Here is a 57,671-nt window from a genome sequence, read left to right on the forward strand (position 1 = left end):
CGGTTGCGGGCGACGCGCACGACATCGTCGCGGAACTCGCGGGGATAGGGCTTGGGCACGATGACATCCTTTCAGCCTGCCCGAGGGGCAAGCCAACTCGGTTGTCACCTATCCGTGCAGCAGTCCCCTTGTCTCCTTTTTCACGTAGCCGGATCAAGCACTGTGTCGGGTCGAGATCTTGCAGGCGCAGATTGAGGGCTCCCTCCAGACGGCAGGCGGTCTCGATGTGCAGGCGGAGGATGAGGCTGTCGAGTTCGGGGTCGTCGCTGGTGACGACGGCGACCCGACATATCTCTTCGAGTAGATCGGCGGGAAGTGCTCTCCGGTTCGACGGACGAGGTCGGGGTTTCTCCAGCTTGGCGGACGGATCTTCTGTGGCAGCGATGTGTCCGTCGTCGACAGCGAACCGATACAGGCATCGGATTGCGTGGAAGAAGTGTTCCTTGGTGCTATGCCCGCCGCGGTCGCTGCGTCGCACCACCCTAGTGCTGACCAAAGTCGCCGTGAGGTGCTTGAATTCCGAGACCGTTGGCGCGTCGATTCGGCGGTCGCCCCATACGGCCAAGACCTTCCTCCAATAGGCCATATAGCTGTCACGGGTCACGGTGTCCGGCATAGCGTTGTAGACAACCGGCACATACTCGCTGAAGGTCGGAACCTGTGGTCGGTGTGGAGCAGCGTGCAGCAGGTCCCGCGCTGACACACCGAGGCTCTGCAGCACTGCTGCCGCAGTGGCGATCTTGTCGGTCGTTGTCGCGGCGGTCATGATTCCCCCCCGATACCGCGCTCAGCCATGCACCGAACGGCGACGTCGTCGAGCACAGGCGAAGGGAAGATCACCAGCGTTTTCTCGCGGGGGCGGGCGACGAGCAGTATGCGGCTGCCGGAAGAGATGGCGGCGACGCGACGCAGGCGCATGGACAGCCGTACGTTGCCCTGCGTGTCGATGCCGAGCCTGCCGCCACGTGTGATGCCTCGGTCCCGAAGAGTGCTGTCGGCGCCGCCGACGACGACCAGGCCGTGAACGAGCCACCACTCGAGGCGATCGTTGGCCCGCCAGCGCAGCGTGTCCAGGACCTCCTTGGCTGTGACTCGTCCGCTGCTATCGACTGCGCGGAGTCCGTAGTAGGCCCTCGGCGCGGGCACGGTGTTCGCGTGATGGATCGGAGGCACTGTCAGACCCATGCGGCTGCGTGCCGACCTCGATGCAGGCGGCATCATCGAGTTCGGTGGGCACACGGGTGTGGCCCTTGGGATCACGGGCGCGAGAATGTCCGCGTCAGCCACGCCGACCACCTGGAGAGCCGAGTCGGCGAGGCGTGGGCGGGTATCGGTGATGTGTGGCAGCGCGGGGATAGGGCAACGCGAGCCCTGCGGATCCGCATCGACATTGTGTTCGACGGTTACCTCAGTCACATGATCTGAGCGATTTCGCTCTGTCCGCGGGCTCATAGCGCCATCCGTTACCGCGTGTGACTTCTCGTTCTCGGGCGCTGGTGGGTGTCGCACGGCGCGCGTGACGGGATGGGGTTGTCCGGTGATCGTGCTCAACGCCTCGGCCAGTTCGACGACGCTGGGGGGGTGGTGTAGGTCAAGGTCGCGCCACCGCGGCGCTCGACATGCTCGACGAGCCTTGTGATCAGCTGCACGGATTTGCGCCACCAAACAACGGTGCAGGGGGCGACGACCGGATGATTCTGCGAACTGCACTCAGGAAAGCGGGCATCGGCTGGAGTAGAGGGGGAGTGATCACCGACGACCGAGGCGCTCAGAACGTCGGCGACTGCCGAGACGCCCAGTAGCAGCACGAGGGCAAGGCCGATCAAGCCAAGTCCGACCTGAAGGATGCGGGCGAGAAGGTCAAGGACGCCTTCCGCAACTGACTCGACGCTTGTTCTTGTCGTCGGTGGCCTCGCCGAACTTTTCCTTGGCCTTGCCGGCGATTTTCTCGGCCTTGTTCTGTGCCTTGTCTACAGCGCTCATGGTGCGAGCCCCTTTCTTCGAAGGTGCCCGGCCTGCGTTTTCCAGCCGGTCCTCTTGCGGATAGCCCCCGTTGCGCGTTCTCGCCGCGGTGGCAGGTGTCCTGCGCGTGCGGCCCGCTGCTCGAGCAGCGCTGCCCAACGTCGCGGATGCTGATCCGGACGAACTCGCCGCCGCTGCTTGGGGCTGTGCCCGACTACATCTTGGCGTATCGGGCCATGGCGAAGCTGTAGAGGCCGTAGGTGATGATGCCCAGGCCGGACACTACGAGGAGGGCTACTCCGTAGGGTTGAGCCCCAACGGTTTTGAAGGCGCCGTCGAGTCCGACGGCTTTGTCGGGCTCGGATCGACTGACGGCGAGGATCACCAGCAATCCGATGGCGGCGATGGCCAGCCCTTTCGCGATGTATCCGACCGTGCCCAGCCTGCGTACCAGGTCGCTGGTGGTGCCCTCGAGGTCTTCGAGGAAGTTCTGGCTCACTCCTTTGTAGGCGTGGTAGCCGCCGATCGCGATGATGATCAGCGCGCCTGCAATGAGGGCGATCGTGCCGGCGGTGGTGTGCATCAGGCGGGCGGTGATCCCCGCACTCTGGCCGCTGCTGGACGTGTCGCGGCCGCGGGCGAATCCGAACGCGGAGACAGCGAAGGCGAAATAGACCACTGCCAGGGCAAACGCCTTGACGCGATCGATCGCTTCGGACTTCTTGCTGTCGGCCTGGGGTTTGGACGAGCTGCCGAGTGCCACTTCGGCGAGCCGCCACAGCGCCATCAGCAGAAACGCGACGACGCCCACCCACAGGCCGACGATGCCACCCGGTTTGCTGGCCAGTTCCGTCATGGCCCAGGATTGGTCGGCGGTGCCGGCTGCGCCGCCGAGGGCGATGCGGATGGCGATGTAGCCGATGATCAGGTGCACGATGCCACTCACGACGAAGCCCGCGCGGGCGAATCGTTCGAAGATGCTGTTCTGGGCCAGCCGGCCCGCCATGGACGACGAGTTGTCGTAGGACGCCGACGACGATGCGCCGGAGGACGTCGGGGACGGGTTGTTCTCAGGCATGGTGCCGACCTCGTCTTAGTTGTGGTGGTGAAAGCTCCGCTGGGGTGCGACGAGCGGTTTGCAAGATGGGGAGCGCGGTCCCGAGGCCGACTGTCCGGCCGGGTCCGTCTTCCCGGGAACCACCCCGCATCGGTGATCACAGGGTGTCCGTTGAGTGGCCTCGCCGCGCTGCCCGATCAGAAGAAAGGCGCTTCGGTATTTACGGTGGCCGGTCCGACTGGTAGGTCGTCAATAGCCTGGTTTTTCACATTCTGTATGCACAATATGTGTGTGCACACGAATCGGGGAAGTGCGTCGACCTCTGAGGGTGGTGAGCTCGATAGTTCGCACAAGTGGTTTTCGATTCGGATTCTGGCACCGCTGGTTCGGATGCGGGCGTAGCGAGAGGGTCGAGAGTGCAGCAGCGTATTCTCCTTGTGAGCAGTGCCGACAACGGCCTGACCAGGCGCGCCGGGCTGGCGTTGCGCCGATCCGGACGTATGGTGCGTACAGCGGTGGTGACCACCAGCGGCGATATCGAAAAAGCCGTCGAAACATGCGACTCCGACGTGGTGATCTGTCCATTCTTAACTGTCCGCATTCCGGAATCGGTGTATACGCGATGGCCTACCGTCGTTATCCACCCAGGCCCGGTGGGTGATCGCGGAGGCAGCAGTCTCGACTGGGCTATCAGCGAGGACGAGCCGTTGTGGGGTGTAACAGCACTCTCCGCGGTTGGTACGTTCGACAGTGGACCTATCTGGGCGACAAGGACTTTCACACTGCCGCGTCTCCGTAAATCGCTCGTGTACAACGGGCACGTGGCGAATGCCGCCATCGAGTGCATTCTGGAGGTTGCCGACAAGGCCGCCGACCCACATTTCCGTCCACTCGATCAGGAAAATGCCCATCGCCCGATCTCGCATGCGAGGGCGCGGCGGTTGATGCGCCAGAGCGACCGGGCCTTCGATTGGGCATCCGATCCCGAGCAGATTCTGCGCCACATCCACGCCGCCGACGGTGCGCCGGGCGTGGTTTCGACGCTGGCGCAGCGGCCCGTGCGGCTCTACGACGCACACCCCGGCCGCAATGGGCTCGACGCGGCGCCGGGGACCTTGCTCGGTCGTCGCCATCATGCGGTCGAAGTGGCCTGCGGTGGGGGCACCAGCATTTGGGTAGGCCATCTGAGCATTGATCTCGGTGATCGCTGGTCGTGCAAAGCCCCGTCCACCGCCGCGCTCGCACGGGCCGGGATAGTCCTCGGCACGATCCCGAACACAATTGCTGCGGCGGCAGGCGACGCCGGGCAGTTCACCGACATCACCTATCGGCGCTTCGGCCCGGTCGGCGAAATCGGCGCGGTGGAATTCGATTCGTACAACGGCGGAATGACCGAAAGTCTCTGCCGTCGGCTGACTTTCGCGATCCGAGCCGCAGCGCGTCAAGACACCAAGGTGCTGGTGGTGCGCGGGCGCGGGCACGCGGTGTTCAGCAACGGACTCCATTTGGGCGAGATCGAGATCTCGCCTGAACCGGCGCAACAGGCGTGGCGGACCATCCGCGCGATCAACGCGCTGTGCCGCGAGATCTTGTTCTGCCGCCAGCTGTCGGTGGTGGCGATGACGTCGGCAGGGGCGGGTGGAGCAATGCTGCCGCTGTCTGCTGATGTTGTGGTCGCCACCGGCCACTCGGTCATCGACGCGCACTACCGCACAATGGGTTTGGGCGGCTCCGAGTTGCATTCCTACACCCTGCCGCGTCGCGTCGGCGCCGACACCGCGCACTGGCTACTCGAGGCCGCCGAACCGATCGACGCCCTCGAGGCTCTCGATATCGGGTTCGTCGATCACGTCGGCGCCGATATCGGGTTCGACGACTGGCTCACTGCGCTGGCCAGTGAGTATGTCCAGCCCGAGCGGTGGTTGTCGACGATGAAGCGCACACGCGGGCGTCTGGCCCGCGATTTGGCCGACAAGCCGTTGGATGCCTACGAATTCGAGGAACTCGGCGAGATGGCGCGCAACCTGTTCGCCGACAGTCTCGGGTTCGAAGCCAAGCGGCGGGCGTTTCTGTACAAAACCTCGTACCCGCGTTATCCCGAGCCGCGCCACCCCCCGCCTGTCCCCGCGATGGCATCGCCGCACTAGAGCAACACTGCGGCACGGGTGCGGAACCCGGCGATGCGCCATCAACGGTGGATGACGCAGGCCGAACAAGATGCTATGTCAGGAGAATTCGCACACTGCGTGTAGCGGATTCTTCCTCCAGCGGCCGTCTCGGGTGATCGCACCATGCCCGGCAGGTCGTCGATTCAACCGGCGATGGAACTCGGCGGTCGATGGCGGCTCGAATTCTGCTGTCCAACAACGATAGTCCTGGAGCAGGAGCCGAGGTTCGCCATCGAGGGCGTAGATGTCGGTGGTAGGTCTGGTTATTCCGGGTATCTCCGCTCGGCGACGATTCGTGCGATGTGCTGGTCTGTGCTGTGTCCGAGGTTTACCGTTGATGCCAGTTACTTGCAGATAGATCTCCTCGAGGAGTTTCGATGCACATTCCTGACGGGTATCTATCGCCGGCGACCTGCGCGGTGGGTTATGTGGTGGCGGTTCCGATCGCCGCGGTGGCGGCACAGCGGGTCAAGAACGTCGTCAAGACCAGGCAGGTCCCCACGCTGGCGATGCTGTCTGCGGTGTCGTTTCTGGTGATGATGTTCAACATTCCGATCCCGGACGGCACCACCGCGCACGCGGTCGGCGGCGTGTTGATCGCGGTGCTATTGGGGCCGTGGGCCGCGCTGATAGCCGTGACCGTCGCGCTGGCCTTTCAAGCGCTGTTGTTCGGCGACGGCGGCGTACTTGCTTTCGGCGTCAACGTGTTCAACATGGGCGTCGTGTTGCCGTTCGTCGCCTACGGGATCTATCGGTTGCTCGCCAGGGGAAGCGTTCTGACCTCGTGGCGTCGGGTCGTCGCTGCCGCGATCGGCGGCTACGTCGGCCTCAACGCCGCCGCGATCTGTGTCGGCATCGAACTCGGCATACAGCCCGATCTGTTCCACGATGCCTCGGGCACGCCGCTGTATTCGCCCTACCATCTCTCGCAAACGTTGCCTGCGATGCTGCTTGCCCATCTGCTGATCGCGGGGTTCGCCGAGGCCGCGCTGGCCGGTGGCGTCGTCGCGTATCTGCAGCAGGCCAATATCCCGCTCCTGCAAGTCAACAATCCGGGAGTGCCCGTCGATGCGGCAGACATCGTGGCGCCGAAACCGAAACTGCGTCCGGTCGCGGTAGCACTGTCGGTGATGGCGGTGCTGGTGCTGCTGACGCCACTGGGTCTGCTGGCGCCGGGAGGCGCCTTCGGCGAAGATTCGCCAGAGGACCTGGATCTCGGCGATCTCGGGCTCGACACGGTGCCGACGGGGCTCGCGAAGTACGCCGGGTTCTGGAACCACACATTGCTCGGCAACTACGGATTCTCGAACGGTTCCCACCCCAATATCGGCTACCTGGTGTCGGCCGTGGTCGGGATCGTCGTCGTCGGAGCGGCAGTCTACCTCATCGCTTTCGGTCTGCGCGCTCTCGGCTTACGGGGTTCGATCGACAATCGGACCGAACCCGCGCGCAGCTCGGCCGACACCGGCTCATGACCACGACCGCATCCACCGATCCGCGTCCGGCATCCGCCCCGGACTGGTTGCTCACTCGCGATGTCGCGTTGTGCCCCTGCGGGTGTATCGGCAAGCGCCGCAAGGGGTCCTACATCGAGAAGACGCTCACCGGCGGTGCGGATCTATTGCGGCAGGTGATGTTCAGCGACGACACCGCCGCCCAGCACGGTTTACTGCAACGCATCGATGCCCGGGTCAAGATCGTCACACTGTTCGGGTTGCTGCTGGTCGGGGCGTTCCTGCACACCATTGCAGCGCTGATGGTGTTGTACGCCGCGACGCTGGTTCTGGCCGCGTGTAGTGCGGTGCCGGTCGGATTCTTCGTCAAGCGAGTGTGGCTGTTCGTCCCGATCTTTACCGGGATCGTCCTGATCCCCGCGACGCTGAGTGTGGTCACCGACGGCGAGGTGATCGTGACTCTCTGGCATTGGCACGGCCGAGCAAAAGGGATCACCCGGCAAGGTCTGATGTCGGCCCTGTTGGTCGTGGCTCGCGTGGCGTCCTCGATCAGTTCGGTCGTGCTGCTGACGCTGACTACGCCATGGACTCGATTGCTTGCGTCACTGCGAACTCTCGGTGTCCCGCGCGTGTTCATCTTGATCATCGGGATGGCCTATCGTTACTTGTTCCTACTGCTCGCCACGGTCACCGATATGTATCAGGCGCGCAAGGCGCGCACGGTCGGCGCCGAGAAGCACGACAAATATGCGCGTCGATTCGTCTTCGCCACTGCTGGCGCGATGATCGGTAAGTCGATGGCGATGTCGGAAGAGGTACACCAGGCGATGGTCGCGCGCGGCTATCGCGGAGATGCCAAAGTCCTTGCCCAACCGCGGCCCTCGCGGATCGACCTGCTCTATGCCCTCGCTGTCGCGGTGTCCGGCGCGGCACTGTTGGTGGGTGAGCATGTCATCACCCGATGAGGAATCCCAGTCGTGTCAGCTGTCCTCGGGCGGCGAGCCCGTCCTGGAGTGCACAGACCTGCGATATCGCTATCTCGGAAAGTTCGAGGCTCTCTCCGGCGTATCACTGAAGGTCGCGGCGGGGGAGAAGGTCGCGCTGATCGGAGCGAACGGCTGCGGCAAGTCCACGCTGCTGAAGATATTGGACGGCTTGGTATTTCCCGAGAGCGGGACCTATACCGCCTTCGGCGCACCCGTCACCGAGGACGCCCTGGAAGATGAGCAGATGAACATGGGCTTTCGGTCGCGGATGGGCTTCGTTTTCCAGAACAGCGACGCGCAGGTCTTCTCGCCGACGGTGCGCGACGAGCTCGCCTTCGGTCCACTGCAGCTCGGTCTGGACCGCGGTGCAGCCGCGGCCCGGGTCGAGGACGTCCTTGCCCTGCTCGGCATCGCCGACACCGCCGACCGGGCGCCGTTCCAACTCTCGGGAGGGCAGAAGAAACGTGTCGCGATCGGCACCGTCCTGGTCATGAACCCGGAAGTGTTGCTGTTCGACGAGCCGACCGCCGCGCTCGATCCACGCACCAGCGAGTGGCTGACCGAGCTGATCGAGGACCTCGCCGAAGCGGGCAAAACGATCGTGCTCGCCACCCATGACCTCGACAGCTTGGATCGACTCGCCGATCGATGCATCGTTTTCGGCGAGGACCACACGATCCTTGCTGAGACCACACCGGCCGCCGCCCTCGCCGACCGGGAACTACTGCTCGAAGCCAATCTCATCCACGCGCACACCCGATTGCCGGTCGTCCAGCAGCCCGGTTGACCGCCCTCCGGCTCAGTTGTGGGTGTGTGAGTGATCATCGGGCATATCGCTTTGATGCACATGGCGATGCGAATGCTCGACTCCGTCATGGGTATGGGTGTGCTCGTGTTCGAGGTGGCCATGCTCGTGTGCGCTGTGGGCGTGGGTATGGGTCAGGGTGCCGTGACTGTGTGCGTGGGCATGGGGCTCGACGTGGGAGTGTTCGTCGGTCATATCCCGGTTCCTTTTCTGTTTCGAGTGGGTTCTACGGCAATGCATGCATACCAGCACGCCGCGCTGATGTCCGGGAATGCCCAGTCCGGCATGTTGGGCGTTGTATACCGCGTCCAGTACGTCGATACCCCAGCGGTGCCGGCTCACCGACATGGTCGGCGAGATCGTTCACCGATAGTTCGGCATCGACCAGAGCCCACAGGATCTGAATGTGCGTCGAGTCGGCGAGCATCCCGCAACACCTCGACGACCAACAGGCTTGATCATCAGGCAACCGCATTACCCGATCATCTGCATTCATACGCAGACAGTAGCGTTATGAGAGGAATGTAGTTCCGTGGCGAACGAGGTGCACCATGAACGAGGTCGACCATTCGGCGACAACTACCTCGCCACTGGTGGGCGATACCGGCATAGACCATGACACCGGGCCGATGCCCACCGCGGATACGTCCAGCGACCCAGCGGTCGAGCACGCACGATCGATCCTGCGCAGTCACGGGTTACGGTGCACCGCACCGCGTTTGGCGGTGATGTCGGTGCTGACCAGCGATCCCTCCGGAGGGCACCTCAATGCGCAGGAGATCGTCGCACGACTCACCGAACGACGGGAACTCGTCGACCTGACCACGGTGTATCGCACGCTTGCGCGGATGGTCGAGATCGGCGCCCTGCACGTGCTCACTGTCGGGGAAAGGGCCGCGAGCTACGGGCTGACCGTGCGACCCCACCACCATGCCGTCTGCACACGGTGCGCGGCGGTGATCGAAGTCCCCGCCGAACGACTGGCAACCGCGCTGGATCACGCCAGTCGCGGCAGCCGGTTCGAACTCGCTGCTAACGCCGGACTGACTCTGCACGGACTGTGTCCAGCCTGCAAACACGCCGCGCGATAGCTGAACCGGCGGGTCGATATCGCTAGTCGGGGCCAAGCGGGGTCGTGGGATTGCAACACATGGCTGGGTTGTAGCGCGACAGCGGCGTGCCGATGCTCGGCGAAATGTACGTGCTCGCGGCGCGATCGACAGATGTGCCGGGTCTGGAAGCGGTCGGGGAAGCCTTTCGCTTCGAACCGGACTAAATGGTCGGTTATTGAGCTCGGCGCACTTTATGCTGGGGCCTCGGACCACGTCGACCGGGGAGGGCTGGGCGGCGGCTATCGCAGGATGCGCGAAATACCTTACATTCGAGGAGGATTCGTGTGACGACCAGCAAGCTTGATATTTCGCGAGCGTGGTACTGGATCGGCCGGTGGGATCGCCAGCAGGAGCACTACATGCCCGATCGCGAACAGCGGTTCGAAGCTATCGGTGATGTTCTGGCCGAACTCGTCGACCGGACGGACCCGTTGATCGTCGACCTCGGCGTCGGGCCGGGAACGCTGTCGGACCGGCTGCTCACGCGAATGCCCGCCGCCACCATCGTCGGCGTGGACGCGGATCCACTCCTGTTGACGTTGGCCGAGATGACCCTGGGGTCACCGCGATTCCGTACGGTGAACGCCGATCTGCGCGAGCGCGATTGGCTCGACAGACTCCAATTGCATCGAGCGCCCGATGCTTTCGTGAGCACCACCGCTCTGCATTGGATGAACCGCGAACCGCTCCGCGCGCTGATCCGGGCTTGCGCGGGGACGCTCGCACCCGGTGGTCTGTTCATCGACGGGGACCATCTCTACGAGGGGGCGACCGGCCCGCGACTGGACGCACTGGGTAAAGCCATGACCGCACGCCGGGCCCAGCGAGTGGGAACCGCGGGTCTGGAGGACTGGGAGGCGTGGTGGGCAGCGGTCGACCGCGCTCCCGAACTCGCCGACCTGGTCCGCCTGCGCGACGGGGGATTCGCCCACAAGGTTCACGACCGGCCCACCGTCCACGACTACCTCGCCTTCGCGTACGAGGCGGGCTTCGCCGAAGCCGGAATCGTGTGGCAGTACGGTGACGACCGCGTGGTGGTCGGGATCCGATAACCGGCCAGGGCACCCGGGGAACGACCGCGTTTTCGGCTATGCGAACTGGTCGATGTACCTGCTGGCGCTTATCCGGCTCCACGCGGCCGGCGGAGGGGATGTTGCCGTGCATGGCGAAACCGATCAGGAATCGAGAAGCACAGGCTACCGAGCAGCAACTAGCGTGACTGCCATGGACATCACTGCTCACCAGACCTCTATCGAGTCCGTCACCTTGGAGGTGCCCGACCCCGCGGCCGCCGCGGCCTTCTACGTCGCCGCGTTCGGTCTCGGCGACAAAGTACGCGTCCGCGCCTCGGAGACGCCGACGACCGGCTTTCGTGGCTTCATCCTGTCGCTCGTGGTGTCTCAGCCGAGCACCGTCGACAACCTCATCGGCACCGCGCTCGACGCAGGTGCGACGACGCTGAAGCCGGCCAAGAAGAGCTTCTGGGGCTATGGCGGTGTCGTCCAGGCCCCGGACGGGGCGATCTGGAAGGTCGCGACGTCATCGAAGAAGAACACCGGCCCGGCCACCCGGGAGGTCGACGATTTCGTGGTGCTCCTCGGGGTCGACGACGTCAAGGCGACCAAGCAGTTCTACGTCGACCGCGGCTTGGCCGTGGCAAAGAGCTTCGGCAGCAAGTACGTCGAGTTCGACACCCCGCAGGCTTCTGTCAAGCTGGCGCTCTACGGGCGCCGTGCCGCCGCCAAGGATGCCGGCGTCCCTCCGGAGGGCACCGGGTCGCACCGGATCGTCATCGGCGGCAATACCGGGCCCTTCACCGACCCGGACGGGTTCGCGTGGGAGGCCGCCCCGGCCTGAGCCGGTCGCGGTCGGCCGCGAGCAGAACGTGACCGTCCCGCCGCCGAGCCTGGTCGAGATTCGCTGTTCTCGGCGCACGACGATCGTGGATGCTCGGTGCCACCGTCGCTGCGTTCCGGGATCGGTGCAGCACCGCACTCATACTTGTAGCCCGTTGGCGGCCAGGTAACCGCGAGGATCCACCGCCTGGCCGTTCCGGCGAACCTCGTAGTGCAGGTGGTTGCCGGTGGAGTTGCCGGTCGATCCGACTGCGCCGATCACTGTTCCTGCGGGAATCTGATCGCCCACTCGCACCCGGATGCTGCCTGCGGTTTGGTGGGCGTAGATGGTCTCGGTGCCGTCCGCAGACCGAATCCGCACGTGATAGCCGTAGCCGCTGCCACTGTTGCCTGCTTGAATCACGGTGCCACCGGTAGCGGCGTAGATCGGGGTGCCCGCGGCGGCCGCAAGGTCGATACCGCCGTGGTGGTCGCCGTTTCGGGGGCCGTAGCCGGAACTGACCCGGTAATTGCCGGGGTCCAGCGGTAGCCTGGCACGTCCGTCGCCCGGCTGCCCGGTGCCGCTGATTGCTGTCTGCCTTCCGACTATGCCATTGAGGTACTGGTTGGTGAGCTGGTTGACCGCCGTGGCGGTTTCGGAGGCGTTCGCTTGACCGCTGCCGACGATCGTCTGGGCTTTTTGCAGTGCGGCGGTCAGTATTTGGTGCACTTTCCGCTGCCCGGCCTTGGTGTAGGCGTTCGGACCGAGCTCGGCCAATTCCACATTGACCTCACGAATGATCCGAAGAATAGCTTTTTTGTCGACTGTGTTGGATCCGGCCAGGCCTACCAGGTGTCGCGCGAGTCCATTGTCGAGGGTATTGAACGCCGTCGCTGCATTCTTCTGGAACATGGACCGCGCTCGGAGGGCCGTTGCGGTGGCGCCCGAGCCCTTGACCGCGCCGGGTCGAGTCGCCAGGCTGCCGGTGTTCGAGGCGGTGTCACCGTCTTCCTCGCCATACAGGACTGCCAATTTCTCCAACGCTGCGAGCGCTTGTTGAGCCTCGGGGGTCAGGCCGGCACCGGTGGCGTCGACTGCGGGAGCCGCGGCGACGGAGGATCCGGAGTCGTTATTGGACAGTCCTGCCAGCACCGAGGCCAGCATCGGCAGTGCGGACAGCGCCGCCGAGCCCGCGGTCGGCGCGAGCTGCGCGAGCATCTCGGGATCGAGCCCCATCGATGCCGGTGCCGCGGCGGCGGGTGTGCTGGCCGGTGGGGGTGTCTGCGTAACCGAAGGTTGCGCGGGCACCGCAGGCGCGGTCGTACTGGCGGCAGGCGTCGCCGGTGCCGCGCCGGTGCCGACGGCGGGGGTGGGGCGCAGTGACGGCAACCCGTGCCACGGTGGGGCGGAACTCGGCGGTGCTGTGGCCCCGGATGGATTCGGCGGTGCCGTGGCCCCGGACAGATTCCGACCCAGATTTGCCAGTGCCAGAGCCGTTTTCGCTACGACGTCCGACTGTCGTTCCGGCGGGGGCTGTCCCGGCGCAGCGGGCTGGTCGGTAGTCGGCTCGTCGTCGGTAGCGGCGTCGAGGTCCGTGCTCAGCTGTGGCAACTCGCTGCTAGTCACCACGGCCTCCCCAAGCCTCAGGCTTCATCGACTCGCTCCTTTGACGCCGCTGTTCCATTAGCGATTGTGATCGTTCCGCCGGTGGTCACGTCCTCATTTATGGGAACAGGTTCCCAATTCTTCAGGGCGGCAAGGAAATACACAATTCCTGCCGTCGACGGCAGGCGCGGTGGCCACGCACAGCGGCTGATCGCGGTTCCGGTGGTTGGCACACATCGAAACGACCTACACGCTTCCATGACATCCACCCCCGGCCCGCCGAATATTTCGTCATCCGCGCCGGATGGAAGTAGGGGGTAGGCCGACGGGGTCGGCCGGCGTTGGAAAGGTCCCGGAACGTTACCGCGGTCACACCGGGCTCGCTGGGTGTAAGAGTGGTCTCCCGGGGCAGGTAAAATCGGTGGTTCTTGCGCTGATCTCGTCGCACAATCGAGCAGCTAACGACCAGCACCATGTATCCGTGAGGAGAAGCCTGTGATCACCGCGACGGACCTGGAGGTCCGGGCCGGAGTCCGCACCCTGTTGTCGGCCCCGGGGCCGGCACTGCGGGTGCAGGCCGGCGACCGGATCGGACTGGTCGGGCGCAATGGCGCGGGCAAGACCACCACACTGCGCATTCTGGCAGGTGAGGGCGAACCCTACGCCGGGAAAATCCTGCGATCCACCGATATCGGCTACCTGCCGCAGGACCCGCGCGAGGGCAACCTGGACGTGCTCGCCCGCGATCGCGTCCTTTCCGCGCGCGGACTCGACGCATTGCTGCGCGACATGGAAAAACAGCAGGCGCTGATGGCCGAGGTGGTCGACGATGCCGAACGCGACAAAGCTGTGCGCAAATACGGACGGCTGGAGGAGCGTTTCTCGTCGCTCGGCGGTTATGTCGCCGAGAGCGAGGCCGCGCGGATCTGCAACAGCCTCGGCCTGCCCGACCGCGTGCTCGGCCAGCCGCTGCGCACCCTGTCGGGTGGCCAGCGCCGCCGAATCGAGTTGGCGCGCATCCTGTTTGCCGCCTCCGACGGCAGCGGCGGTCGCTCCGACACGATCCTGCTGCTCGACGAGCCGACCAACCACCTCGACGCCGACTCCATCACCTGGTTGCGTGGCTTCCTGCAGAACCACGACGGCGGACTGATCGTGATCAGCCACGATGTCGAATTGCTCGGCGACGTGGTCAACAAGGTGTGGTTCCTGGACGCGGTGCGCGGCGAGGCCGACATCTACAACATGGGCTGGAAGAAGTATCTCGACGCCCGCGCCACCGACGAACAGCGCAGACGCAGAGAACGTGCGAATGCCGAGAAGAAGGCGAGCGCACTGCGCGTACAGGCCGCCAAACTCGGCGCAAAGGCCACCAAGGCCACTGCGGCGCAGAATATGGCCAAGCGTGCCGATCGGCTGATGGCGGAGCTCGATGACATCCGGGTCGCCGACAAGGTGGCGCGGATCAAGTTCCCCGAGCCGGCGCCCTGTGGCAAGACGCCGCTGATGGTGAAGAACCTGACCAAGGTGTACGGCTCGCTGGAGATCTTTACCGGTGTGGAGTTCGCGATCGACAAGGGCAGTCGGGTCGTGGTGCTCGGACTCAACGGTGCGGGCAAGACCACGCTGCTGCGGCTGCTCGCGGGCGTGGAGACCCCGGATTCGGGGGGACTCGAAGAAGGCCGTGGTCTGAAGATCGGCTACTTCGCCCAGGAACACGACACGCTCGACGACAACGCATCGGTGTGGGAGAACATCCGGCACGCGTCGCCGGACGCGGGGGAGCAGGAGCTGCGCAGCCTGTTGGGCGCATTCATGTTCACCGGCCCGCAGCTGGATCAGCCCGCGGGAACGCTGTCCGGTGGTGAGAAGACCCGCCTCGCGCTGGCCGGGCTGGTGTCTTCCGCGGCGAATGTACTGCTGCTCGACGAGCCGACCAACAACCTCGATCCTGTCTCGCGTGAGCAGGTGCTGGACGCATTGCGTAGCTACGCTGGCGCCGTTGTGCTCGTCACGCACGACCCCGGCGCGGCCGAGGCGCTGAATCCGGAGCGTGTGATCTTGCTTCCGGACGGCACCGAGGACCACTGGTCCCAGGATTATCTGGAACTGATTCAGCTCGCGTGATTTCCATCACAAGGATCTGTTGATCACGGCCCGCTGAGTGCTTAGCCTGGATACACGCGGCTCGGCGACTCGGAGGAAGCCATGAGCGACAGGCCCACGCAAGTCAAGACCCCATTGGGTAGGGGCACACGCGTCACCGGTAGGTCACGCGATCGGCTACAAACCCAGTTGAAGAAGCAATACGAGGCGGGCGCAAGCATTCGTTCGCTGGCCCGGTCTACCGGACGTTCGTACGGTTTCATCCACAACGTGCTAGTGGAGTCGCATGTGCAACTCCGCAGCCGCGGTGGCGCGAACCGCCGGAAGAGCTCGTAGCGGTCTCGAACCGCTCTGTGCTCAGTACCCCGGCACTGCGCCGTCACCATGCACCAGGAGATTGCCGAGGCTACGGAAGATCGGCAGCCCCGTCTTGATCTCCAGGTAGGCGAACTGGCCCTGCGGGTTGACCTCGAGGAAGTAGTACTCGCCGTCGACGCCGAGGCGCAGGTCCAGGACGCCGAAGCTCAGGCCGAGCGCGCCCATCAGGGTGGCCAATGACTTACTGACGGATGCGGGCAGATTGGCGCGGGTGAAGTCCACGGTGGTGTCCAACCGCGAGTCCACCCGGCCGACACCGGCCTGTGAGTCGATCCGGACCGTCCATTCGACACCGTCGACCCACGCGACACGCAGATCGCACTCGGCTTGGACGTAATCCTGGAATGTAGTGGGCGCGGAGCGGATGCCTGCGAGCTTGCCGAAGTCGCCCCGGGTGATGATCCTGGTCTCGGCGAATTCTGCGCGGCCGGTTCCGGTGCGCTTGTAAACGACAGCGCCGGAACGGGATTCGACAAAACTGCGCGCCTCGTCCGGATCGTTGGTGATAAGGGTCTCCGGGATGGTGAATCCCGCTCGCTGTGCGGTCTGCAGCTGCACGATCTTGCGGGTGGCAGTGCGGTCGGCACCGGGGTCGTTGACCCAGTTCGCCGGGATCGACCACAGCAGCCCTTGGATGAACCCGTCGCACTCGGCTTGGCGGTAGGCATCGTCGGATGCGCGCACGCCGACCGGAACCCGCGTCGGGTGTGGGCGTCGCCACCACACCGAACGCACGTCGTCGATCCCGATCAGATGCGACAGTGATCGCGCAGTGCCGAACCGGTCGAGCCGGAAACTTCCGGATTCGCGCGGAAAGTCGCGGAGGTCGAGTTGAATCGGGCTGAGCCCGTGGTGTTCTCGCAACGTCGCCGCCATGGCGGTGCCGTGCAGATCATCGGATTCGGTGACGATCAGGACCGAACCTGTACGGCTTGCCGCCATGCGGGGTCCCGTTCAGTCGAGACTGTCGCAGTTGATGCCGTCGTCGCTACTTTCGAACGATTTCGTCTGGCAATAGGTGAAGGTCGCGCTGCCGGCGCCCGGGCAGTCGACGAGCTCGAGCGAGTCGGCCCACGACGCCGTGAGTTGTTGCAGCAGTTCATCTCCCAGTGCGAGTGACGGCTCGGCCGCGATAGTCATCGGGCGTTCGACGAGGTCGACGCGCAGGCGGCGGGTGAAGTCGGCGGTGGCGCCGGGACGAATGTCGACCAGTACCGGGCGACCGTCGGAACTCGTGGCGTGCTGATCGGGGAGCACCCGCAGTACGTCGTCCCTGCGGAACGTCCAGGTGCCCTCGTTGACCCGGACGGTGATAGCGCGTTCCGACTCGGCCACCAGTAGGCCCTGCAATGCGGGAACGCGATCTCCCGTCGGCGCGGGACCGGGAAGGTGGATGGCGTCGGTCATAGTGTGTTCTCCGATCTGCTCGCGATTTGCCAGGGCCCCCGAGCGTGATCTGAAGCATAACGTGCAGAGGCCGTCGATCGGTTCGGATCGAAAGATTTCACAGCGGCTGGCAAACCGGATACGGCGTGGGATGCGCTTGAGCCGAAAGATTTTCGGTGCGCCGGAGAACATTGTTCAGCAATCGGCAGGCTATCGGAATACCTAGGTATGCCTAGTGGTATTGCCGAGTGTTGGCGGCTGTGCAGCTGAACGTGCAACTATCCGGCCGAGCCGATCGGGCCTGCCCGTCGGCAAGCTCGTTCAGAGGCCGAGTAGGCCCGGACGTTCGGCGAGAGTGCGAAATCGTTCACCCGGAGCCTCGACGAGCTTGCGCGCGGCGAGGTCGATGACGCCGCCGATTGCCGAAACCTCGGCGGCGACAGTTCCGTCGAGCTTGCGGATCTCCTGGCGGATGCGGAAGGTTTTGCCCTGCTGCCAATCGAATTCGCAGGTGATCCTCACCTCGTCGCCGCTGCGCAGCTCGTGTCGGTACTTGATGGTGGTCTCCAGCACGACCGGCCCGACGCCGGAAGCCAGAAGCTTGTCGTGGCCCACTCCGGCGGCGCGCATCAGTTCCCACCGGGCATGCTCGGCGTATTGCACGTACACGGCCTGATTCAGATGGCCTCGTGTGTCGAGCTCATAGCTGCGCACAACGACTGGTGTGGAAAACGTCATTAGGGGAAACTACATGCCTGGTGCGAACTATTGCCATATTGGCTGATGTCTTCGCCACAATCGCGTGATCCGGGTATCGCCCTGTTGGTCGGTGTCCGCGCTCGGCGAGTTCCGGAATCAACGCCGGTTGGCGTTGCGCTCGGCCCACCAGGCCGGTGCGTCGATGAAATGGTTGTCGAATTCTTCCTGGGACGCGGCAAGTTCCTCGAAGGTCGCCTCGCCTTTGACGAGCCGATCGAGCAGTCGGAAGTATCCGAAGCGTTCGACGGCGGGCATCAGGGCGATCAGAATTCGTGCCGAGCTGTCCGGGGTGGCGCCGAAAGCGTGCGGCATGAGCTTGGGCACGACGATCGATCCGCCGGCGCCGACGGTGACGATCTCGTCGCCTGCCAGCACCTGCAGCTCGCCGTCGGCGACATAGAAGAGTTCGTCGGACTTGGTGTGGTAATGCGGGGCCGCCCCGTCGGCGCCCCGATCCATGCTGACCTCCAGGTGGCTTACCGCGCCACCCGCTTCGCTCGAGTCGATGAGCAGTCGCATGGTGACCGAATCCGTCCGCAGAACCTCGGCGTCCTGCGGCTGGCGGATGGCGAAGCTGCGGGTGGTGGTGTCGTTCATGATGTCCTCCAACTGATTCGGTCATTGATAATTCGCTACCGAACTATATCGCAACGAATAGAATCTTGTCCATGGCCGATATGAAGCAAGATCCCGTCGACGCGATCGTCGAGCAGTGGCGCCGGGAACGACCGGACCTCGAGCTCGACGCGATGGCCGTGATCGGTCGCCTCGGGCGGCTGCTCGTGGTTGCGCAACGAGCGATCGAAGCGGTCTTCACCGCACACGGACTGCAGCGGGGTGAGTTCGATGTGCTTGCCGCACTACGCCGTTCGGGGGAGCCCTTCGAACTGAACCCGTCGGTGCTCGCCGACATGCTGATGCTGTCGCGCGCTGGTATGACCGGACGGCTCGATCGCCTCGAGTCCGCCGGGTTGGTCCGGCGCATCGCCGACGCCGAGGATCGGCGCGCCGTCCGTGTCGCACTCACCGATTCGGGCCGCGAGCTCATCGACACGGTGGTCACCGCACACACGGAGAACGAAACTCGAATCCTGTCGGTGCTGTCGGCCACGGACCGCCGTGAACTCGACCGCATCGCGCGCACCCTGCTCGGCAGCCTCGAACCCGGTGCGTGACCTGCGGGAAATGAGGTAGTTCACTACTCGGGTGCGCGGGAGGTTGATGAGTCAATATTGGTGTTATCGCACCGAAGTGCGGTGCACAAGGAGAGCATGATGATTGATATCGTCACCCTCCGCGGCACGGGCGAGCCGCGGAACGCCAACGGGACGCCGACGGGGATGCTCCACGATGTCACCAAGTTGCTCGACGCCGACCGCTTCACCTGCTTCGAACCGGACTGGCCCGCCTCGATCGGACCGACGCCGGAGCTCTGGGGCCCGTCACTGAAGACCTCGATCCGTCGCGGCGTCGCGGCTGGCGTGCGGGCCATCCAGGACTCGCCGAATGTCTGTGGGCTGCTGAGTTATTCGCTCGGCGGCATCTGCGCGAGCAAGATTCTGGAAGGTGTGCGTTCGGGCAAGTACACCAACGCCGACGGCTCACCCCTCGAGATCGCCTTCGCGGTGAATATCGCGAACCCACTGCGCAAGCGCGGTCAGTCGGTCGGAAATCTTTGCCCCGCAACGACCTACGGACTGCACGGCCAGCGCGGCGCCTGGCCGGCCCTCGACGTGCGTGAATATGCCAATCCCGGCGACATCATCACCTCGTCGCCCCAGGACTCGCCGCTGCGGGTGATCGATGTCGGGATATCGCCGTTCTCCTTCGTCGAAGGAGCCCGCATCGGCAACGTGGCGCCGCTGATCTTCGCCGAACTGCTGAGCTTCCTGATGAACGACCCGATCGCCAACCTCGGCCGGTATGCCACGGCCGTGAACGGGGTCATCGGATATCTGACCCCGTGGCCGGACGGCCAGCACGTCCTGTACTCGGGCCATAACATGCCCGGCACCGACGTCCTCTGGACAACCCACGCCGCCGACTACCTCAACGACAACTACTGAACCTGCGTTCGCCGACCCGGCGGCGCACACTGTCGCGACCGGCTACTCGGCGATCGCGCAGATATTGTCGATCATGATCGGCCAGACCTCTCGGGGAAACGCACCGTGCCCGACGCGCCTGGCATCATGACGAGTTTCGCCCCAGGGACGGCCTTGGCGGTCGCTTGTGCGCCGTCCGGTCGAATCATCGGATCGACAGTGCCATGCAATTACCAGTGTCGGCAGCCGGAGTGCGGCCAGCGCCTTTCTTCGATCCGGGGCCGCAAGCATGGCTGCCTGCTGCCGGAGCTTGCCCGCGGGGTCGTGAGCTCGCTGGAAGCTCAACGCGCCGATCTCTTCGAGCCACTTGTCGTCGAGTGGATAGTTATCGGCCGGTGAGCCGATGATCTTGTACGTGTCGACGAGTTGTTGTCCGGCTTCCTCCGCGGTGTTCACCGAATGCTTCAGCAACGCAGCAACTTTCATGCTCGTCCTGATGGTGGCGCGCCCGATGCGCGCCGATGGTGCCGAAATGCGAGCCTGCGCTCACACCCGGTGCGATTGATCGATGGCGGCCGATACCTGTCGCAGGAACAAGTGCGGCGGCCGCATCTTTTCATCGGTGGCCTCGGCCAGTGTTTCCAGCACCGGTGCTATGGCGGGTCCGCTGTCGACAACGGTACGGACCAAGCCGAGTTCGGCGCAGCGGCGCAGCAGCGGAGCCAGCAGTGTCGCCGCCTGGTCGGACTGTCCGGCCGCCGATAGACAACAGACGTAGCGGAGTTGAGCGTGCAGTAGTGCCCGTGGCCGTGTCTGGCGCTGGATTACCTGCACCAGTCGCTCGGCTCGTGCGGTGGCGGCCCGAATCGAGTCGGTGGAATTCTCGGCGAGCAGTAGGTGGACGGCCGCGTCCTGCTCGAGCTCCGCTGTCAGGGCCAGGATCGCGTCCGGTTGTCGACGATAGGTCGGGAGGTGCTCGAGCTTCTCACGATCGGTCTGTGGAATCGGCAGCCCGTGGCGCACCCGCTCGTTGAGGATCCGGGCTGCCACCCGGGGCAGGCTCCGGAGCTCGGCGATGTGCTGCCCTTCGTCGAGTCGGGCTCGAGCGGTGTCGAGATCGCCGCGCAATGCCGCCAGGCGCGCTCCGGTGCCGTAGATGGCCAGCAGCACCTCGACGGTGCCGCCTTCCATCCCGGGCCAGGGTGTGAGAAGTTCCTGAGCCTCCACGAACTGCCCGGTCTCATACAGCAGATCTCCCAGCAGTGCGGTGGACTGGCGGGTGGCGTGGGATTGGGTGCCGGTCTCGAGCGCAAGTCGCACCGCCGTACGGAAGCTCGTCTCGGCGTCCGCGATGTCGAGATGATCGAAGGCGGCCAGGCCGGCGATGCAGTGGCCGTACACGGCGTTGAACGGGCCGGTGGAGCGGGTCCGAGAGGGCTCGGCCCACTCGTGCCATCGGGCGGCGCCGTCGAAGTCGAAGTGACACAGAGCAATTGCCGCCGCGGTAGTAGCCAGGGCGTTGGCGAAGAATGGCCGGACCGGTGCCTGCACACGCGCGGTCACGTAGTCCGGCAGATCGGTGCATCTGTCGATCACCATCAACTCGGCCGCGCGGGCCACGGCAGCCTCGGCGCGAAGATCGCCGCCCAGCGCATCGTCGGCGGGCAGCGCCGCGATCGCGGCGTCGACCTGTTCCAGTGCGGTGCGGGTCGCGGCGGCGCGTTGCAATGCGATCGTCGCCCAGGCTATCGACAGTTGCAGCCGGGGGTTGCCGAGGCAGAGTGCGGTGGGCAACTTCGCGACGAGACCGAGGAACGTGGCCATCATGGCGTTCTCGATCAACTCGTCGGCATGCTCCTCGATCAGACTCATCGCGCGCTCCGGCGCGTCCGCCGCGAGCGCGTGATCGACTGCTTCGGTGAGCATGTCGTGCTCGGCGAACCAGATCGACGCGGTCGCGTGCAATTGTTGGAGCAGACCGGGATGTTGCCGAATCAGCCTGCGGCGCAAGTAGTCTGCGAAAAGTCCGTGATATCGGAACCAGCGCAGCTCATCGTCGACGCTGCGCAGGAATAGATCCTGCTTGTACAGATCTTCGAGCATTTGCTGTCCAGAAGACACCTCGGCGAGCGCCTCGGCGAGGTCTCCACAAATGGTCGCGGTGACGGCGGTCCGCATCAGGAAATCGAGGACCGGGGGGTCGAGATCCGCCACCACATTCTCCATCAGGTATTCGCCGATGGCGTAGTGCTGACCTGAAATTCCGTCCAGATGACTACCAGGACGGTCCTTTCCGCGCAGTGACAACGCGGCCAACTGCAGTGCGGCAGCCCATCCTTCGGTCGATCGACACAGGTTGTCGACGTCGTCGGCGTCCAGTTCGACGCCCTCGACACCGGCGAGTAGCCGCGCGGTGTCGGCGGCATCGAATCGGAGCTGACTTTCGTCGATCTCGACAAGTTCGTCCTGCACTCGCATCCGCCCGAGCGGGAGTCCGGTCCTGTTTCGGCTGGTGACGATCATGCGCAGGTGATGGCAGCCGTTGTCCAGCAGAAACTCCATCGCCGCGATCGACGCGGGACTGGTTACCAGATGCCAATCCTCGATCACCACGGCGACCGTTTCACCGCCGGCGTGGATCTGGTTGATGAGCATCGTCATCACATGCCTGGTCGCATTGCTGGCGCGTTCTTCGAGAATTTGGGCCAGCTCGGCGGCCAGCGCGGGACGCACGCGCCGCACAGCCTCCACGAGGTGGGATAGGAACCACACGACATTGTCGTCGTCGGTGTCCACCGTGAGCCAGGCGACGCTGGATCCGTCCGCCTCGAGGACGTCGGCCCATTGCGTCGCCAGCGTGCTCTTGCCGAAACCGGCGGGCGCGTGGATCAGCACCAGCCGCCGCGACTGGCCCGCCCGCAGCAGCTCCAGCAGCGCCGGGCGTTCGACAAGTCGATGTGTCGACGTACGTGGCCGATACCGGGTCATCGGCGTCGCCACGGCCGTCGGTGGCGCCGGCGGCGTGCGCGCAACCGCTTGCGCCGTCACGCTGGGCGTGGTTTCGACGCCGATCGGGACGGCCGGCGTGTCGACCGGAAGACCGCAGGCGAACTGTATGTTGCGCAGTTGCTCTCCGAAGTCCTGTGCGGAGGCAGGCCGGTCGGTCGGCTCGGGTGCCATCGCGCTGTCGATGGCGGCGTGCAGCAGCGGCGGCACGCCCTGTGCCCGCAGGTCCGGTACCGGATCGGAGGTGATCCGCACGAACTGCGCAACCATCGTCTCGCCGGTTCGTCTCGCGAAGGCAGCGTGACCGGTGAGCAGGCAGAACAGTGTCGCACCGAGACCGTAGACGTCCGAGGCCACCGATGGCGCTGCGCCCTTTAGTACTTCGGGAGCGGTGTAGGCCGGCGTGCCGGCTACCAGCCCCGTCGCGGTCTCGAACAGACCGCCGATGCGGGCGATTCCGAAGTCCGCGAGCTGCGGCTCCCCGTAGTCGGTTACCAGGACATTGGCCGGATTCACGTCACGATGCACCACACCACAGGCATGGGCCGAGGCCAGCGCTCCCGCCAGCTTCACACCGATCGACAGCACCTCCTGCCAGGGGATCGGCCCGTCGGCTCGAATACGGGTATCCAGGGATCCACGGCGATGAAATGGCATCACGATGAACGGGCGGCCGGTCGCGGTGATGTCGGCGCGCAGCACCTGCACGATGTTCGGATGTCCGGAGAACCGGCCGAGAGCCCGTTGTTCGCGAAGGAAGCGAGCTCGTCCGTCGTCGTCGACCTCCGTCGATAGCACCTTGACCGCCACCGTGCGGTCGAGAGCCTGCTCGATGCACTGATACACGACCCCGAAGCCGCCGCGGCCGACTTCGCGGGCAGCGTCGAAGCCGGCCTCGGCCAATTCTGCGACGATGCCGAACCTCAGGTCGCGTTGCGTCCCCCCGATACCGTCATCGGACACCGCGCACTCTCTCGTCGGCGGGAGCAGGTCCACGGCATGCGCCGATGTTCGCCGAATGTTCGCAGTCGGCGAGGCCCCGTGTCGTATCGCAAGCGCTCATGGCGTCCACCACCTCTAACGGCGAAATGCAGCCCCGACCTACCGATCATAATCCCGGCCGGTGGCACCCGAAGCTGCCATTGCAGCTGGTCACCCGCCACCGTCCGAGCCGATCAATGGCCTGGGAACGCCCGTTCGGGAAGTCACTCCCTGCGGCGAACCGAGGCTTCGACGAGATCAAGTACCGCCGAAAGGTTTTCATTGGTGTGGCCGGAGGCTATGCGGGCGATCAGGCCGTCGAGGACCAAGTCCAGGTAGCCGAGCAGGACATCTGTGGGGACGTCGTCGCGCAGCCTGCCCTCCGCCTTGCGACGCTCCAGGCGGGCCAGGGTGGCGGCGGTCAGCTCCTCCGAGCGCTGCTCCCAGTTCGCTCGGAATTCGGCGTCGGTGCGCAACCGGCGCGCGATCTCCAAACGTGTTCCGAGCCAATTGAATTGCTTCGGGTCGGCAAGCATGTCCCGCATCACCTGCACCAGACCCTGGTGGGCCGCCACATCGGCCATCCGCACGGCGTCTTCCTGCGCGAGCGCGAGGAAAAGGGCGTCCTTGTCACGGAAGTGATGGAATATCGCGCCACGTGAGAGCCCGGTGGCCTCTTCGAGGCGGCGCACCGTGGCACCGTCGTAACCGTATTCGGCGAAGCAGCTGCGTGCGCCGTCGAGGATCTGGTTGCGCCGGGCGGCGAGGTGATCGTCACTGACCTTGGGCACACAGTCTCCGTTTCGTGGCTAGAGTCTTGCGGGCGCTGGAGTCTTCCGGACGCTCGGCAAGCTCAGCGTCGATGCCGCCAACGAACTGTGCGTGAAAGCTCGAGCCTAGCCTTTCACAAGCGGGGCAGGAGCTTTCACGCACAGTCACCGTGATCGTTCGGGTGCTATCCCTTGATCATGTTGCGCAGCACGTACTGCAGGATGCCGCCGTTGCGGTAGTAGTCGGCTTCACCAGGGGTGTCGATCCGGACCACGGCATCAAAGGTCACCTTTTCGCCGTTTTCTTTGGTGGCCGTGACCTTCAGGGTCTTCGGAGTAGCACCCTCGTTCAGCTGGGTGATGCCCTCGATGTCGAAGGTCTCGGTGCCGTTCAGCTTCAGCGACGCGGCCGACTCGCCTGCCGGGAACTGCAGCGGGATGACGCCCATGCCGATGAGGTTGGAGCGGTGGATGCGCTCGAAGGACTCGGTGATGACGGCCTTCACACCCAGCAGGCTGGTGCCCTTGGCGGCCCAGTCACGCGAGGAACCCGAGCCGTACTCCTTGCCGCCGAGCACGACCAGCGGGATCCCCGCGGCCTGGTAGTTCTGCGAGGCGTCGTAGATGAAGGCCTGCGGGCCGCCGTCCTGAGTGAAGTCGCGGGTGTAGCCGCCCGAGACGTCGTCGAGGAGCTGGTTGCGCAGCCGGATGTTGGCGAAGGTGCCGCGGATCATCACCTCGTGGTTACCGCGACGCGAGCCGTAGGAGTTGTAGTCCTTGCGCTCGACGCCGTTGGCCTCCAGGTACTGCGCGGCCGGAGTGCCCGGCTTGATGTTGCCTGCGGGGGAGATGTGGTCGGTGGTGACCGAATCACCCAGGTAGGCGAGCACCCGCGCGCCCTTGATGTCGGTGACCGGGTTCGGGGTGTGCGGCATGCCCTCGAAGTACGGAGGCTTGCGCACGTAGGTGGACTCGGCATCCCACTCGAAGGTCTTGCCCTCCGGGGTGGGCAGGCCGCGCCAGCGCTCGTCGCCCTTGAACACGTCGGCGTAGGACTTGATGAACATGTCCTGGCTGATCGCGGTGCCGATGGTCTCCTCGATCTCCTTGGAGGAGGGCCAGATGTCCTTCAGGAAGACGTCGTTGCCGTCGGCGTCCTGGCCAAGGGCGTCGGTCTCGAAGTCGAAGTCCATGGTGCCCGCGAGCGCGTACGCGATGACCAGCGGCGGCGAGGCCAGGTAGTTCATCTTGACGTCGGGGGAGATGCGGCCTTCGAAGTTGCGGTTGCCGGAGAGCACCGCGGTGACCGACAGGTCGTTGTCGTTGATCGCCTTCGACACCGCGTCCGGCAGCGGGCCGGTGTTGCCGATGCAGGTGGCGCAGCCGTAGCCGACCAGGAAGAAGCCGAGCTTCTCCAGGTAGGGCCACAGTCCGGCCTTGTTGTAGTAGTCGTTGACGACCTGCGAACCCGGGGCCATGGAGGTCTTCACCCACGGCTTGGAGGTGAGGCCCTTCTCGACGGCGTTGCGCGCGAGCAGCGCGGCGCCGAGCATGACCGACGGGTTGGAGGTGTTGGTGCACGAGGTGATCGAGGCGACCACCACGGCACCGTGATCGAGCACGAAGTCGCCGTACTCCTCCGAGGAGACCTTGACCGGCCGGCTCGGGCGGCCGGTGGCGCCATTGGCGGCCGAGGGCACGAACTCCGAGTCGTCATCGGCGAAGGACAGCACCGCCGGATCGCTGGCCGGGAAGGACTCCTCGATGGCCTCGTCCAGATGCGTGTGCGGGGTGACGGCAGCCGGGCCGCTCTCGGCGTCGCTGGTGTAGTTGTGGATGTCCTTGCGGAACGCAGTCTTGGACTCCGACAGCAGGATTCGGTCCTGGGGACGCTTCGGGCCCGCGATCGAGGGCACCACATCGCCCAGGTCGAGCTCCAGGTACTCCGAGTACGCGGGCTCGTGCTCGGCGTCGTGCCACATGCCCTGTTCCTTGGCGTACGCCTCGACGAGCGCGAGCTGCTCATCGTTGCGGCCGGTCAGGCGCAGGTAGTCGATGGTCACGCTGTCGATCGGGAAGATCGCTGCGGTGGAACCGAATTCGGGGCTCATGTTGCCGAGGGTGGCGCGGTTGGCCAGCGGAACCTCGGCAACACCCTTGCCGTAGAACTCGACGAACTTGCCGACGACGCCGTGCTTGCGCAGCATGTCGGTGACGGTCAGCACCACATCGGTGGCGGTGACGCCCGGCTTGATCTCACCGGTCAGCTTGAAGCCCACCACACGCGGGATCAGCATGGACACGGGCTGGCCAAGCATGGCCGCCTCGGCTTCGATACCGCCGACGCCCCAGCCCAGCACGCCCAGGCCGTTGACCATGGTGGTGTGCGAGTCGGTGCCGACACAGGTGTCGGGGTAGGCCTGGCCGTTGCGGACCATGACGGTGCGAGCCAGGTGCTCGATGTTGACCTGGTGCACGATGCCGGTGCCGGGGGGGACGACCTTGAAGTCGTCGAACGCGCCCTGGCCCCAGCGCAGGAACTGGTAGCGCTCACGGTTGCGGGAGTACTCGATGTCCACGTTGCGCTCGAGCGCGTCGGCGCGGCCGAAGACGTCGATGATGACGGAGTGGTCGATGACCATCTCGGCGGGCGCGAGCGGGTTGACCTTGTTCGGGTCGCCGCCGAGGGTGGCGACAGCCTCGCGCATGGTGGCGAGGTCGACGATGCAGGGCACGCCGGTGAAGTCCTGCATGATCACGCGGGCCGGGGTGAACTGGATCTCGATGCTCGGATCGGCCGACGGATCCCAGCTCGCGATGGCGCGAATGTGATCGGCGGTGATGTTGGCGCCGTCCTCGGTGCGGAGCAGGTTCTCCGCGAGGACCTTGAGTGCGTAGGGGAGTTTCTCGGTGCCGGGCACGGCGGAGAGGCGGAAGATCTCGTAGGAGTTGCTTCCGACCTCGAGGGTGCCCTTGGCGCCGAAAGTATCGATACTTGTCGTCACGTCAGCTCCACTCGTCTGTGAGGGTGGCCACCGGCGGGGCTGTGCCAGTGGCTGGTTGTTTCGAGCGACCTGCAAACAGTCGCCGGCGGTACGTCTTCGGAGGGCTCCAGCGCTGGAAGGTACTGGCTCCTCGCGCCTTCGAGCCTAACAGTACGCTTGTCCTGTGAAACGCGCGGGGGCCGTTGGGCCTGCCATGTGCGGGAGGCCCGACACTCCGTCGCGTACTGTGCTTTCGAGTTGCAGGGGTGGCCGGTGGGCATGTACCGGCTCAGGGCAGTGCCCACCCCGCAGTGTTGGATGCCCGTCGCCTCGCGTGCGGCTCGACAGACCGGATGGAAGATGACCGTCTCGCACACCTCGGTTTTCACACCCATGGCCGCCGAACTGCCGCCCGGGATCGATGACAAAGCCATGGACGCCATCATGAAAGACGTGGCCGACAACCATGTGGCCACGCCCAAGGGCAAGGATCAGAAGGCATTGGAGGCGGTCGCCGCCGACGCTCGGTCCCATGGAATCGAGCTCAGCATCGTGGTGATCCCCGGCAATCCAGGCCACGACTCCAATCTACGTGACCTGGCCACCGTGGTCGGCAAGACCGAGCACGGAACTGTCGTGGTGCTCAGTGACGACTGGGTCGGCACATACAGCGAATCCATCAGCCGGGTCAAGCTGGAGCGGGCCGAGGATTTCTCGAAGAGTCAACAGGCGCATTCGGCACAGGCGGCCCAGCTTTTCGTGGATCAGCTGGAGCACCCGGAAATGATCTCCTGGACCGCGATCACCAGTGTGTTACTAGCCGGCACCGCGATCGTCGTCGGCGGGCTGTACTGGATCAAGTCTCGGCGCGCGTCGGGGGGCGCGGTGTCGGTGGTGGTTTCCGGTCGAGGCGGCGATCGGGACTCTGCGCACTAGCGAGTACCCGTTCGCCCACTTTTCCTAACGGTCGGTTTCTTTTAACCGGGCGGAGCCTTGCGTGCATCCGGCTAATTTCGGGCAAATGGCAAATTACGCGACTGTGATTCTGTTGCTGGAGTTTTCTTGGTGAAGGATGTGTCGTACGGTTCGAATGACTACTGATGGGGAAGATGTGTTGAGAGAGCTATTTGCCGACTACTGAGCTCGATGGTGCGGCTGATGCTCGTGAGGCGAAGCCGACGTCGGGTCCTTTGGGAGGTGCGATGCGCAACAACGGCGAAGCCGGCTCTCGGCGTCCGCTGTGGGTCGCTCTGGGGTTGCTGGTCTCGGTTGTCGTGGTGGTGACGGCGGGACCCGTCACTGCGGTGCCGCCCGCCCCGCCGAACCCGAGCGACGGCCAGATCGCCGACGCCGGCGCCCAAGTCGACGCCAGACTGACCGAAGTCGGCGGACTGATCAACCAGGTCGCCGCGGCAGACCAGCAGCTACAGCAGCTCGACGACGCCGTTGCGCGCAAACGCGAAGAGGTCAACAAAGCCCTCGTCGACCTGCAGAACGCGCGCGCGGCTGCCGACGCCGCTGCCGCGGTGGTCGTCGAGACTCAGCGCGAACTCGCCGACGCCGGAACCAAAGTCGGCGTGGCGCGGCGCAACTTCGACCAGTTCGCCACCCAGGCCTACACCCGCCCCGGCACCGGTTCGATGGTCACCTATCTCACCTCCGCCACCCCCGACCTCGCCCTCGATCGCGCCCAGGTGCTGAGCCTGGTGTCCAAGAACCAGCAGCAGGTCCTCGACGGCCTTCGACGTGCCCAGATCAATCAGGCCAACAAGAATTCCAGTGCGCGCCGGGCGAAGTCCGAGGCGGATGCCGCCGCCGCGGTAGCCGAACAGAAGAAGGTCGACGCGGCGAACGCCGTCGCCGCCGCGAAGTCCGAACTGGATCAGCAGACCGTGCTGCGCGACAACATCGTCCGCGAGCGCACCGCGGCCCAGGGACGGCTGGACGCCGCGCGCACGAATGTGGCTGGGCTGCAAGGACAACGTGAAGCATTCCTGGCCTGGGACGAGCAGCGCAGGGCCGAGGAGGCGGCGATCCGCGCCGCCGCGGCCGCCGCTGCGGCCCGCGCCGCCCAGGACGCTGCCGCCAGGGAGCGTGCGGCTCAGGCGGGGCAGGGTAAGCGCCCACACAATCAGCTGGAGGACTCGCCGCCGCCGCGGTCGAGCACCCCGCGCCCGAGCATGCCAGCTGTCGGCGGTTCCGATGCCGTCGAAACCGTCGTCGACCGGGCCATGTCCCAGCTGGGCGTCATCTATGCCTGGGGTGGCGGCGACGAGGACGGGCCGACCCTCGGCATTCGCGACGGCGGCGTCGCGGACAGTCACGGCGACTACAACAAGGTCGGATTCGACTGCTCGGGACTGATGATCTACGCCTTCGCCGGAATCGGTGTTTCGCTGCCGCACTACAGCGGCTATCAATACAACGCCGGCACCCGCGTTCCGGTCGGCGAGCGGGCCCGCGGAGACATGTTGTTCTGGGGCCCCAACGGTAGCCAGCACGTCGCGCTGTATCTGGGCAACGGAAAAATGGTGGAAGCGCCGCAATCCGGTGAGGTCGTCAGGGTGTCCGCGGTACGCGAGGGCGGCATCATGCCGTACGCGGTGCGTATCGTCTCCTGAGGGTTGTGGCGTTGCGGCGTAACCAGGCTGGCGAATCCCACGGATTCCCGTACTGTCGGAGCCGGTTGCGGCGCTTGCGGCCATTACCTGGAATAGTTGTGGCAGCACGCACAGGACCAAAGCGAAAGCGGGGATGTTGGTGACTTCGACGGACGGTGTGAGCGGGGCAAGCTTGGCGAAAGAGGCGCCTGCTCCCGTACCTAGCACCCTGGAGCGTGACGTCCAGACCCTGGAAAAAGCGATCTACGAGGTCAAGCGGGTTATCGTGGGCCAGGATCGACTGGTCGAGCGGTTGCTGGTCGGTGTGCTCGCGCGGGGCCACGTCCTGCTCGAGGGTGTGCCCGGTATCGCGAAGACCCTTGCGGTGGAGACCTTTGCCAAGGTCGTCGGCGGCTCGTTCTCCCGGGTGCAGTTCACTCCGGACCTGGTGCCCACCGACCTCATCGGCACCCGGATCTACCGGCAGGGCCGCGAGCAGTTCGACACCGAGCTCGGCCCGGTTGTCGCGAACTTCCTGCTCGCCGACGAAATCAACCGTGCACCTGCCAAGGTGCAGTCGGCACTGCTCGAGGTGATGGCCGAGCGGCACGTGTCGATCGGTGGTAAGACCTACCCGATGCCCGATCCGTTCCTCGTCATGGCGACACAGAACCCGATCGAGAGCGAGGGCGTGTACCCGCTGCCGGAGGCGCAGCGCGACCGCTTCCTGTTCAAGGTCGTCGTCGACTACCCGTCGGTCGAGGAAGAGCGCGAGATCATCTACCGGATGGGTGTCACGCCGCCGGAGGCCAAGCAGATTCTCGAACCGGACGATGTGATCCGGCTGCAGAAGCTGGCCGCCAACACCTTCGTGCACCACGCGTTGGTCGATTATGTGGTCCGGGTGATCGCGGCGACCCGCACGCCCGCCGACTTCGGCATGCAGGATGTGGCGAGCTGGATCTCCTACGGCGCCTCGCCGCGTGCCAGCCTCGGCATCATTGCCGCGGCCCGCGCCGTCGCCCTGATCCGCGGCCGCGACTACGTGGTGCCGCAGGACGTGGTCGAGGTCATCCCGGATGTGCTGCGCCACCGCCTGGTGCTGTCCTACGACGCGCTCGCCGACGAGATCAGCCCGGACGACGTGATCAAGCGTGTCCTGCAGACGATCGGCTTGCCGCAGGTCGCGCCGCAGGCGATGGGACCGAGCACACAGCACGCGCCTGCACCGGCCGCACCGCCCACCATGGGTCCGCACACTGCACCGCAGCGACCGCCGATTCCGCAACCCCCGGTGCCACAGCCGCAGGCGGCTCCCCAGCCGCCGGTCGGGCAGATTCCGCAGGTCGCCGGCAATAACCAGCCCAAGTGACCCGAGCATCTGACCCGGTTCCACGAATGACGATGTCATCACACGCACCGCCTTCGTTCCGAGCAGGAGAGCTCACCGATCCGAAGTTGTCGGCGGCACTGAAATCGCTCGAGCTGACCGTGCGTCGACGGCTCGACGGCGTGCTGCACGGTGATTACCAAGGTCTGATCCCCGGCCCCGGTTCGGAGCCGGGCGAGGCTCGCACATACCAGCCGGGTGACGATGTGCGGCAAATGGATTGGTCGGTCACCGCCCGCACCACCCATCCGCATGTTCGGCAGATGATCGCCGATCGCGAACTGGAAACCTGGATGGTCGTCGACCTGTCGGCCAGTCTGGATTTCGGCACCGCGTACTGCCAGAAGCGTGATCTCGCGATCGCCGCCGCCGCCGCGATCACCCACCTCACCAGTGGTGGCGGCAACCGGATCGGCGCTGTTGTCGCCACCGGTGAGCAGTTGGTCCGTATTCCGGCGCGCAGCGGTCGCGTGCACGCCCAGTCGCTGCTGCGCAGCATCGCGACCACCCCGCACGCCCCCGACGGCGTGCGCGGTGACCTGCGCGCGGGCATCGAATCCCTGCGCCGTCCGCAACGCAAACGCGGCCTCGCGGTCGTCATCAGCGATTTCCTCGGCGACATCAACTGGCAGCGTTCGCTGCGCGCGATCTCTGCACGCCACGACCTGCTCGCGGTGGAGGTGCTCGATCCGCGCGATCTGTCGCTGCCCGACATGGGCGATGTGGTGCTGCACGACCCGGAGACCGGGCGTACTCGCGAATTCAGCGTGACGCCGACGCTGCGCGCCGATTTCGCGAGCGCCGCCCAGCGACACCGCGAACAGGTCGAGCAGGCGCTGCGCAGCTGTGGCGCGCCGGTCATGACGCTGCAGACCGATCGAGACTGGATTGCCGACGTGGTCCGGTTCGTGTCCACCCGGCGCCATGCCTTCGGCGCGCCGACCGGAAAGGTGGCGCGCCAGTGAGCATTTCGCATTTCACCGCGCTCATCTGGCTGAGCTTCCTTGCCGTCATCGGACTGATCGCGCTCGGCTACATCCTTGTTCAGCGCAGCAGGCACAAGCACATGCTGCGCTTCAGCAACATGGAGCTGCTGGAAAAGGTCGCACCGACGCGGCCGAGTCCGATGCGGCACGTGCCCATCGCGCTGATGCTGGTCGGGCTGGTGTTCCTCACCATCGCCGCCGCGGGACCGACGGCGGTGAAGAAGGTGCCGCGCAACCGCGCGACAGTCGTGCTGGTGATGGACGTTTCGCTGTCCATGGAGGCCACCGACGTCGAGCCGAGCCGTCTGCAGGTGGCGCAGAAGGCAGGCAAGGAATTCGTCGACGGACTCACCCCCGGCATCAACCTCGGTTTCGTCACTTTCGCGGGCACCGCCTCTGTGATGCAGCCGCCGACCACGAACCGGGAAGCTGTCAAGGCCTCTATCGACAACATCAAGCTGGCCGAGCGCACCGCCACCGGTGAGGGCATTCTCACCGCGCTGCAGTCGATCGAGACCCTCGCGCAGGTGCTCGGCGGCGCCAGCACGCCGCCGCCCGCCCGGATCGTGCTGATGTCGGACGGCAAGCAGACCGTGCCCGACGACAAGGACGTCGACAATCCGCGGCACGGTTTCACCGCGGCTCGCCTCGCCAAGAACAAAGGCGTTCCGGTGTCGACGATTTCGTTCGGCACCCAATGGGGCGCGGTGGAGATCCCGGATCCGGACGGCAAGGGGGCGCAGCGGGTCAAGGTACCCGTCGACGACGACTCGCTGCGCGAAATCGCCAAACTCTCCGGCGGAGATTTCTATACGGCGTCGAGCCTGACCGAGCTCACCGCCGTCTATGACACCCTCGAGGAGCAGATCGGCTACGAGATGACCCGTGGCGATGCGAGTAGGCCGTGGCTTTTGCTCGGCATGCTGCTTGTCTGCGCGGGTGTTGTGACCGGATTGCTCTATCGTCAACGCCTGCCATAGGCACTGCCCTCGCCTGCGGGCGCTGCGACTGTGGCATCGCACCAATGTGTGGTGCCCGGACGCGGCGCACGAACTCGAACAGATAGGTTGGTCTTTATGTCGAACATCACATCTCGGTCGGTACTGGTGACCGGCGGCAACCGTGGCATCGGGCTCGCGGTCGCGCAGCGTCTGGTCGCCGACGGCCACAAGGTCGCCGTCACGCATCGTGGGTCGGGGGTGCAGGACGGACTGTTCGGTGTGAAATGCGATGTGACGGACAGCGAATCTGTCGACGCCGCCTTCACCGAGGTGGAGCAGCATCAGGGACCGGTCGAGGTGCTGGTGGCCAACGCCGGCATTACCGACGACACGCTGCTGATGCGGATGACCGAGGAACAGTTCACTCGGGTCATCGATGCCAACCTGACTGGTGCGTTCCGTTGTGCCAAGCGGGCCAACCGGGCCATGCTGCGGGCGCGCTGGGGCCGGATGATCTTCCTCGGTTCCGTCGTCGGCCTCGGCGGCGGCCCCGGCCAGATCAACTACGCATCCTCGAAGGCGGGCGTCATCGGCCTCGCGCGCTCGATCACCCGCGAGCTCGGTTCGCGCTCGATCACCGCCAACGTCGTCGCGCCCGGGTTCATCGAGACGGACATGACGGCGGAACTGCCCGACGATCTGCGCGACACCGCGAAGAAGTTCATTCCGCTGCAGCGGCTCGGTCAGCCCGAAGACGTCGCGGCCGTGATCAGCTTCCTGGCCTCCGAAGATTCGCGCTATGTGTCCGGCGCTGTCATCCCGGTCGACGGCGGCATGGGCATGGGCCACTGAGCTGACGGAAATCCCGCTGGCGCCGGCGCCGTCGGTGGCCGCAAGCAACCTACACACGACTTCAGGAGAACCGAGAACTCATGGGCGGACTGCTCGAAGGCAAGACCATCCTGGTCACCGGCATCATCACCGACGCTTCCATCGCCTGGCATGTCGCCAAGGTGGCGCAGGAGGCGGGCGCAAAGGTGCTCATCACCGGGTTCGACCGGCTGCGGCTGATCGACCGGGTCGCGCAGCGGCTGCCGCAGCCGGTGCCGCCGGCCATCGAGCTGGACGTGCAGAACGTCGAGCACTTGGCCACGCTGGCGGACCGGGTGCGTGAGGTCGCGCCGGAGGGTATCGACGGCGTCGTGCACTCCATCGGGTTCGCGCCGCGCTCCTGCCTCGGCATCGGCGGCGAGTTCCTGGACGCGCCGTGGTCGGATGTCGCCGTGGCGCTGGAGGTTTCGGCCTACTCGTACGCGGGGCTCGCCAAGGCGCTGCTGCCTGTGCTCAACGACGGCGCCTCCATCGTCGGCATGGACTTCGACCCGCGCCAGGCGGTGCCGTTCTACAACTGGATGGGCGTCGCCAAGGCGACCCTGGAGTCGGTGAACCGCTATGTCGCCCGCGAGGTCGGCCACCGGGGCATCCGCTCCAACCTGGTTGCGGCGGGCCCGGTCAAGACCCTGGCTGCCAAGGCCATCGCGGGCGCCGCGACGGGTGAGGCCAAGAAGCTCGAGGCGCTCAACACCGTGTGGGACGAGAACGCCCCGCTCGGCTGGGACGTCAACGACCCGACCCCCGTCGCCAAGTCGGTGTGCGCGCTGCTCTCGGACTGGCTGCCCGGCACCACCGCCTCCATCGTCTACGTCGATGGCGGCGCCAGCCACAACTGGTCCATCCCGGCCAGCATGCTCGGTGAAGACGCGCCGGTGGCCGAATCCGAGCCCGCGAACGTGTGAAACTCCCGGCGACCGGGCGGATGAACCTCCCGGTATCCGGGCGCGGGGTGGCCCCGTCACCCGGATACCGGTGTTTCGGTCGGCCCGGCCTCGGAACTGTCGCATGGGCGCAGGCACCGGCAACCGGATTCCGGCAGGCGCCGGCATGAGGATGGGTTGAGCATGGGTTTTGATGCGCTGCTGCTGCTTTCTTTCGGCGGCCCCGAACGGCCGGACGATGTGATGCCGTTCCTGGAGAACGTGACGCGGGGCAGGGGAGTGCCACGCGACCGCCTCGAGGAGGTCGCGAAGCACTATCTGCATTTCGGCGGCATCTCGCCGATCAACGCGCTCAATCTCGACATCATCGCCGCGGTCGAAGCCGAATTGGCTGCAGCCGGAATCGATCTGCCGGTGTACTTCGGCAACCGGAACTGGCACCCCATGGTCGAGGACACCGTCGCACGGATGGCCGACGACGGCGTGCGATCCGCGCTGGTATTCCCGACCTCGGCGTGGGGCGGCTACTCCGGTTGCCTGCAGTACCACGAGGACATCACCAGGGCGCGTGCGGCTTTCGGCGCAGGTGCACCGGAACTGGTGAAGCTGCGCCAGTATTTCGACCATCCGCTGCTGATCGAGTCCTTCGCGGACGCGATTCGTGCTGCGGTGGCCCAACTTCCACTCAACCGTCGGGATCGGGCGCGCCTGGTGTTCACCGCGCACTCGATCCCGATCTCCGCCGACGCCACCGCGGGTCCGCCCGCCGACGGTGGCAGGCTCTACAGTCGCCAGGTCGCTGAAGCGGCACGTTTGTGCGCGGCCGCAACCGGATTCACCGATTTCGACCTGGTGTGGCAGTCGCGTTCGGGGCCGCCGCAGGTCCCATGGCTCGATCCCGACATCGTCGATCACCTCGAAGATCTGTCCGGCAAGGCCGTCGACGCCGTGGTGGTCTGTCCGGTCGGCTTCGTCTCCGACCACCTCGAGGTGATTTGGGACCTGGACAACGAGGCGAAGGCGAAGGCTGCCGAGCTGGATATGGCATTCGCCAGGGCGGCGACACCGGGCACCGATCCACGATTCGCCCGGCTGGTCGTCGAATTGATAGGCGAACATTTGACGGATGCGAGGGCGCGGCGACTCGGCGCGGTGGCGGGCTACGGGTGCACCCGGAATGGGGATCCGTGTGCCGTCGGGTGCTGTGCGCCGGCTCGGAGCAGCGCCCCGGCCGGTCGGTGAATCGGGCTCTCGGACAGCGGATCGGGGTCGGCTGCCGAGTGGTGTACCTCGGCTGCCCAGCCTCGGGAGGATCAACGAGGTTGCGATAGCATCCCTTTCGGCTTCGGTAGCGGACCGAAGCCGCTCGAAGGGGGAACCCGATGGTCTATGTCGACCTGCTGACCAGCGCAGGCCTGCTCGATACGCACGTGTGGTCCGATAGCGCCACGTGGGCGTCGGCGTTGGACTCCTACGACGCTCGGCGTCGTGGTGGCAGCAGTAGTAGCGGCGGCGTGAGTGCTTTCGCCTATATCGTCGGCATCATCTGCTTGATCATCATCGTCGTCGCGATCGTCATTGTCGTCCGCTCGTCGTCGAACAGCAGGAACCAGAACCAGCTGCCGCAGAATCCGCCGCCGTACCCGCCGCAGCAATACCCGCAACAGCAGTACGCGCCGCAGCCCTACCCGCAGCAGGCCCCCGGCCAGCCCTATCCGCAGCAGCCGTACTCGCCGCAGACGCCGGGCCAGCCGTATCCCCAACAACAGGCGGGCCAGCCCTACTCGCCGCAGACGCCGGGGCAGCCGTACCCGCAGCAAGCGCCCGCACCGGGCTATCCGCAACCGTACGGGCAGCAGCCGTATCCTCAACAACCCCAGCAATACCCGCCGCAGCAGCCGCCCACCTACTGACCTCGGGGGTCAGGGGCGTATCGGGTTTGCCGACAATCACCAATCCAGGTGCGGGAGTGCATAGACACCCGGGAAGCCGGGACGTGCGCTGCCTTTGCCCCATGAGGTCAGCCCCGCAAGCCTGCCGTCGACGAGCAATGGTCCGCCACTATCGAGTAAGCCGGTGTCCGCTTCGGTAGAGCCTGCGCAGAGCATGTCACGTGGATCGAAGGCCGAGCCGTATGCGGCGGCGCAGGCGCTGTCGGAGACCAGCGGGACGACGGCGGCGCGCAGGATGGTGTTGGAGTAATCGCCCTCGGCGGTTGCGCCCCACCCGAGGATCGTGCCGAAATCGGCTCGCTGGGCAGCGAATTCTACGAACGGTCCCGGTCGTGGCCGGTCCAGGGTGAGGATTGCGACGTTGTTGTGGTGGACGGTTTCGCCGTCGAAGTCGGTGTCGTGGAAGCCGGGGTGGATGCGAATATCTCTGACTCGCACGGTGTCTCCGTCACTCGAGCGCAGGTCGGTGCGGCCGAAGGTGACGGTGAGCGCCTGAGGGAGCAGCTGCGCGAGCTGAACGCAATGTGCCGCGGTGACCACCCGATCCGGTGCGACGAGCGCGCCGGCGCAGAACTGTCCCGACGCGCGGGTGAGGAAGAGTGGGCTGCCGATCGCGGCGAGCCACGGGTACGCCGTCGCCGCTGCGGCGCTGCCACCCACGATTGCCGAGGCGGGAACCGCCGCAGGGAGACCGAGGCAGATCAGCGCGGCGGCCAGGACCGCGGAACTGCGCTGTGTGAGGAGCATTGCGCACCGCCCTGCGTCGGAGAGCCGGGTTGATCGGCCCCCATTCAACCAGATGGGGCCACCACCTGGTGAGCGATCGGATCGATGGTTTCGCGTGACTCAGGACGTGCCACGTGCCGCTGCGTGCACGGCGACGAGGCGGGCGGCGCGGATGGCGTCCCAGAGTGGGCGTAGCAGGTCTTCTTGCGCGCCGATGGCCGTTGCCGACGTGGGGGAGGATGCCGGTTCCCGTTGTGCCACGGTGAGGATGGCGGCTACGTGGTCGGCGCTGTTCAGGATTCGCCTGGCACGCAATGGAATCGACTCGGGGTAGTCGTGTTTGGAGTAGTCGGCGAGCTCGGCCTCGATGAGTTCGCGTGGGTCGGATTCGGCGGCGTTGACGGAGGTGGTGTGCAGCTGCATCAGCGCGTCGGCGGCGTCGCGGACGGCTTCGCGCATCGCGTATTCGGCCTCGCCGAGCGACATGTCAGGGCCGGGTGCGGGCGGGATGGGGGTGCTGTAGACGGTCCACTGCAGGGTGTCGTCGTCGGCCCACTGCGGGATCAAGCCGGTGCCATCGGTTCCTGGGACGCCGATGAGCAAGCCCTCACCGGTGTCGACCGCGTCGGCGGCGAACACGGTGCCGGCGGGCAGCCCGCGCACGTCGCCCGGCACCGGAAGCACCAGCCGTAGCTGTGCGCCCGGCTGCGCCATGGTCTCGCGAATCACCTTGAGCAAGGCCATGACTCCGGTGCCGGGCAGGTTGCCCCGCGAGGTCCACGGCAGGTCGTTGCGGCCGCCGGTCGCCGGGTCGCCTGCGGCAATGGTGTGCTGCGGCGCCCAGGCGTACAAGGCCTCCAGGATGTCGTCGGGCGCGCTGCATCCGGCCAGCCATGAGCCGGCCCACACCGTCAGCGTGGCACTAGGAGAGCACATAATCATCGAGCATAAAGGGTGATCGCTACCCGAGGGCATCCATCCCTGGTACCCCGGTGAGCTGCGTGCATCGATGGCCCGACTGATTCGAAATGCGCATGGTTAACTCATCGGTGTCAGGCCCTCCGGAACACCGCGCGCCACCGGTACGCCTCGGGTCTGGTCGGCAGGGATACCTGCTCGACACGCATGGGTTCCAGCCCGCCGACCGCGAACGATTCGATTTCCGCGCGGGTCAGCGGCCATGGCGGGCCATCCACATGCTCGCCCTCCACCCGGATGCCGGAGATCACCAGCAGTTCACCACCCGGCGCCACCATGTCCGCGACTCGGGCGATCGCCTGGGTCCGGACCGACAGTGGCATCGACTGCACGGTGATGGACTCCACCACGAGGTCGAACGCGCCGCACCACTCGGCGGGCGGATCGAGCAGATCGGCGACCACATAATCCACCGGTGAGTTCGGGAAGCGCTCGCGGGTCGTCCGAATCGCGGTTTCCGAAATATCGAACGCGGTGGTGCGGAAGCCCAGTCGCACAACATGTTCCGCATCCCTGCCCAGCCCGCTGCCGACCACCAGCGCCCGTCCGCCGACACCGGCGGGCTCGTGCCGCTCGGCCCAGTCGACCAGCAGTGGATTCGGTTCATCGGCATCCCACGGTACAATCGCCGACCCCACCTCCGCGGCGGCGTACAGTTGCTCGAACCATCCGGTCGGATCGCCTTGCGCGAGCGAGTCGGTAGCGAGCCGGGTTGCGTCCACATCACGATGGTCGGTCACTCGTCGAGTCTTGCAGAATGCGGCGGCGGGATTCGTTCGGCGTCCCGGCCGTGTCGGCTGCCAACACGAGAGGTTCCGCGAAACCGGATAATTCGGACGTGCAGGTTACTGCTCGGGCTCGGTGACGAAATCGATGAGCCGCTCCACCGCGCCGATGATCGGAGCTTCGAGGTCACGGAAGGATTCGACGGCGTTATAGACGCGTCGCCAGCCCTCCTGTGGAGTGCCCCAGCCGAGGCGGCGGCAGATGCCGGTTTTCCAGTCTTCGCTGCGTGGCACCTCCGGCCACGCCTCGATTCCGACGGCGGCGGGGCGAACCGCCTGCCAGACATCGATGAAGGGGTGGCCGGTGACGAGGACATGCGGGCCGAGGCCGGTGGTCAGTTGGGTTTCCTTCGAGCCGGTGACCAGGTGGTCGACCAGCACGCCGACTTTGCGGCCGGGGGCCGGGTCGAATTCGACGAGCCGCTCGGCCAGGTTGTCCAGGCCCTCCAGATGTTCCACGACCACGCCCTCGACGCGTAGGTCGTGGCCCCAGACTCGTTCGACGAGGGCCGCGTCGTGCACGCCCTCCACCCAGATCCGGCTGGTCCGGGCGACTCGGGCGCGCAATCCTTCGACCCGCGTGGAGCCGGATGCCGAGCGAGTGTCCTTTTTCGCAGCGGCAGCGGCCGGCCTGACCAGCGTGACCGGTTGGCCGTCGATGAGGAACGCGGCCTCGCGCAGCGCGAACAGCCGCACCGCTCCGCGCCCGTCTTCCAGCTTCACGAATTCACCGTCGTAGCTGCGATCGAATCCGACCACGGCGCCGCAGAAGCCGGTGGCCGCGTCTTCGACGACGAGGTCTCGCTGCGCCGTCACCTGCGGCACTGCCCGCTTCTGCTTGCGCGAGTGCCCGCCGAAGATGTCGTTGCCATACATGTCACGCGAACTCACCCGCCCGAAGCTACCGTGCCCGGCCCGCCCGGTGGCGGAGGGCTGATCTTGTGTCTGTCGCGCCCCAGATGAGGTCCGGACCACTACAGTGGTTTTGTGGCCGCAATTGTTTGGCTGGTCGCGGGGATTCTGCTCGCGGCGGCGGAGATGCTCACCGGAGACCTCACTCTGCTGATGTTGGGTAGCGGCGCGCTCCTCACCGCCGGAATCAGCTTTGCCGCAGACACATCGGTGCTCGTGGACGCGATCGTCTTCGCGGTGGTTTCGATCGTCCTGATGCTGGGGGTGCGGCCGGTTCTGTTGCGGCACTACGGAAAGCCGCCGCTGACGCCGACCAATGTGGACGCGCTGCCCGGCAAGTCGGCACTGGTGCTCGACGCGGTGACCGAGCACAGCGGGCAGGTGAAACTGGGTGGTGAGGTGTGGACTGCCCGGCCGCTGGATCCGACCGAAGAATATCCGGAGGGGACCAAGGTGTTCGTCATGAAGATCGACGGCGCGACCGCCGTCGTCTGGAAGGGGCCGTAATGGCTGTACTGATCGTTGCCGCCGTTCTTGTGCTGCTGGTCGTGGTGGTCGTCTTCAAGTCGATCGCGCTGGTGCCGCAGGCCGAGGCGGCCGTCATCGAGCGGCTCGGACGGTACTCGCGGACTGTGTCCGGCCAGCTGACGTTCCTGGTGCCTTTCGCCGATCGGATCAGGGCGAAGGTGGACCTGCGCGAGCGGGTCGTGTCGTTCCCGCCGCAGCCGGTGATCACCGAAGACAACCTGACACTGCATATCGACACCGTCGTGTACTTCCAGGTGACCAGCCCGCAGGCGGCGGTATACGAGATCAGCAACTACATCGCGGCGGTCGAGCAGCTGACCGTGACGACGCTGCGCAATGTGGTCGGTGGCATGACGCTGGAACAGACGTTGACCTCGCGTGACCAGATCAACGGGCAGTTGCGCGGCGTGCTGGACGAGGCGACCGGGCGCTGGGGTCTGCGCGTCGCGCGGGTGGAGCTCAAGAGCATCGATCCGCCGCCGTCGATCCAGGAGTCGATGGAAAAGCAGATGAAGGCCGACCGGGAGAAGCGCGCGATGATCCTCACCGCAGAGGGCACGCGGGAGTCGCAGATCAAGACGGCCGAGGGCACCAAGCAGGCCGCGATTCTCTCCGCCGAGGGCGCCAAGCAGTCGGCGATCCTCGCGGCCGAGGGCGAACGGCAGAGCCGTATTCTGCGTGCCCAGGGTGAACGCGCGGCCTCCTACCTGCAGGCGCAGGGTCAGGCGAAGGCCATCGAAAAGGTCTTCGCCGCTATCAAATCCGGTAAGCCGACACCGGAACTGCTTGCCTACCAATACATGCAGACGCTGCCGCTGGTCGCGCGCGGCGATGCGAACAAGGTGTGGCTGGTGCCGAGCGATTTCGGAAAGGCGCTCGAAGGATTCGCGCAGAACTTCGCCACGAAGGGCGAGGACGGCGTCTTTCGCTACGAGCCCGCGCCGGTCGATGATGTGGCGAGCAAGCCGGAGGACGATTCCGACGTCGCGGGGTGGTTCGACACGGCCCGCGATCCGGCTATCGAACGCGCGGTCCGCGCTGCGGAGGCCGATGCCCGCACGCCGGTCGAAGGCGCTACGCCCGCACCGCGGCGCTCCTACGAACCTTCTCCGCATCAACCGGTGATTCCCGTGCACGAAGCGTTCCCGCCGGATCAGCAGCAGCCACCGCAACCCTCGCAGCAATACCGGCCCGACGATCCCCATGGTCGTCCGTGGCAGCAGCCGGGTAACAACCCGCAGCAGTAGCTCCGCCTGCCGACCGCCCTGGCGTCCGTCCGGACTCCGGGGCGGTTTTTGTTGTCACGGTGGATGATTCACGACGTACGCAAGCCGTTCATGGCGAGCTCGATGAATCGGGGCCAATCGCCACTGCCGGTGCGGATGGTTGCGGACAACGCGCCGACGAGCATGTAGACATCGGCGACCGTGGCGTCGGCGCGCAGCGTTCCCGTGGCCCGGCCGTCGGCGATCAATACCTGTATGGCCGCCTCGAGTTCGTTCAGGGCGGTGCCGCGCGGTTCGGTCCCCGATGTCCCGCGGGCGGCTTCGATGGCGGCCGAGAGTCCGCGGTCGCCTGCCAGCACCTCCCCGACCCTGGTCAGATACAGCTCGAGCCCGCGGCCGAGCTCGGGCTGCCTGCGGCATTCGGTGCGCGCGTATTCGGCCAGCTCGCCGAACCGGTGCTCGGCGGCGGCTTCGACGAGGGCCTGCCGAGTGGGGAAGTGCCGGTAAACGGTGCCGACCCCGACCCCCGCTGCCCGCGCCAACTCCGGCATCTGCACGTCGTCGCCGCGCTCGGCGAACAACGCCCTGGCGGTCTCGAGTAGGCGTAACCGGTTGCGCTGTGCGTCTTTTCGGCCGGACGTCGATGGGGTTGACAACGTCTGCACTCCTCGGTGTTAATTGAAACGGAATCGGATTCCGATTCCAGTATCTCACAGTGGAGGACAGCTTTCCATGTCAGAAGACCGTTTCATCTTTCTCGAACCCACCCAGGTGCGACCGGGGCGCGTGCCGATGCCGCCGGCGTTCGCCGTGAAGGCGATGACCGCCGACACCGAGGGCCGTTTCTCCCTGCTCGAAGTGATTGTCGCCAGGGACATTCCGCGCCACATCCATCACGCGGCCGACGAGGGCATCTACGTCCTCGAAGGCGAACTCGGTATCGACTACGACGACCGCACCTACATCGCGGGCAAAGGCACCTTCACGCTGTTGCCGCGCGGCATTCCGCATGCACTGCGCTGCGTCTCGACGCCGCCGCCGCGCGTTCTGCAGATCTCCTCGCCGGGCGGCTGGGAACACTACCTCGAGGACCTTTTCGAGGCCGGGCCCGCGGTGCTGACCGATGGCGAACTCGACCCGGCGAAGATCAATCCGATTGCCGCCGCCTACGACATTCGGTACGAAGAGCGCTGAGGGCATGCCCCCGCCGCGCCTGCGGGACAGAACTATCCGATGGACTCCATGTTCGCGGTGAGCATCTGGACCGCGGCGCGGCGCAGGTCGCGGCGGGGACGGCGGACATCGAGTTCGGCGATGCAGATCTCCGCGACCATGGCCACTTTGAGCTGAGACGCGGCGTTCGGGTCCGGCCAGCCCACCGCGACCATATCCGGTTGCCCCACCGCGACGAAGATTTCGTGGCGTCTGCGGATCTCCTCGCGCAGATCCGGATCGGTGCGCGCCTGCACCATGAACGCCTCGGTGCCACGCGCGTCGAGGCAGGCATCGAGAAAGGCGTCGAGACTCAGACCGACCCGCTCCAGCCCCGGCGGGATGCCGACCAGGGCGGCCATCACCTTCTGCGAGAGGGAGTCGAAGAATCGGCGGTGTAGTGCGATGACATAACTGCGGCGATTGACGAAGTGGCGGTAGAAAGTCCCTTTCGCCATCCCGGCCTCCGCGACCACCGCATTGATCGAAAGGCGTTGTAGCCCCTCGCGTTCCGCCACCACAGTGCCCGCGATCAGCAGTGCCGTACGACCGGGGTCGGCAATGACTGTCATAGTTTCGCACTCTCCCCACTCTTCTTGGAAAGCCTAGTATCGAACACCCCGCGCACATACGCTGTGACCGATCGGTCGGAGCCTAGACGGTTTCGAGACCGTCTGGTCATCGATGACCGTGCCGTTTCTGGGTGACACCCCTGGGGGTTTCGAATGTCCGCTGAGCGAAGTTTTACCGCCGGTGATGTAGTTCCAATCTCGACCAGCGCGCGTTATCTGGTTTCGATCGATCAGTTGTTGCCCGCGGACTCGCCCCGTTCCAATGGCGAGGACCGCAAGCATATCGCCAGGCTCGCTGAGAGCGAGGCCGAACTGCCGCCAATCCTGGTGCACCGCAACACAATGCGTGTCATCGACGGGATGCACCGGTTGCGGGCTGCGCGATTGCGCCAGCAGGACAGGATCGAGGTCGAATTCTTCGACGGCAGTCAGGCCGAGGCCTTTCTTCGCGGCGTCGAGCTGAACACGACGCACGGGCTGCCGCTGACGCTCTCGGATCGAAAGGCGGCGGCCGAGCGCATCATTGATTCGATGCCGGAGCTGTCGGACCGGGCGATCGCGGCCAGCACCGGTCTGTCGGGGAAGACGATCGCCGCCATTCGAAAGCGTTCGAGTGCGGAAATTCCGCAGTCGAACGTTCGTGTCGGCGCAGACGGACGCCGCAGACCACTGGATCGGACGCAACGCAGGCGGCGGGTGGCCGAGTTGCTCGCCGGCTCGCCCGATATGCCGTTGCGCGCCTTGGCCGCGGCCGCGGAGGTGTCGATCAGCACTGCCCACGCCATCCGAAAGCGATTGCGTGAGATGGATTGTCCGGTCGGCGTCGGCAGTTCCGAACAACCTGATGACGCCTCGCTGCTGTTGCAACAGCTCACCCGAGATCCCGCCATGCGGCTGAACCAACAGGGCCGGGATCTGTTGCGCTGGCTGCACACCCACTCGATCCAGCGTGACGTCTGGACCACCCTGATCGCCGCCGTGCCACCGCACACCGTGCCGGTCATCACCGAGCTTGCCAGCAAGAACGCCAAAGAATGGCGTGCACTGGCCAGCTACATCGATTCCGCATCCGCTACCGCCGAATAAACACCCGAGCGCAATTCGCCGGAACGCCCCGAGATCTAACGAGGTAATCGTCATGCTTGTTGGTGTCGCACACTTTGCGTCACGTCGGCCGCGGTCAATTCTCTATGGGGCCTTGTTGATCGGAATTGTCTGTGTTGCACTCGGCTGGAATGCGCCTGCGCACTTGAAATCAGGTGGCTTCGTACCGCCGAACACCGAGTCGGCGCAAGTCGCGGCACTGCTGAATCGCAGTTTTCCGGGCGCAGCGCCGAATATCGTGCTCTTGGTCAGCGCACCGGAGGGCATCGATGGCCCCGCGGCACGGTCGGTCGGCGAACGACTATCGAAGGACCTGCGCGGGTGCGGCGACATCGACGCCGTGCAGTCGTACTGGGAACTACCCGTCGACCTGAGGCAGGCGTTGCGCAGCACCGATGACCGCAGCGGCCTGGTACTTGCCCACGTCAACGGCGACGACACCGTCGCGCCGAAGCGGGCGGGCAGGATCGCCGAACAGCTCGCCGGCGAAACCGACGGCGTCACGGTCCGAGCAGGCGGCCAGGCGGTCGCACTCGACCAAATGAGCCACCAGATCATCAAGGATCTCCTGGTCACCGAGGCAATTGCCGTGCCGCTGACCGGGTTGGTGCTGATGCTGGTGTTCGGCAGCGTGATCGCGTCGATGATTCCGCTCGCTGTCGGTGTCTTCAACATCTTCGCGACGCTGCCGATTCTGCGGCTGCTCTCCGAGATCGGTGATGTGTCGATCTTCGCGTTGAACATGATGAGCGCACTGGGTTTCGCGGTCGCGATCGATTCGAGCCTGTTCATGGTCAGCAGATTCCGTGAGGAACTCGCCGGTGGCCGCGACACGACGGCGGCCGTGCTGCGTACCGTACAGACGGCGGGCCGCACCGTATTGTTCTCCGGCCTCGTCGTGGCGCTGTCGCTGTCCACGTTGCTGGTGTTCCCGCTGTATTTCCTGCGTTCGCTGGCCTACGCCGGGTTGGCTGTGCTCGCGGCGGCTGTGTTCACCACGTTGCTGCTCGTGCCCGCAGCGCTGGCGGTAATCGGACCACGGGTGAACCTGTTCGATCTGCGAATCCCGTTGCGTCGCCTGTTGCGTCGCCTGCCGCCGGTCGCCGTCGATCCGGCCGCGAGTCGTTGGTACCGCGCGGTGACCGTGGTGATGCGTTATCCCGTGGTTGCCGCAGCGGCCGTGATCGCCGTGCTGCTGGTGCTCGGCGCGCCGTTCGTGTCGATCCGATTCGGATCTGCCGACGACCGGGTGATTGCCGGGGCATCCAGCCACGAGGTCGGCGATGCGCTGCGCACCGACTTCCGTGAAAATGCCATGGCGGGCGTGCTCGTTGCGCTGCCCGACTACCACGGGCCCATCGAATCGATCGGTGTCTACGCCGCGCAGCTGTCGCGTGTCGACGGTGTCACCTCGGTGGTCTCGGCCGCCGGTACCTACATCGGCGGCGCGCGCCTGGCCTCCGCGTTGCCCGATATGGCCGATGACGCGGGCACCTATCTCCGGATCGGCACTCGGCTCGATCCCTATTCGCCTGCGGGCATCGACCAGTTGGACCGGATTCGAGTGGTGGGCGCCCCGGGTCCGGCCCGCTTCGGCGGCGCCGCGGCGGAGAATGTCGATTCGCTGCATGCTCTCGGTGCGAAGGTTCCGCTGGCGATTGCGCTGATCGCGCTGTCCACGTTCGTGGTGCTGTTCCTCTTCACCGGCAGCGTCGTGCTGCCGGTCAAAGCGCTGGTGCTCAACACACTGTCGTTGTCGGCGACCTTCGGCGCGATGGTATGGATCTTCCAGGAAGGGCATCTGGCCGGACTCTTCGGTTTCGCTCCGACCGGCTATCTCGTGCCGACCATGCCGATTCTGATGTTCTGCATCGCTTTCGGTGTGTCGATGGACTACGAGGTGTTCCTGCTCTCGCGCATCCGTGAGGACTGGCTGTCGTTCGGCGACAACACGCATGCCGTGGCCATGGGCGTGGCGCGGACCGCGCGCATCTTCACGGCCGCCGCCTGCCTGATGGCCATCGCCTTCGCTGGGATGGTGACCTCGCACGTGTCGTTCATCCAATTGTTCGGCCTCGGATTGACGCTGGCGGTGCTGTCGGACGCCACCTTGATCCGCGGCGTGCTCGCGCCCGCGCTGATGCGGCTGATGGGCGCCGCCAACTGGTGGGCGCCGCGACACCTCGCGACTCTGCACGAACGCATCGAAATCTCCGAGACCAGCGTCGATCTCGAGCCAGTAGCCAAATGATCGAACAGGACACGACATGGCGAAATTTCGCACCGGCGTCATGGATTCGGGTGTCTACACCCGGTTTTCGCCCGACCTACAGTTCCGCGGCAGCCGCTCCTTGGCGATGGCAGGCGGCGCGGACTCGCTGTGGGTGACCGACCATCTGCCCTCCATCCTGCCCGCATCGATCTGGAACCCGAGGCACGTCGGCATCACCAGGCTTGCACCGCACGCCGACGGGATCTATGAACCATGGACCGCGCTCGGCTATCTCGCCGCGCACAACCGGCTGGCGCGGATGCGGCTCGGGGTCGGCGTCACCGATGCGGGCAGACGCAATCCGGCGGTGACCGCACAAGCCGCGGCGACGCTGCACCAATTGAGCAGGGGCCGGGCGATTCTCGGCATCGGCACCGGCATCCGCGACAACAACGAGCCCTACGGTGTGGACTGGAAAGCGCCGGTGGCGCGCTTCGAGGAAGCGCTGGCGACCATCCGGGCGCTGTGGGATTCGCACGGCAGCTTGGTCACTCGGGAGTCGGCGCACTTCCCGTTGCGGGATGCCGTCTTCGATATTCCGCCGTATCGCGGCACCCGGCCCGAGATCTGGGTCGCGGCGGGCGGCCCCCGAATGTTGCGCGCCGCAGGACGATACGCCGACGTGTGGTTCCCTGGCTTCGCGCAACAGCCACAGGATTACCAGCAGCGGCTCGAGCAGGTTCGCAGCGCGGCATCCGATGCAGGCCGTGATCCGATGGCGGTCGACGCCGCCGCGGTGTTCAGCGTGCTCACCGGTGCGCGACAGTCCGATGTCGACGAGTTGACCGACAGTGTCGGGGCGCGGGCGCTCACCTTGTGTGCCCCTGGCGAGATGTGGACAAGGCACGGCGCCACCCATCCGATGGGCGCGGATTTCGCCGGGCTGCAGGACCTCATTCCGCAGACCTTGGACGAACCGACCGTGCTCGAATACATAGAAAAAGTCCCGCGGTCGCTGGTGCGTGAATTCTGCCTGACCGGGACACCGGACGAAGTGATCGAGCAGCTTGCCAAATGGCGCGATAACGGCCTGCGTTATGCCGTGCTCATGAACCTGAGTGCAATTCATCCGAAAATGCGAAGCGGGATGTTGTCGAATGCGCCGCTCGTATCGATCTTGCGCAAGCTGAAACGCTTCTAATGCAACAAGATTGACGGCTGATCCACCCCGTGAATATTATGGGTATCGCGAGCGAAGAGGCTCGATCGATATTTATGCTGCGGGTGGGGTTCGGCATATCTAATTTCCGTAGACCAGGAGTGATAATGGTCGACATTGCAATTGTGGGTATCGGCTGCCGATTTCCCGGCGGCGTATTCGACCCGGAGAGCTACTGGAATTTTCTCCTCGCAAAGGGTGACGGCATCGTCGATATCCCGGTGGATCGCTGGAGTATCGAGAAGTACTATGACCCGGACCCGGACGCGCCAGGCCGGATGTACACCAGGCGCGGTGGCTTCCTCACCCAACCACTATGGGATTTCGATGCCGATTTCTTCGGCATCGCCCATCGGGAGGCCGCCATCCTGGACCCGCAGCAGCGGCTGCTGCTGGAGGTGACCTGGGAGGCGCTCGACGACGCGGGGATGGCCGGGCGGGTGTCCGGCCATTCCGTCGGCGTCTATATCGGCGGATTCATTCTCGACAACGTGCTCGGCCGCAGTGGCCCGCTGGTGCGAGAGGCCATCACGAATCACACCGCGATGAGCGCCTCGCACACCCTGCTGTCGAACCGCATCTCATATCTGCTCGACCTGCACGGACCCAGCCTGACGGTAGACACGGCGTGCTCATCGTCACTGGTCGCCACGCACTTGGCGGTCCAGGCGATCACGAACGGTGAATGCGAGATGGCACTGGCCGGCGGCGCCAACACCATGCTGCAACCGGAGACGTTCATCTCCATGTGCAAAGGTCGCTTCCTCGCCGTCGACGGCCGCTGCAAGACCTTCGACGCGGCCGCCGACGGGTACGGCCGTGCGGAGGGCGCGGGCGCGGTGCTGCTGAAGTCGTTGGATGCGGCTCAACGCGATAACGACCGCATCTACGCGGTCATCCGCGCGACGGGGGTCAACCAGGACGGTCGCACGATCGCCATCCCGGTGCCGAATCCCATTGCCCAGGAACAACTTGCGCGGCAGGTCCGCGAGGACGCCGGCATCGCGGGGCAGGAGGTGAGCTATCTGGAAGCGCACGGCACCGGCACCGCAGTGGGCGACCCGATCGAATTGACGGCGCTGGGGGCGGTATACGGCGCGGTGGACGGCCGCAGCGAACCGGTGCCGGTCGGCTCGGTGAAGAACAACTTCGGGCACACCGAGGCGGCAGCCGGCGTTGCGAGCCTCATCAAGGCGGCGCTGACGCTGCACCACCGCACCGTGGCGCCGCAATGCTCGCTCGATACGCCGAACCCGGATATCCCCTTCGGCGAGCTACAGCTGCGCGTGCCGCTGGCTGCCGAGCCGTTGCCCGCGGCACCCGGGAAGGGCATCGTCGCGGTCAACGGATTCGGGTATGGCGGCACCAATGCACACGTCGTGCTCGGTGAGGCGCCGCAGCCGGTAGCCGCACCCGAGGACGAGCGTCCGGTACTGCGCGTGCTGCCGGTCTCCGGACGTGGCGAGGCCGCCGTGCGGACGCTCGCGGGCGAGGTGGCGTCGGCGCTGGCCGAGCAGCCCATCGAGACGGTGACGGCGGCGGCATGGACCCGCCGCGCCCATCACCCGCTGCGCGTCGGGTTCGCCTACGAGAACGCCGAGGATCTGCGCGCCCAGCTGACCGCTTTTGCCGCGGGCGAGGGTCGCGCACCGAGCCGGATCATCGGCGACGGGGAGGTCGAGCCGGTCTTCGTGTTCAGTGGCATGGGTCCGCAGTGGTGGGGGATGGGCCGTGAATTGCTCACCACCGAATGCACTTTCGCGAGGGTGGCGCGCGAGATCGATCGTGAGTTCGTCGCGGTGGCGGGCTGGTCGATCCTCGACGAGATGCTCGCCGCCGAGGCCGATTCGCGCATTATGCAGACCGCGTACGCCCAGCCCGCCAACTTTCTGTTGCAGGCGGCGCTGGCCGCCGAACTCGCCGACTACGGCATCTATCCGTCGGTGGTAGTCGGTCACAGCGTCGGTGAAGTCGCCGCCGCATACGTCTCCGGTGCGCTGTCGCTGCGCGACGCGGTGACCGTCAGCTATCACCGATCCCGCTTGCAGGCCGCGACGGCGGGCACCGGCGGCATGCTCGCCGTCGGTATGTCCGAGGCCGACGCGCGCGAGCTGCTCGCGCGCACCGAGGGCATCTCGATCGCCGCGGTCAACAGTCCCGGCTCGATCACCCTCGCAGGCGACAGCCAGGACCTGGAGATGCTGCGCGACATGCTGGCCTCCACCGGCGTCTTCGCACGGACCCTGCGGGTCGAGGTGCCCTATCACAGCCACCTCATGGACCCGATCCTCGACGAGCTGCGTGCCGAATTGGCCTCGCTCGCACCGCGGGATGCGAAGGTCACCACCTATTCCACCGTGACGGCGGACGAGATCACGGGCGACACCTGGATAGGCGATTACTGGTGCCGCAATGTTCGTGAGCCCGTCCGGTTCGCCGACGCCATCGGTGCGTTGGTCGACGCTGGGCATCGGGTGTTTCTCGAGGTCGGGCCGCACCCGGTGCTCAGCGGCAACATCCGGGAGATGCTGATCCAGCGCGGCGTGGTCGGCGCCTCGGTGACCACGCTGGCGCGTGACCGGCGCGACCGCCGGCATGTGCTGCGCGCGGTGGCCGATCTGTATGTCGCGGGCTCGCTGGACGGTTCGTCGATCCCGGGCCGGTCCGCCTCGGTGGTCGGGCACGTCGATCTGCCCGCCTACCCGTGGCAGCGCAAGCGCATCTGGCACGACGAGCCGGTCACGTTGCTCGATCGGCTCGGCACACCGGACAGTCGTGCGTTACTCGGTGACCCAACCTCGGCGGTGTCGTCGGAATGGGAAGTGCAGCTTTCGGTTTCGCGACTACCCTGGCTGGCCGACCATGTCGTGGATGGTTACGTGGTGCTGCCGGGTGCCGCCTATCTGGATGCCGCGCTCAGCGCCGCGATCGAGCGCACCGGCCGCACGAGTGCAGGACTGGAGTCGGTGGAATTCGTCGCGCCGCTGGTGATCGACGAGCACGATGTGCCGGTGCTGCGGGTGACCGTCGAGGAATCGACGCGCCGCTTCATGATCCGCTCGCGTTCGGCCGATACCGTGAACTGGACATTGAACGCCCACGGCCGACTGATCGAGGCCGATTTCGAGCCGGCGCTCGAGAGCATCGGCGCACCGGCGGACGCTATGGTCATCGCGGGTCCGGATCTCTACCGCGCTCTGGCTTCTCGCGGGCTCGACTACGGGCCCGCCTTCCAGCGCATCGTGTCGGCCGTCGTCGGTAGAGACGCTGTCGTCGCGTCACTGGCGCCCATCGAGGTCGCCCACCGGCATCTTGCCCACCCGGCCATCGTCGATGCGGCATTGCAGTGCGTTGCCGCACTGGCCGCCGGTCCGGCGGCGGATTCCGATGTCGCCATCGTGCCTGCCTCGATCGCGGGCGTGCGGTGGCTCGGCGAGCTGCCCGAGCGCGCCAGGGTGGTGGTGACCAGGCATGGCAGCGATCCGCTGCGCGCCGATATCGTGATCGTCGGCGAGCACGGCGAGGTCGCGATGCGGATGACCGGAGTCGAGTTCCGTCCGGTCAGCGCGGCGGTCGATATTTCACATCAATTGGAACAGGTTTTCTACCAACCGATCTGGGAGATAATCGAGCCGGAGCTACCCGTCGAACAGCCCGAATCCGATGAGGTCGTCGTCACCGTCTGTGTCGGCCCCGACGCCGCCGATCGCGCGGTCGCGCTGCTGGGGGATCGGTCCGATCGGACCGTTGTGATCACCGACCCTGCCGGCGACGGTACCGACGAACAACTGCGACTTGCGCTGCGCACCGACGGGGCAATCGCCGGACCACGGATCCGGGTGGTCGTTGTCTTCGACACCGAATTTGCCGCCGCTCAGAACGTTTACTGGCTGGCCCGAATCGCGAACGCCGTCGAGGATCTGCGCATCGACGACGAGGCGGTACAAATTCGCGGTGTCCTGGTCACCGAACAGGCACTGTGCACGCCCGCAGACTCCTCGGCCCGAATCCGCCACGGCGCGTTGATCGGCGCGCGCCGGGCACTGCTCAACGAGCAGCCAGTAGCGCGGTGGCGACTGATCGATCTGGACGGAACCGCAGGGCAGCCTGCCGCGGATCTGATTCTGGCGGAGGACATCGTCGATGAGATCGCGGTGCGCGGTGACGCGTACTGGGCCGTGCGGCTCGAGCAGAACCTCGCGTCCTACCTCGAGCAGCGCGAGCAGACCGGACCGCTGTCGAAGCCCGAGCAATCCTTCGAGGTGGAGATCCCCAGGTCCCGGCTGATGTCGGATCTGGCGCTGCGTGAAACCGACCGGGTCGCGCCCGGACCCGGCGAGATCGAGATCCGGATGGATGCCGTCGGACTGAACTACAAGGACGCCATGAAAATCATCGGCGTTCTCACCGAAAAGGAGCTCGGCGAAACCTATTTCGGAATGACAGTGGGTATGGAGGGCTCCGGTCTGGTCGAACGGATCGGGCCGGACGTCACCGATATCGCCGTCGGCGACCGGATGATGGTGTGTGCGGGCGACATCCTGCGCAAGTACGTCACGATGCCCGCCGACGCGGGCGCGACGCTGCCGCATCCGCTTGCGCCCGGCGAATACTACGACCCGTTGACCTGCGGTTCTGGATTGCCTTTCCTGACAGCCGAATTCGGTCTGCGCACGCTGGCCAAGCTGCAACCGGGTGAGACCGTGCTGATTCATGGCGCTGCGGGCGGCATGGGCATGGCCGCGGTACAGGTCGCATTGAATATCGGCGCACGGGTGATCGCGACGGCGGGCACGCCGGAACGACGCGAGCATGTGCGGTCGGTGGGTGCGCACGAGGTGCTGAACTCGCGGTCGGCCGATTTCGTCGACGACATCGCGCAACTGACCGGCGGGCGTGGCGTGGACGTGGTCTACAGCTCGGCGCCGGGGGAGATCCTGCAGCAGAACTTCCGTGTCGCAGCGGAATTCGGCCGGATCATCGATATCGGCAAAGCTGATATATACACCGGCGGCGTCATCGATCTCGGGCCGTTCGACCGCAACCTCACCTTTATCGCTGTCGACATGGATCGGGCGCTCGCGCACGATCCGGAGATTCTGCGCAGGCCGATGCGGATCACTCAGCAAGCCCTGCGCGACGGCACCTACCAATACCTGCCCTACACCGCCTATCCGCTGGCGGAACTCGTCGCCGCGTTCGAGTCGGTAGCGAGGGCGGATCAGGTCGGCAGGGTGGTAGTGGACTTCCGCGAGGATCAACCGCCGGTGCGGCCGAAGCTGGAATATCCGCGGATCGACCCTGCCGCAAGCTATCTCGTGACGGGAGGATTCGGCGGCTTCGGTCTTGCCACGGCCCGCTGGCTGGTTCGGGAGGGGGCACGCAGGCTGGTGCTCGCGGGGCGCGGTGGTGCGGCCGGCCCACAGGCCCGCGCCCAGATCGCCGAATTCACCGAAGCAGGGGTCGAAGTGATCGAGGAGCGCCTCGACATTTCCGACTATGACGCCACAGTCGGTCTCATTGCCAGGATCGACGGCGCGGCCGGGCCGTTGCGCGGCATCTTCCACGCCGCCGGGGTGGTCAACAATCTGCCCATTCCGCAGATCACGCGCGAGTCCGTCGATGACCTGTTCGCCAAGGTGCGCGGCGCCGAGAATCTCGACCGGGCCACCGATGCGGTCGGTGTCGAGCTCGACATATTCGTGCTGTACTCCTCGATCAGCGCACTCGGCTGCATCACGCCGCAGATCGGTTACGCCGCAGCCAATGCCGCGCTCGACGCGCTTGCGGCCAACCGGCGCGGCCGAGGCGCGGCCGCGCTGTCGGTGAACTGGGGCTTCATGAGTGGCGGCGGTATGGCCGACACCACCGAGGCCCTGGTCGAGTACGTCAAGATGCTCGGCTTCCTCCCCATCGACATGGACAGGGCAACCACGCTGCTGCGTGAATGTCTGTCACTCGACACCGCACAGGCCGCGGTGGCCGATATCGATTGGGAGGTGTGGTCACGCGGCGCTCGGCCGTCCACCGACACCCACCGTTTCCGCCAACTGCTCGCCGAGATCGGCGTCGGTGGCGCATCGGGCGGCACGCTGCGTACCGAGATCCTCGCCTTGCCGACCGAGCAGCGGGTCGATTTCATCGCGCAGCGGCTCGCCGACCAACTCGCAGTGGTGCTCGGCGTGGAGACCGACACCATCAATATCGACGAGCCGGTCACCGACCTCGGTATGGACTCGTTGATGGCGATGGAATTCGGCGCCCGCACCGAAAAGGCGCTCGACCTCAAGATTTCCGCGCTCGAGATCAGCAGGGGCCTGTCGCTGCGCGGTCTCGGGACCAAAATTGTCAGCCAATTCGAGACGCCCGGCGACGAGCCGGTCGCGGCCTGAAAGGACGCGGCATGTCCACCGAACTGATCGCATTCGACACCATCGACGCCGTGTTGGGCCACCGGGAGGGCCGCTTCTTCGGCGAGGGCTACAAGCGAATTGCCCACCACATCTTCGATATCGCGTTGGACCACGACCCGGCAGGCCGGCCACGACTCACGGCCTCGGCCGGCGTGACCTATCCGCTCGACTGGTCGCAGAAGAGCTCCCGGGTGCTGGAGCCGCATCTCAGCAGCATCGATTGCTCGATCTTCGGCTATCGCCTGCTCGAGGTCATTCTGCGGGAGTTCTGCGGACTGACCGTGGGCGAAATCCGGTCGTCGTGGCTGTCCTACATCCAATTCAGCAGCGGCACTGCGGCGACCGAATCGCTCGACCAGTTCCGGATCGTCGCAACCGTCACCGCGGTCGGGGATTCCTCGATCACCGTCACCAGCGAGCTGGGTGCCGCCATGGCGTTGGAAGCGACTGTCACGCTACCGGTCACACCGCGATTACGAACCATGGAGCCACGCACCGTGCTCGAGGAAGGACACGGATATTTTCACGGCGCGGTCTATCAGCGCGGTCAATACCTGCGCAATGTCGTGATAGCCAATGCGGAAAGCCGGGCCGGCGCCGAATTCGAACTGGTGGAGCAGGATTCGCCAGGAGGCGGGCGCGGCGTCGCCGATGCCTATCAGCCATCGGTCACGCTGGTCGACGCGACGGTGATCCTGGCGCAGCTGTCCCAAGTCCTGCTCTACGAACTGGACAATATCGCCCGCAAGGACAGCGAAACGCTGTGGATGCGACGGATGACCGCCCGGGCCGCGGCTGCGCCGCCGCCCTACGAGCCCGGCTCGGCATCGACACAGATGGTGCGGTCGATGATTCTCACCTTCGGCGGCGGCGATTGGCGAATATCCACCTGGGAAGCGGATTTCGCGGGTTGCGAGATCCGATACGACCTGGCCCACCGACTTCCCGCGTAGTTCGCGGAACCTGTTCTCCGAGAAAGGCATCCCATGTCGGGAATCAATTATCGGCGCATCGTGATCTCCGGAACCTATTCCACCGGGAAGACCACCACTTCGACCGCGCTATCCTTGCTGACCGGCATTCCCCGGGTCGACGCCTCGTCGGCACGCGAGGTGGTCACCGAACTGTATCCGGGTATGCGGTTCCAGGATCTGAGCACCACCGAACTCATGGCGCTCGGCTTCCGGCGCCTGGAACTGCGGATCCAGGCCGAGGCCATCCTGGATGCCGAGGGCGGATTCATCGCCGACGGCTCCGTGCTCAACGAGTGGATCTATGGCACCACCCGGCTGATCACCGGCCCCAATCCCGGTTCGGCGCGATGGCACAAGGTGCTGAAGAACACCATCACCCTGCCCGGTCGACCGTTTTATCGCCGCTATCTGAATGCCTACGGGGACATGGCAAGACAGCGCGCCAGGCAGAACTACGACATCTTCTTCCACCTCCCGGTGGAGGTGCCGATGGATCCGGACGGCCATCGCCCGGTCGACGAGCGCTACCGCGCCCTTTCCGATCAGAAGCTGCTGCATGCGATCAGTGAACTCGGCCAGCCCGTGGTGACCGTGCGCGGCACCCCGGAGCAGCGGCTGGAATCGATCATGAAGGTACTGGACATTCCCACTGTGATGGATATCGATGTCGCGGTGAAGGAGGCGATGGAATTCGTGCGCTCCAGCCGGGAGCGGGTCCAGGAAGCGATCATCGCGCAGCAGGAACTCCCCACCCTTGCCAAGAAGATCAAGTTCGCTACCCGCGTTTAGGAGAAAACCATGACCGTTCTGTTGGATAAGACCAAGCGCTACAACCCGATCGACTCCTGGTTCTACGACAACTTCATCTCCGACGCGGTCCGTGATATGACCCCGACACTGTTCGACGACGTCGCCGCCGAATTGAAGGACAAGGCACAGGTCCTCGATGTCGGTTGCGGCGGTGGACAACTCGCGGTCGGCCTGGCTACTGCCGGCAAGCACTTGCAGCTCAGCGGCATCGATCTGTCGCCGCAGCAGGTCCGGCGCGCCCAGAAGCGCGGGGCGCCGCTCGGCGGTCGCATCCAGTTCCGGCAGGGTTCGGCGATGGATCTGCCGTTCGCGGACAACAGCTTCGACGCCGTCCTCAGTTCCGGGTCGATCAAGCATTGGCCGGATCAGCGCAAGGGCCTGTCGGAAATGATCCGGGTGCTGCGTCCGGGCGGTCTGCTGCTGATCATCGAGGCCGACCGTGGCTGCACCTTCGAGGATGCCCAAGGGTTCGTCGATCGGTGGCGGCTGCCGCGTCCGATGGCGCGTGCCTGCCTGCCGTTCTTCCGTACCTACATCGCTGGTTACGGTCTCGATCTGGAGGACGGACGGCAGCTCGTCGAGGATCTGCCGGTCGCAGGTGCGACGGTCGAACGCATCGCGGGCGAGCCGGGGATCCAGATCACCGCACGAAAAGTCGAGGTAGTGCAGCCGGTCTAGCCGCGTAGCGACAGACAGCGCAGGAGACGACCCGGAGTTCCGAACGGAACTCCGGGCGTTGCCTGTTGCTGATCCGGCAGGCGTCACCGAGGTGGCGGCGGTGACACTCACAGGAAACTGACAGCCGGTACACAGCGGACGTGATCCTGGGGTGCCGAGAATTCCGCTGTGACCAATGCCGCTGAGACGTCGATCAATGCCGATGGTGCGAGTTTGGTGGAGACAGCGGAGCTGAGATCGTCGCCGGGGGACCGCAGGCACTCCGGGTTGTCCGATCG

General features: G+C 65.7%; 50 protein-coding genes and 2 pseudogenes (1 of these 52 running past the window's edge). 32 read left to right on the plus strand and 20 right to left on the minus strand.

What is annotated here, in order from left to right; genetic code table 11:
• Positions 1-766: pseudogene (locus ACLMAL_RS22485) on the minus strand (hypothetical protein); the annotation flags it as partial.
• Complete coding sequence (locus ACLMAL_RS22490) at positions 763-1,416, minus strand: hypothetical protein (RefSeq protein ID WP_412000879.1); 654 nt, start codon at positions 1,414-1,416, stop codon at positions 763-765. The pseudogene ACLMAL_RS22485 and the gene ACLMAL_RS22490, both read right to left, overlap by 4 nt.
• Positions 1,417-1,802: 386 nt before the next feature.
• Between ACLMAL_RS22490 and ACLMAL_RS22495 the strand changes: the two are divergent.
• Positions 1,803-1,883, plus strand: a pseudogene (locus ACLMAL_RS22495) (CsbD family protein); the annotation flags it as partial.
• Here ACLMAL_RS22495 and ACLMAL_RS22500 read toward each other — a convergent pair.
• The gene (locus ACLMAL_RS22500; RefSeq protein WP_412000880.1) at positions 1,861-1,983 is read right to left on the minus strand and encodes a hypothetical protein; all 123 of its coding nucleotides are present in this window, start codon (positions 1,981-1,983) and stop codon (positions 1,861-1,863) included. The pseudogene ACLMAL_RS22495 and the gene ACLMAL_RS22500 sit on opposite strands and share 23 nt — an antisense overlap.
• A 193-nt stretch (positions 1,984-2,176) precedes the next feature.
• The gene (locus ACLMAL_RS22505) at positions 2,177-2,968 is read right to left on the minus strand and encodes a DUF1206 domain-containing protein (RefSeq protein WP_412000994.1); all 792 of its coding nucleotides are present in this window, start codon (positions 2,966-2,968) and stop codon (positions 2,177-2,179) included.
• A gap of 872 nt (positions 2,969-3,840) precedes the next feature.
• Between ACLMAL_RS22505 and ACLMAL_RS22510 the strand changes: the two genes are divergently transcribed.
• The 4 genes from ACLMAL_RS22510 (at position 3,841) to ACLMAL_RS22525 (ending at position 8,414) form a co-directional block, all read left to right on the plus strand.
• Complete coding sequence (locus tag ACLMAL_RS22510) at positions 3,841-5,166, plus strand: enoyl-CoA hydratase-related protein (protein ID WP_412000881.1); 1,326 nt, start codon at positions 3,841-3,843, stop codon at positions 5,164-5,166.
• A 398-nt stretch (positions 5,167-5,564) separates the two neighbouring features.
• Positions 5,565-6,662 carry a cobalt transporter CbiM gene (cbiM, locus tag ACLMAL_RS22515; protein ID WP_412000882.1) on the plus strand — a complete coding sequence of 366 codons (1,098 nt, stop codon included), beginning with the start codon at positions 5,565-5,567 and terminating at the stop codon, positions 6,660-6,662.
• The gene (cbiQ, locus tag ACLMAL_RS22520) at positions 6,659-7,606 is read left to right on the plus strand and encodes a cobalt ECF transporter T component CbiQ (RefSeq protein ID WP_412000883.1); all 948 of its coding nucleotides are present in this window, start codon (positions 6,659-6,661) and stop codon (positions 7,604-7,606) included. Before cbiM ends, cbiQ begins: the two co-directional genes overlap by 4 nt.
• Positions 7,590-8,414, plus strand: coding sequence for an energy-coupling factor ABC transporter ATP-binding protein (locus ACLMAL_RS22525; protein ID WP_412000884.1), 825 nt, complete (start codon positions 7,590-7,592; stop codon positions 8,412-8,414). The genes cbiQ and ACLMAL_RS22525 overlap by 17 nt, the downstream gene beginning before the upstream one ends.
• 12 nt (positions 8,415-8,426) lie before the next feature.
• Here the strand turns inward: ACLMAL_RS22525 and ACLMAL_RS22530 are convergent, their stop codons facing one another.
• Positions 8,427-8,627, minus strand: coding sequence for a zinc transporter Slc39a7 (locus tag ACLMAL_RS22530; protein ID WP_406230962.1), 201 nt, complete (start codon positions 8,625-8,627; stop codon positions 8,427-8,429).
• Positions 8,628-8,983: 356 nt separating this feature from the next.
• Between ACLMAL_RS22530 and ACLMAL_RS22535 the strand changes: the two genes are divergently transcribed.
• The 3 genes from ACLMAL_RS22535 (at position 8,984) to ACLMAL_RS22545 (ending at position 11,401) form a co-directional block, all read left to right on the plus strand.
• On the plus strand, positions 8,984-9,523 hold the full coding sequence (locus ACLMAL_RS22535; protein WP_412000885.1) for a Fur family transcriptional regulator: 540 nt from the start codon (positions 8,984-8,986) through the stop codon (positions 9,521-9,523).
• A 305-nt stretch (positions 9,524-9,828) separates the two neighbouring features.
• Positions 9,829-10,596 carry a class I SAM-dependent methyltransferase gene (locus ACLMAL_RS22540; protein ID WP_412000886.1) on the plus strand — a complete coding sequence of 256 codons (768 nt, stop codon included), beginning with the start codon at positions 9,829-9,831 and terminating at the stop codon, positions 10,594-10,596.
• Between the two features lie 172 nt (positions 10,597-10,768).
• Positions 10,769-11,401, plus strand: a complete 633-nt coding sequence (locus ACLMAL_RS22545; RefSeq protein WP_412000887.1) for a glyoxalase — start codon at positions 10,769-10,771, stop codon at positions 11,399-11,401.
• Positions 11,402-11,539: 138 nt separating this feature from the next.
• Here ACLMAL_RS22545 and ACLMAL_RS22550 read toward each other — a convergent pair whose 3' ends face one another.
• Positions 11,540-13,006, minus strand: coding sequence for a peptidoglycan DD-metalloendopeptidase family protein (locus ACLMAL_RS22550; RefSeq protein ID WP_412000888.1), 1,467 nt, complete (start codon positions 13,004-13,006; stop codon positions 11,540-11,542).
• 474 nt (positions 13,007-13,480) lie between these two features.
• Here ACLMAL_RS22550 and ACLMAL_RS22555 point away from each other — a divergent pair, with 474 nt between their 5' ends.
• Both ACLMAL_RS22555 and ACLMAL_RS22560 read left to right on the plus strand, forming a co-directional pair.
• The gene (locus ACLMAL_RS22555; protein ID WP_406230956.1) at positions 13,481-15,112 is read left to right on the plus strand and encodes an ABC-F family ATP-binding cassette domain-containing protein; all 1,632 of its coding nucleotides are present in this window, start codon (positions 13,481-13,483) and stop codon (positions 15,110-15,112) included.
• 81 nt (positions 15,113-15,193) lie between these two features.
• On the plus strand, positions 15,194-15,427 hold the full coding sequence (locus ACLMAL_RS22560; protein WP_328402750.1) for a helix-turn-helix domain-containing protein: 234 nt from the start codon (positions 15,194-15,196) through the stop codon (positions 15,425-15,427).
• Between the two features lie 21 nt (positions 15,428-15,448).
• Here ACLMAL_RS22560 and ACLMAL_RS22565 read toward each other — a convergent pair whose 3' ends face one another.
• From ACLMAL_RS22565 to ACLMAL_RS22580, 4 genes are all read right to left on the minus strand, one after another.
• The gene (locus ACLMAL_RS22565; protein WP_412000889.1) at positions 15,449-16,411 is read right to left on the minus strand and encodes a hypothetical protein; all 963 of its coding nucleotides are present in this window, start codon (positions 16,409-16,411) and stop codon (positions 15,449-15,451) included.
• A gap of 12 nt (positions 16,412-16,423) precedes the next feature.
• Positions 16,424-16,876 carry a hypothetical protein gene (locus tag ACLMAL_RS22570; protein ID WP_328402746.1) on the minus strand — a complete coding sequence of 151 codons (453 nt, stop codon included), beginning with the start codon at positions 16,874-16,876 and terminating at the stop codon, positions 16,424-16,426.
• A 300-nt stretch (positions 16,877-17,176) separates the two neighbouring features.
• Positions 17,177-17,593 carry an acyl-CoA thioesterase gene (locus ACLMAL_RS22575; protein ID WP_412000890.1) on the minus strand — a complete coding sequence of 139 codons (417 nt, stop codon included), beginning with the start codon at positions 17,591-17,593 and terminating at the stop codon, positions 17,177-17,179.
• 117 nt (positions 17,594-17,710) lie between these two features.
• Positions 17,711-18,211 carry a cupin domain-containing protein gene (locus tag ACLMAL_RS22580; protein ID WP_412000891.1) on the minus strand — a complete coding sequence of 167 codons (501 nt, stop codon included), beginning with the start codon at positions 18,209-18,211 and terminating at the stop codon, positions 17,711-17,713.
• Positions 18,212-18,282: 71 nt separating this feature from the next.
• Here ACLMAL_RS22580 and ACLMAL_RS22585 point away from each other — a divergent pair, with 71 nt between their 5' ends.
• Together ACLMAL_RS22585 and ACLMAL_RS22590 are read left to right on the plus strand one after the other, a co-directional pair.
• Positions 18,283-18,789: a MarR family winged helix-turn-helix transcriptional regulator gene (locus ACLMAL_RS22585; protein ID WP_412000892.1), complete on the plus strand. Its 507-nt coding sequence runs from the start codon at positions 18,283-18,285 to the stop codon at positions 18,787-18,789.
• 99 nt (positions 18,790-18,888) lie between these two features.
• Positions 18,889-19,680, plus strand: coding sequence for a hypothetical protein (locus tag ACLMAL_RS22590; protein ID WP_412000893.1), 792 nt, complete (start codon positions 18,889-18,891; stop codon positions 19,678-19,680).
• 42 nt (positions 19,681-19,722) lie between these two features.
• Here ACLMAL_RS22590 and ACLMAL_RS22595 read toward each other — a convergent pair whose 3' ends face one another.
• The 4 genes from ACLMAL_RS22595 to ACLMAL_RS22610 all read right to left on the minus strand — a co-directional run bounded on the left by ACLMAL_RS22595 (position 19,723) and on the right by ACLMAL_RS22610 (position 27,421).
• A complete protein-coding gene (locus ACLMAL_RS22595) occupies positions 19,723-20,145 on the minus strand; it encodes a hypothetical protein (protein WP_412000894.1) in 423 nt (140 codons plus the stop codon).
• 60 nt (positions 20,146-20,205) lie between these two features.
• Positions 20,206-23,628 (minus strand): protein kinase domain-containing protein, encoded by a 3,423-nt coding sequence (locus ACLMAL_RS22600; RefSeq protein WP_412000895.1) that lies wholly within the window; start codon positions 23,626-23,628, stop codon positions 20,206-20,208.
• Between the two features lie 242 nt (positions 23,629-23,870).
• Positions 23,871-24,437, minus strand: coding sequence for a TetR/AcrR family transcriptional regulator (locus ACLMAL_RS22605; RefSeq protein WP_328402734.1), 567 nt, complete (start codon positions 24,435-24,437; stop codon positions 23,871-23,873).
• 164 nt (positions 24,438-24,601) lie between these two features.
• Positions 24,602-27,421 (minus strand): aconitate hydratase, encoded by a 2,820-nt coding sequence (locus ACLMAL_RS22610; protein WP_406230947.1) that lies wholly within the window; start codon positions 27,419-27,421, stop codon positions 24,602-24,604.
• Positions 27,422-27,760: 339 nt separating this feature from the next.
• Here ACLMAL_RS22610 and ACLMAL_RS22615 point away from each other — a divergent pair, with 339 nt between their 5' ends.
• The 9 genes from ACLMAL_RS22615 to ACLMAL_RS22655 all read left to right on the plus strand — a co-directional run bounded on the left by ACLMAL_RS22615 (position 27,761) and on the right by ACLMAL_RS22655 (position 37,005).
• Positions 27,761-28,336: a DUF6676 family protein gene (locus ACLMAL_RS22615; RefSeq protein ID WP_412000896.1), complete on the plus strand. Its 576-nt coding sequence runs from the start codon at positions 27,761-27,763 to the stop codon at positions 28,334-28,336.
• Between the two features lie 266 nt (positions 28,337-28,602).
• Positions 28,603-30,021 (plus strand): NlpC/P60 family protein, encoded by a 1,419-nt coding sequence (locus tag ACLMAL_RS22620; RefSeq protein WP_412000897.1) that lies wholly within the window; start codon positions 28,603-28,605, stop codon positions 30,019-30,021.
• A gap of 133 nt (positions 30,022-30,154) precedes the next feature.
• The gene (locus ACLMAL_RS22625; RefSeq protein ID WP_328402726.1) at positions 30,155-31,372 is read left to right on the plus strand and encodes a MoxR family ATPase; all 1,218 of its coding nucleotides are present in this window, start codon (positions 30,155-30,157) and stop codon (positions 31,370-31,372) included.
• 26 nt (positions 31,373-31,398) lie between these two features.
• Entirely contained in the window at positions 31,399-32,355 is a 957-nt protein-coding gene (locus ACLMAL_RS22630) for a DUF58 domain-containing protein (RefSeq protein WP_412000898.1), read from the plus strand.
• Complete coding sequence (locus tag ACLMAL_RS22635) at positions 32,352-33,356, plus strand: VWA domain-containing protein (protein WP_328402722.1); 1,005 nt, start codon at positions 32,352-32,354, stop codon at positions 33,354-33,356. Before ACLMAL_RS22630 ends, ACLMAL_RS22635 begins: the two co-directional genes overlap by 4 nt.
• Positions 33,357-33,452: 96 nt before the next feature.
• Positions 33,453-34,169, plus strand: a complete 717-nt coding sequence (fabG1, locus tag ACLMAL_RS22640; protein WP_412000899.1) for a 3-oxoacyl-ACP reductase FabG1 — start codon at positions 33,453-33,455, stop codon at positions 34,167-34,169.
• A gap of 80 nt (positions 34,170-34,249) precedes the next feature.
• Entirely contained in the window at positions 34,250-35,113 is an 864-nt protein-coding gene (inhA, locus tag ACLMAL_RS22645) for an NADH-dependent enoyl-ACP reductase InhA (RefSeq protein ID WP_328402718.1), read from the plus strand.
• Positions 35,114-35,275: 162 nt separating this feature from the next.
• Complete coding sequence (locus ACLMAL_RS22650) at positions 35,276-36,334, plus strand: ferrochelatase (protein WP_412000900.1); 1,059 nt, start codon at positions 35,276-35,278, stop codon at positions 36,332-36,334.
• 140 nt (positions 36,335-36,474) lie between these two features.
• Positions 36,475-37,005: a hypothetical protein gene (locus tag ACLMAL_RS22655; protein ID WP_412000901.1), complete on the plus strand. Its 531-nt coding sequence runs from the start codon at positions 36,475-36,477 to the stop codon at positions 37,003-37,005.
• Between the two features lie 36 nt (positions 37,006-37,041).
• Here the strand turns inward: ACLMAL_RS22655 and ACLMAL_RS22660 are convergent, their stop codons facing one another.
• From ACLMAL_RS22660 to ACLMAL_RS22675, 4 genes are all read right to left on the minus strand, one after another.
• Positions 37,042-37,791, minus strand: coding sequence for a S1 family peptidase (locus ACLMAL_RS22660; RefSeq protein ID WP_412000902.1), 750 nt, complete (start codon positions 37,789-37,791; stop codon positions 37,042-37,044).
• Positions 37,792-37,890: 99 nt separating this feature from the next.
• Positions 37,891-38,706, minus strand: a complete 816-nt coding sequence (locus ACLMAL_RS22665) for a hypothetical protein (protein WP_328402710.1) — start codon at positions 38,704-38,706, stop codon at positions 37,891-37,893.
• A gap of 116 nt (positions 38,707-38,822) precedes the next feature.
• Complete coding sequence (locus tag ACLMAL_RS22670) at positions 38,823-39,488, minus strand: class I SAM-dependent methyltransferase (protein ID WP_412000903.1); 666 nt, start codon at positions 39,486-39,488, stop codon at positions 38,823-38,825.
• A gap of 105 nt (positions 39,489-39,593) precedes the next feature.
• Positions 39,594-40,409: a DUF3097 domain-containing protein gene (locus ACLMAL_RS22675; protein ID WP_412000995.1), complete on the minus strand. Its 816-nt coding sequence runs from the start codon at positions 40,407-40,409 to the stop codon at positions 39,594-39,596.
• Positions 40,410-40,520: 111 nt separating this feature from the next.
• Here ACLMAL_RS22675 and ACLMAL_RS22680 point away from each other — a divergent pair, with 111 nt between their 5' ends.
• The gene (locus ACLMAL_RS22680; RefSeq protein WP_328402704.1) at positions 40,521-40,952 is read left to right on the plus strand and encodes an NfeD family protein; all 432 of its coding nucleotides are present in this window, start codon (positions 40,521-40,523) and stop codon (positions 40,950-40,952) included.
• Entirely contained in the window at positions 40,952-42,220 is a 1,269-nt protein-coding gene (locus ACLMAL_RS22685) for an SPFH domain-containing protein (RefSeq protein WP_412000904.1), read from the plus strand. Before ACLMAL_RS22680 ends, ACLMAL_RS22685 begins: the two co-directional genes overlap by 1 nt.
• Positions 42,221-42,288: 68 nt before the next feature.
• On the opposite strand, the gene ACLMAL_RS22690 is transcribed toward ACLMAL_RS22685, so the two are convergent.
• A complete protein-coding gene (locus ACLMAL_RS22690) occupies positions 42,289-42,855 on the minus strand; it encodes a TetR/AcrR family transcriptional regulator (RefSeq protein ID WP_412000905.1) in 567 nt (188 codons plus the stop codon).
• A gap of 76 nt (positions 42,856-42,931) precedes the next feature.
• Here ACLMAL_RS22690 and ACLMAL_RS22695 point away from each other — a divergent pair, with 76 nt between their 5' ends.
• Positions 42,932-43,393 (plus strand): cupin domain-containing protein, encoded by a 462-nt coding sequence (locus ACLMAL_RS22695; RefSeq protein WP_412000906.1) that lies wholly within the window; start codon positions 42,932-42,934, stop codon positions 43,391-43,393.
• Between the two features lie 32 nt (positions 43,394-43,425).
• On the opposite strand, the gene ACLMAL_RS22700 is transcribed toward ACLMAL_RS22695, so the two are convergent.
• Positions 43,426-43,983: a TetR/AcrR family transcriptional regulator gene (locus ACLMAL_RS22700; RefSeq protein ID WP_412000907.1), complete on the minus strand. Its 558-nt coding sequence runs from the start codon at positions 43,981-43,983 to the stop codon at positions 43,426-43,428.
• 153 nt (positions 43,984-44,136) lie between these two features.
• Here ACLMAL_RS22700 and ACLMAL_RS22705 point away from each other — a divergent pair, with 153 nt between their 5' ends.
• From ACLMAL_RS22705 to ACLMAL_RS22740, 8 genes are all read left to right on the plus strand, one after another.
• The gene (locus ACLMAL_RS22705; protein WP_412000908.1) at positions 44,137-45,069 is read left to right on the plus strand and encodes a ParB N-terminal domain-containing protein; all 933 of its coding nucleotides are present in this window, start codon (positions 44,137-44,139) and stop codon (positions 45,067-45,069) included.
• Positions 45,070-45,184: 115 nt separating this feature from the next.
• Positions 45,185-47,338 carry an MMPL family transporter gene (locus ACLMAL_RS22710; protein WP_412000909.1) on the plus strand — a complete coding sequence of 718 codons (2,154 nt, stop codon included), beginning with the start codon at positions 45,185-45,187 and terminating at the stop codon, positions 47,336-47,338.
• Positions 47,339-47,354: 16 nt separating this feature from the next.
• Positions 47,355-48,500, plus strand: coding sequence for an LLM class flavin-dependent oxidoreductase (locus ACLMAL_RS22715; RefSeq protein ID WP_412000910.1), 1,146 nt, complete (start codon positions 47,355-47,357; stop codon positions 48,498-48,500).
• Positions 48,501-48,625: 125 nt separating this feature from the next.
• Positions 48,626-54,910: a type I polyketide synthase gene (locus ACLMAL_RS22720; protein ID WP_412000911.1), complete on the plus strand. Its 6,285-nt coding sequence runs from the start codon at positions 48,626-48,628 to the stop codon at positions 54,908-54,910.
• 11 nt (positions 54,911-54,921) lie between these two features.
• Entirely contained in the window at positions 54,922-55,884 is a 963-nt protein-coding gene (locus ACLMAL_RS22725; RefSeq protein WP_412000912.1) for an AvrD family protein, read from the plus strand.
• A gap of 33 nt (positions 55,885-55,917) precedes the next feature.
• A complete protein-coding gene (locus ACLMAL_RS22730) occupies positions 55,918-56,694 on the plus strand; it encodes an ATP-binding protein (protein WP_412000913.1) in 777 nt (258 codons plus the stop codon).
• 9 nt (positions 56,695-56,703) lie between these two features.
• The gene (locus ACLMAL_RS22735) at positions 56,704-57,393 is read left to right on the plus strand and encodes a class I SAM-dependent methyltransferase (protein WP_328402682.1); all 690 of its coding nucleotides are present in this window, start codon (positions 56,704-56,706) and stop codon (positions 57,391-57,393) included.
• A 168-nt stretch (positions 57,394-57,561) separates the two neighbouring features.
• Positions 57,562-57,671: the start of an ArnT family glycosyltransferase gene (locus ACLMAL_RS22740; protein ID WP_412000914.1), read on the plus strand. 1,987 nt of this gene lie beyond the right edge of the window; 110 of the gene's 2,097 nt are visible here — the first part of the coding sequence; its start codon is at positions 57,562-57,564; the stop codon falls past the right edge of the window.

The organism is Nocardia sp. CWNU-33, assembly GCF_046764895.1.
GTDB lineage: Bacteria > Actinomycetota > Actinomycetes > Mycobacteriales > Mycobacteriaceae > Nocardia.

Bases quoted from the DNA above. Each gene is read 5' to 3' on its own strand.
- ACLMAL_RS22500 (WP_412000880.1), bottom strand. From the start codon at position 1,983: ATGAGCGCTGTAGACAAGGCACAGAACAAGGCCGAGAAAATCGCCGGC.
- ACLMAL_RS22505 (WP_412000994.1), bottom strand. From the start codon at position 2,968: ATGGCGGGCCGGCTGGCCCAGAACAGCATCTTCGAACGATTCGCCCGC.
- cbiM (WP_412000882.1), top strand. From the start codon at position 5,565: ATGCACATTCCTGACGGGTATCTATCGCCGGCGACCTGCGCGGTGGGT.
- cbiQ (WP_412000883.1), top strand. From the start codon at position 6,659: ATGACCACGACCGCATCCACCGATCCGCGTCCGGCATCCGCCCCGGAC.
- ACLMAL_RS22525 (WP_412000884.1), top strand. From the start codon at position 7,590: ATGTCATCACCCGATGAGGAATCCCAGTCGTGTCAGCTGTCCTCGGGC.
- ACLMAL_RS22530 (WP_406230962.1), bottom strand. From the start codon at position 8,627: ATGACCGACGAACACTCCCACGTCGAGCCCCATGCCCACGCACACAGT.
- ACLMAL_RS22535 (WP_412000885.1), top strand. From the start codon at position 8,984: ATGAACGAGGTCGACCATTCGGCGACAACTACCTCGCCACTGGTGGGC.
- ACLMAL_RS22545 (WP_412000887.1), top strand. From the start codon at position 10,769: ATGGACATCACTGCTCACCAGACCTCTATCGAGTCCGTCACCTTGGAG.
- ACLMAL_RS22560 (WP_328402750.1), top strand. From the start codon at position 15,194: ATGAGCGACAGGCCCACGCAAGTCAAGACCCCATTGGGTAGGGGCACA.
- ACLMAL_RS22565 (WP_412000889.1), bottom strand. From the start codon at position 16,411: ATGGCGGCAAGCCGTACAGGTTCGGTCCTGATCGTCACCGAATCCGAT.
- ACLMAL_RS22570 (WP_328402746.1), bottom strand. From the start codon at position 16,876: ATGACCGACGCCATCCACCTTCCCGGTCCCGCGCCGACGGGAGATCGC.
- ACLMAL_RS22575 (WP_412000890.1), bottom strand. From the start codon at position 17,593: ATGACGTTTTCCACACCAGTCGTTGTGCGCAGCTATGAGCTCGACACA.
- ACLMAL_RS22580 (WP_412000891.1), bottom strand. From the start codon at position 18,211: ATGAACGACACCACCACCCGCAGCTTCGCCATCCGCCAGCCGCAGGAC.
- ACLMAL_RS22585 (WP_412000892.1), top strand. From the start codon at position 18,283: ATGGCCGATATGAAGCAAGATCCCGTCGACGCGATCGTCGAGCAGTGG.
- ACLMAL_RS22590 (WP_412000893.1), top strand. From the start codon at position 18,889: ATGATTGATATCGTCACCCTCCGCGGCACGGGCGAGCCGCGGAACGCC.
- ACLMAL_RS22595 (WP_412000894.1), bottom strand. From the start codon at position 20,145: ATGAAAGTTGCTGCGTTGCTGAAGCATTCGGTGAACACCGCGGAGGAA.
- ACLMAL_RS22615 (WP_412000896.1), top strand. From the start codon at position 27,761: ATGACCGTCTCGCACACCTCGGTTTTCACACCCATGGCCGCCGAACTG.
- ACLMAL_RS22620 (WP_412000897.1), top strand. From the start codon at position 28,603: ATGCGCAACAACGGCGAAGCCGGCTCTCGGCGTCCGCTGTGGGTCGCT.
- ACLMAL_RS22625 (WP_328402726.1), top strand. From the start codon at position 30,155: ATGTTGGTGACTTCGACGGACGGTGTGAGCGGGGCAAGCTTGGCGAAA.
- ACLMAL_RS22630 (WP_412000898.1), top strand. From the start codon at position 31,399: ATGACGATGTCATCACACGCACCGCCTTCGTTCCGAGCAGGAGAGCTC.
- fabG1 (WP_412000899.1), top strand. From the start codon at position 33,453: ATGTCGAACATCACATCTCGGTCGGTACTGGTGACCGGCGGCAACCGT.
- inhA (WP_328402718.1), top strand. From the start codon at position 34,250: ATGGGCGGACTGCTCGAAGGCAAGACCATCCTGGTCACCGGCATCATC.
- ACLMAL_RS22650 (WP_412000900.1), top strand. From the start codon at position 35,276: ATGGGTTTTGATGCGCTGCTGCTGCTTTCTTTCGGCGGCCCCGAACGG.
- ACLMAL_RS22655 (WP_412000901.1), top strand. From the start codon at position 36,475: ATGGTCTATGTCGACCTGCTGACCAGCGCAGGCCTGCTCGATACGCAC.
- ACLMAL_RS22660 (WP_412000902.1), bottom strand. From the start codon at position 37,791: ATGCTCCTCACACAGCGCAGTTCCGCGGTCCTGGCCGCCGCGCTGATC.
- ACLMAL_RS22665 (WP_328402710.1), bottom strand. From the start codon at position 38,706: ATGTGCTCTCCTAGTGCCACGCTGACGGTGTGGGCCGGCTCATGGCTG.
- ACLMAL_RS22675 (WP_412000995.1), bottom strand. From the start codon at position 40,409: ATGTATGGCAACGACATCTTCGGCGGGCACTCGCGCAAGCAGAAGCGG.
- ACLMAL_RS22685 (WP_412000904.1), top strand. From the start codon at position 40,952: ATGGCTGTACTGATCGTTGCCGCCGTTCTTGTGCTGCTGGTCGTGGTG.
- ACLMAL_RS22695 (WP_412000906.1), top strand. From the start codon at position 42,932: ATGTCAGAAGACCGTTTCATCTTTCTCGAACCCACCCAGGTGCGACCG.
- ACLMAL_RS22700 (WP_412000907.1), bottom strand. From the start codon at position 43,983: ATGACAGTCATTGCCGACCCCGGTCGTACGGCACTGCTGATCGCGGGC.
- ACLMAL_RS22705 (WP_412000908.1), top strand. From the start codon at position 44,137: ATGTCCGCTGAGCGAAGTTTTACCGCCGGTGATGTAGTTCCAATCTCG.
- ACLMAL_RS22715 (WP_412000910.1), top strand. From the start codon at position 47,355: ATGGCGAAATTTCGCACCGGCGTCATGGATTCGGGTGTCTACACCCGG.
- ACLMAL_RS22720 (WP_412000911.1), top strand. From the start codon at position 48,626: ATGGTCGACATTGCAATTGTGGGTATCGGCTGCCGATTTCCCGGCGGC.
- ACLMAL_RS22725 (WP_412000912.1), top strand. From the start codon at position 54,922: ATGTCCACCGAACTGATCGCATTCGACACCATCGACGCCGTGTTGGGC.
- ACLMAL_RS22730 (WP_412000913.1), top strand. From the start codon at position 55,918: ATGTCGGGAATCAATTATCGGCGCATCGTGATCTCCGGAACCTATTCC.
- ACLMAL_RS22735 (WP_328402682.1), top strand. From the start codon at position 56,704: ATGACCGTTCTGTTGGATAAGACCAAGCGCTACAACCCGATCGACTCC.